Raw genomic sequence first — 57,671 nt, 5'->3', positions numbered from 1 at the left:
CTGTGGATGAACAGGGCTGTGTATCCGTCCAAGCAGTGGCCGATGCGTTACGTGATGATACGATCCTTGTGACGATCATGTTTGGGAATAATGAAGTAGGGACGCTTCAGCCAATTAAAGAAATCGGTGAGCTTTTGAAAAATCATTCTGCTGTTTTTCACACCGATGCCGTTCAAGCCTTTGGACTAATTGATATCGATGTGAAAGCATTGAATATTGACCTTTTAAGTGTGTCAGCACATAAAATAAATGGGCCAAAGGGGATTGGCTTCCTTTTTGCCAAAAAAGGGGTCAAGCTTGCTCCACTTATTTTTGGAGGAGAGCAAGAACGAAAAAGACGAGCGGGAACTGAAAATGTTGCTGCTATTACTGGCTTTGAAGAGGCGGTAAAAATTGCCATTGTGGAGAGAGAGCAGAAGGCAAACCGTTATAACCATTATAAAGAAATCATACTCAGTTCCTTGAAGAAAGCTGAAATCAATTTTTCGCCGAACGGATCACTTGAAAAATCACTGCCTCATGTTTTAAACTTAAGCTTCCCAGGTACAGATGTTGAGGCGATGCTTGTCAACTTGGACCTTGCAGGAATTGCCGCTTCAAGCGGTTCTGCATGTACTGCCGGGAGCATCGAGCCTTCACATGTACTGGTTGCTATGTTTGGCCATGAATCCGACCGTATCAGAAATTCAATTCGCTTTAGCTTCGGACTAGGCAATACAGAGGAACAAATCGAAAAGGTTGCTGAATCAACGGCGAAAATTGTGAAACGGTTAACAAATAGATGATCTACAGCAAGTGAGGTGAGGAAATGAAGAAGGATCCGAAAGATACAAGAGTGGTCGTTGGTATGAGCGGTGGAGTGGATTCATCGGTGGCGGCTTTGCTCTTGAAGCAGCAGGGCTATGATGTCATCGGTATCTTCATGAAAAACTGGGACGACACAGATGAAAATGGCGTTTGTACAGCAACAGAGGATTATGATGACGTCATTCGTGTCTGCAATCAAATCGGGATTCCCTATTACGCGGTGAATTTCGAAAAGCAATACTGGGATAAGGTCTTTACCTATTTCCTTGATGAATATAAGGCGGGACGTACACCAAATCCAGATGTGATGTGCAATAAAGAAATTAAATTTAAGGCTTTTCTCGAGCATGCCGTCAGTCTTGGAGCCGATTACCTTGCCACGGGCCATTACGCAAGAGTCGAAGAGCGGGATGGAGAGGTGAAAATGCTCCGTGGGGTGGATGAGAATAAGGATCAAACCTATTTCTTGAACCAACTAACCCAGGATCAGCTAGAAAAAGTGATGTTTCCAATCGGGGATATTGAGAAATCCAAGGTTCGAGAAATTGCGAAGGAAGCGAATCTTGCGACTGCCACAAAAAAAGACAGCACAGGGATTTGTTTCATTGGGGAGCGAAATTTCAAAGAATTCCTGAGCAATTATCTTCCTGCTCAGCCAGGTAACATGGAGACCTTTGATGGGGAAGTTATGGGTAAGCATGATGGTCTGATGTATTATACGATTGGCCAACGTCATGGGCTTGGAATCGGTGGTGCAGGGGATCCATGGTTTGTCATTGGCAAGGACCTCGAGCGAAATGTTCTCTATGTTGGACAGAATTTCCATAATGACATGCTTTATTCGGATTCCATCACAGCGGTAAATGTAAGCTGGGTTTCAAACAAAGAAAAACCAGAAACCTTTGATTGCACTGCAAAGTTTCGCTATCGTCAGCCTGATAATAAGGTGACCGTTCATCTATTGGAGGATGGCAAAGCAAAGGTCATCTTCCATGAACCGATTCGTGCCGTGACCCCTGGACAAGCAGTTGTTTTCTACAATGGAGATGAATGTCTTGGTGGGGGAACAATTGATGAAGTGTATCGGGATGGAAAGCGATTAACATATGTAGGGTAGACCTCGATTCCAACAGAATCGAGGTTTTCCTATGGCGAAATTATGCTATACTTTTTATAAAAAATAGGCGCAGTTAAATTTTGATGTTGATCTTTATACCGCCATATGTGCATAGGTTCACTACGTTGCTCGTCCGAGCAAAACCCATTCACCCATGCACATATGGCTGTATCAACACTGAAAATCAACATAGCCAAAAATAAAAGCCCTTATCATTAGGAGCGTGAAGATATGGACAAGAATCAACAGGGAATCAAATATATGCAAGAGGGAAAATGGGAGGAAGCAGCGAAAATTTTTATGGAAGCGATTGAAGAGAATCCAAAGGATGCTGTTTCCTATATTAATTTTGGCAATGTACTGGCAGCTGTAGGGGAAAATGAAAAGGCATTAAGCTTCTTTGAAAAAGCCATGCAACTCGATGAAAATGCGGCAGCCGCTTATTATAGTGCTGGGAATCTCTATTTTGAAAATGAGAATCTAGAAGCAGCCAAGAATATGTTCGAAAAAGCACTTCAAAAGGGCTTGGATTCAAGCGATAATTATTTTATGCTCGGATTGACACTGGCTCAGCTCGAACAGCCACGCTTAGCCCTTCCTTATCTACAAAGAAGTGTCGAATTGAACGAAAATGATCCAGAGGCGCATTTTCAATATGGGCTCTGTTTGGCAGGCTTGGAGCTGATCGATGCTGCGATGGAACAATTCCAAGCGTGCATCAAGCTCGATGAAAACCATGCAGATGCCTTTTATAATTTGGGTGTAGCCTATGGCTATCAAGAAAACGGTGAACAGGCACTCGCAATGTTCGAGAAGGCTTTACAAATTCAGCCCGATCATATGCTAGCTGGCTACGGAAAAAAGCTAATGGAAAAGGGAACGGATCAGTAGACGATTAACATAAAAAAATATTACGAAAGGAGGAAGGACTTTGGCAGAGCAGGAAAAGCTTGATCTTTTTAATGAAGAGGCAAAATACATAAAGGGAAAGCATCTCGTGACGATTTTTCACAATGAGCAAAATTTATATACCGTTCTAAGAATTAGAGTGGAAGAAACAAATGAATCCTACGACGAGAAGGAAGCTGTTATTACAGGCTATTTTCCGAGAGTACATGATCAAGAGACCTATACCTTCTACGGGCAAATGAAGGAGCATCCGAAATTTGGCGTGCAATTTCATGCTGAGCATTTTCGCAAGGAGCTGCCCCAAACGAAGCAGGGTGTGATTGCATATCTATCTGGGGAGCTTTTTAAAGGAATCGGGAAAAAGACAGCAGAGAAAATTGTCGAGACTCTAGGGGAGAATGCCATTTCTCGAATATTAAGCCAGCCCTCATTATTGGATTCGGTACCAAAGCTTCCTCCCGAAAAGGCAAAAGACTTGTATGATACACTCCTGGCCAATCAAGGCTTAGAACAAGCCATGATTGCTCTTAATCAATTTGGGTTTGGTCCGCAAATCTCGATGAAAATATACCAAATATACAAGGAACAAACGATTGAGATCATCCAGAAGAATCCTTACAGACTTGTCGAGGATGTGGAGGGAATTGGCTTTACTCGGGCGGATGAATTAGGTTTTCAAATGGGGATTTCAGGGAACCATCCTGACCGAATAAAGGCAGCCTGCTTGTTTGTCCTAGATGCGCAGTGTATGCAGGCAGGCCATGTCTATCTTCCGGCCAAAGAGCTTTTGATTAACGTCAAAAGGCTCCTCGAGGAAAACAAAAGGGATTCCATTGAGTATACCGATATTTCAAACGAGCTCATTAAGCTTGAAGAGGAAGGAAAAATCATCATTGAAGAGAAACGCATCTATTTGCCTTCCTTATATTTTTCCGAAAAAGGTCTCGTCACGAATATTAAACGCTTGCTCGAGCAAACAGAATATGATGAACAATTTCCAGAGTCCGAATTTCTACTCGCCTTAGGAGCATTGGAGGAAAGACTGAAGGTTCAGTACGCTCCAACTCAGAGGGAGGCCATTCAAACTGCGCTCATGTCCCCTATGCTTATTCTGACCGGTGGACCTGGAACAGGAAAAACAACGGTAATAAAAGGTATTGTGGAGCTCTATGGTGAATTGCATGGCTGCTCATTGGATCCAAAGGATTACAAAAGAGAAGAGCCCTTTCCTTTTTTACTAGCGGCGCCAACAGGAAGGGCGGCGAAAAGAATGAGTGAATCTACTGGGCTCCCAGCTGTCACGATTCATCGCCTTCTTGGATGGAATGGCGTAGAGGGCTTCAGTAGAGATGAAGACAATCCTCTTGAAGGAAAAATTTTGATCGTTGATGAAACCTCGATGCTTGATATTTGGCTTGCTCATCAATTATTTAAAGCATTGCCAGAGCATATTCAAGTGATTCTGGTGGGTGATGAGGATCAATTGCCATCGGTGGGACCTGGGCAAGTGCTTAAGGATTTACTTGCCTCAGAACGTATTCCGACTGTGAAACTCACCGATATTTATCGGCAGGAGAATGGCTCCTCGATCATTGAGCTTGCCCACCACATCAAAAGCGGACAGCTTCCCGATAATTTAACAAAACCGCAAAATGATCGTTCATTTATTAGGTGTACGACGGCGCAGATTAGCGAAGTGGTTGAGAAGGTTACCGAAAATGCCAAGAAAAAGGGATATACCTCTAAGGATATTCAGGTACTTGCTCCGATGTATAAGGGGCCGGCTGGGATTGACCGACTCAATGAAATTGTTCAAGAGATCTTTAACAGCAATGAAAGTGGAACCCGCAAGGAGCTCAAATTTGGCGACGTGAAATACCGAATTGGAGACAAGGTCCTGCAGCTCGTTAATCAGCCGGAAAACAATGTTTATAACGGAGATATCGGGGAGATTGTATCCATTTTTTATGCAAAGGAAAACACCGAGAAAGAGGACATGATCGTTGTTTCCTTTGAGGGCATTGAAGCCACCTATATGCGTCAGGATTTGAATCAAATTACCCATGCCTATTGCTGCTCGGTCCATAAATCACAGGGGAGTGAATTTCCCATTGTCATCCTGCCGATAGTAAAAAGCTATTACAGGATGCTGCGAAGAAATTTAATCTACACAGCGATTACCCGGGCCAAAAGCTCTCTCATTTTATGTGGGGAGGAAGAGGCATTACGAATGGCCGTAGCAAAAGCAGATGAGCAAAACAGACTGACGACGCTTCAATCAAAATTAAGGGAAGCGATAGCTAAGGAAGGGGAGTCTCCTCAACAGCTCGAATCAAAGGAAAGTAAACCCTTCTTATACGAGGAAAATATGCTAGATATCGATCCGTTAATTGGAATGGAGAACATAACACCCTATGATTTCTTGGAAAAATAATCAGGAGTGCCAATTTTGGTACTCTTTTTTTTGTATCTCTAAAATCAATTCACAAAAAATAAGGGTGGAGGTGATCCAATGAGTAAGCTCAACCATGAAGCTGCACCTAATCTTAATTTGTCAAACGAACAAATTAAGAATTCTAATTTAGTGCCATCAGATACAGGGTATGGGTATTCGGAAGAATTGTCGGACGGCGGGGAAAGAAATGAATATATCGCAAATCAGAAACGCAGCGATAAAAATAATTAGCTGGTAAACCTTTCTCTAATGAATCCTTGTATTATGCAGAAACTAAGGGTGTTCGGAAAGGTGGGAACGCTCTTTGCGGACATTTTCATTGCTGAAGGGTCTCCCTGTATATGTGAAAGATACAGGTGAGAAATTGGGTGAAGTATTTGATCTTTGCTTGTCTGATTGTGGCAGGGTGCAAGGGCTCATTCTCCGAAATGGAGCTATCCTGAAAAAAAGCTCATTTATTCGTGTAGAGGATGTATCTGCTTTTGGAATCGACGGAGTGATGCTGGAAACCGCATCCATTGCAAAGCCGCTACAAAGCGATATGTATCAAATGTTTGAGGGGAAGGAGAAGCTGATTGGGAAGCCGTTGTTGTCAAGCGAAGGAGAACATCTTGGGCTCTTAAATGATGTATATTTTCATGAGGAGCTGGGAACAATTGTAGGGTATGAATGTTCGGATGGCTTCTTTGCTGACATCACAGAGGGGAAACGGATCATCAAAACAAATGAACCGCCAACGATTGGGAAAGATGCCATCATCGTTAGTATAAATCACTAAAAAACGGTAAGGGGTCTTTTCCAATGTTCAATTGTCCTAACTGTCAAAGCAAAGATATCGGGAAGATTGGGATCAATCAATACTATTGCTGGAATTGCTTCATCGAGCTTTCTCTCTCCCAGGGAATGATCAACACTCATCAAGTTGAGGAGGATGGTTCCTTAAGTTCCTTAGATGATCTCTTTGATGAAGAGCAGCGCCGGTATATCCTTTAAATAATTTGTAAAAATATAAACCCGAGGTGAGACGCATTATGAAAAAGATGTTAACATCTGTCGTAGCGATCGGAGCTGGTATAGCTGCGTACAACTTGGTCCAAAAAAATAATATGATGTCTCGTCGAAATATGAAAAAAATGCAAAATAAGATTTCCAAAGCGCTCTTCTAATTTGTGACCCCCTTTTAAAAAGGGGGTTTGCTGTGCAATCTGTGTTTTTGTAGTAGTTGTAGTAGCGTGAAGTTGAAAATAGATTTGAATCTAAACACAACTGGTTGGAAATAGGTAAATTGAGTCGCAAATAAGCGTAAATCGGGACTCGACCGTCTGAGAAAGCGGTATTTGGGTCCCGAATAGGTACTAATCGAGACTCAAATGGGTGGAAATAGGTAAATTGAGTCCCGATAAGGTGCTATTCGAGACTGAAAAGGGTGAAAAGAGGTAATGCGAGTCTCAAATAAGCAAGAATCGGGACTCGAAAGTAAGGAAATGAGCAATTTCAGTCCTGAAAAACGATGAATCTGGACAGAGAGGTAAGGAATTGGGCTGTATGAGTCCCAGAAAAAGCTCTTAACCCATTAATTCCGAAGACACTTGTGCTTTTTCTATTTGGAGGTCGGGTATGGATATTCGTCTAAAATGGTATTATCGATTTGGATTTCTTCTTTTGGTCTTTATCGTCATTTATGTTTTCCTAAAGCTCAAGCCCATATGGCTTCCGCTCCTTCAAACCATTCTAATCGTCTTATCTCCCTTTATCATTTCAGGATTTATCACTTATTTGCTTCATCCCATCGTTGAAAAATTACATGAGAATTTTCTCCCGAGATGGGCGGCTATTTTAATCATTTACCTACTCTTTTTCGGGGGAGTTGGCTTTGCGCTATATAAAGGGATCCCCGCCTTTATTATGCAACTGAGAGATTTGGTAGAAAATGCTCCACATTTCACAAGTCAATATCGAGTTTGGGTGACAACCATTCAGGAGCATACGTCCGCATGGCCTGAGGGATTTCAAGAGAAAATAGACGAGGGTATTGATGCAGCAGAGGAAGCGTTAAACCAGTTTTTAACGAAGGTGGTCGATTTCCTTCTGGGTATTCTGAATTCTATTCTTATCATTGCTCTTATCCCATTCATCACTTTCTACATGCTGAAGGATATTGACTCAATCAAAAGGGCAATCTGGTATTTGACACCAAGAAAATGGAGGTCGGGTGGCATCCAGTTTTTACGGGATGTGGATAAATCCCTCGGAGGATATATTCGCGGTCAGCTACTTGTTGGAGCTGCTCTCGGCTCGATTGCCGCACTTCTTTTCTGGTTATTTGATATGAAGTATCCACTGCTTCTTGGATTCATCGTTGGGGCCACCAATATCATCCCGTATTTTGGGCCAATCATTGCCCTCTTTCCTACGGTGATTATTGCGATTACCATCTCTATCAAGATGGTGATCACGTCAATCGTCATCATTTTAGTTTTGCAGTTTGCAGAGGGGAATATTTTATCTCCTTTAATTGTGGGAAAAAGTCTACACATGCATCCATTGATGATCATGCTCGCTCTTTTAGCAGGTGGAGAGATGGGAGGCGTATTTGGCTTGATCGTCGCTGTACCCATCCTTGCCATTGTCAAGGTGAGCATCCTACATGCCCGCAATCATTTGATTCGTTCAAGACAGATGAAGGATGGAGTCTCAGAGCATTGACAAACCTAATTTTAAATCGCTATAATTCGACTATATAGGAAAATGTATATTTGAAACATGTTGAAGGATGAAGTATGTTACAGACCATTTAAAGAGAGGAATTTCCGTGGCTGAAAGAAATTCTAGATGAAGGGTAACAGAAAGCTATTCCTGAATGCAGCTAATCCCTGCCGTAAACCTTGCGTTAAAGGTCTTGAGAGATGAATGAGCCTTTCATTCGTAATCAGGGTGGTACCGCGAGACAAGTCTCGTCCCTGTATGGGGATGGGGCTTTTTTGTTTTTTAATAAAGTATTAAGGAGGAAAAAAGCAATGAAAAAACTGACTGGATCTGAGATTCGCCGCAAATATCTTGAGTTTTTTAAGGGAAAAGGACATTCGATTGAGCCAAGTGCGTCCCTTGTTCCCCATGATGACCCTTCCCTATTATGGATCAACTCTGGGGTGGCAACGCTCAAAAAATACTTTGATGGACGTGTGATTCCAGATAATCCACGTATCACGAATGCGCAAAAATCCATCCGTACAAATGATATTGAGAACGTTGGAAAAACAGCCCGGCACCATACTTTTTTTGAAATGCTCGGGAACTTTTCCATCGGTGAATATTTCAAGGAAGAAGCGATTGAATGGGCTTGGGAATTCCTAACTGATGAGAAATGGATTGGATTTGATCCGGAGCGCTTATCCGTTACGATTCATCCCGAGGATGAAGAAGCGTTTGAGCTTTGGAGCAAAAAAATTGGTATTCCTGAAGAACGAATTATTCGCCTTGAAGGCAACTTCTGGGATATTGGTGAGGGACCAAGTGGACCAAATACAGAAATTTTCTACGACCGTGGTGAAAAATATGGCAACGATCCTGAGGACCCTGAGCTCTATCCAGGGGGAGAAAATGATCGCTATTTAGAAGTATGGAATCTTGTGTTTTCTGAATTCAACCATAATCCAGACGGCACCTATACTCCGCTGCCAAAGAAAAATATTGATACCGGAATGGGCTTAGAACGGATGGCCTCTGTCCTGCAGGATGTGCCGACAAACTTTGATACGGACCTGTTTATGCCGATCATTCGTGCGACCGAAGAAATATCCGGCGTCAAATATGGCAGCAGCACAGAAACCGATGTAGCCTTCAAGGTCATTGCCGACCATATTCGTACCGTTGCTTTTGCGGTTGGAGATGGAGCTCTTCCTTCCAATGAAGGTCGTGGCTATGTGCTCCGTCGTTTGCTCCGTCGTGCTGTTCGCTACGCAAAGCAAATTAACATTAATCGTCCATTTATGTATGAGCTCGTACCAGTTGTTGGAGAAATTATGCATGATTTCTATCCAGAGGTAAAAGATAAAGCAGATTTTATCGAAAAGGTTATAAAGAATGAAGAGGAGCGCTTCCATGAAACACTTCATGAAGGCTTAAATATTCTCGCTTCTGTTATCAAGAAGGAGAAAGAAGCGGGCAGCGACACGATTCAAGGGAAGGATATCTTCCGTCTTTACGACACTTACGGCTTCCCTGTGGAATTAACTGAGGAATACGCAGAGGAAGAAGGACTTAAGGTAGACCATGAGGGCTTTGAAAAGGAAATGGAAGCTCAGAGGGAAAGAGCTAGAGCGGCAAGACAGGATGTCGATTCCATGCAGGTACAAGGCGGGGTCCTTGGAGAAATTAAAGTAGAAAGCAAGTTTGTCGGTTATGATAAGCTGCAAACGACATCAATCGTCCTTGCCATTGTAAAAAATGGCCAATATGCGGAAGAAGCACATACCGGTGATGAGGTACAGCTTATCTTAGATGAAACGCCTTTTTATGCAGAAAGCGGAGGACAAATTGCCGATCAGGGTACATTAGAAGCAGATGGTGTGAAGGTAGAGATCAAGGACGTTCAAAAAGCACCAAATGGTCAGAACCTGCACCGTGCGATTGTAGTAGAAGGAACGCTTAAGAAGGATGTTCAAGTGGTAGCAACGATTGATGAACAAAATCGCAGCCGTATCATTAAAAATCATACTGCGACACACCTATTGCACCAAGCCCTGAAGGATGTGCTTGGAAGCCATGTTAACCAAGCTGGGTCACTGGTAGAGGGCGACCGCCTTCGCTTTGACTTCTCCCATTTTGGTCAAGTGAAAGCTGAAGAGCTGGAGCAAATTGAAGCGATTGTCAATGAGAAAATATGGCGTGGCCTAGCCGTTAATATTGACTTTAAGGATATTGACGAAGCAAAGTCGATGGGTGCCATGGCTCTTTTTGGTGAAAAATATGGTAAAATCGTTCGTGTTGTTCAGGTTGGAGATTATAGCCTGGAGCTTTGCGGGGGCTGCCATGTACCTAATACATCGGTAATTGGCCTCTTTAAAATCGTGTCTGAAAGTGGTATTGGAGCGGGTACCCGCCGTATTGAAGCGGTGACAGGGGAAGCGGCTTACCTACAAATGAATGAACAAATTGGCATATTGAAAGAAGCAGCTTCAAAGCTTAAAACCAGTCCGAAGGAAGTAGCGAACCGTGTAGACCTCCTTCAAGCGGAAATCAAACAATTGCAGCGCGAAAATGAATCTCTTGCCGCAAAATTGGGCAATATTGAAGCGGGGAGCTTAATCGAAAATGCTAAAAATATAGCAGGTGTCAATGTCTTATCAGCCAAGATTCAAGGCGTTGACATGAGCAATCTACGAAATATGGCGGATGATCTAAAGCAAAAGCTTGGCTCAGCAATCCTTGTTCTCGGCAGTGTGCATGATGACAAAGTGAACATTATTGCGGCTGTGACAAAGGATTTGATTGATAAAGGCTACCATGCTGGAAAACTCGTTAAAGAAGTAGCTACTCGCTGCGGTGGTGGGGGTGGTGGACGTCCCGACATGGCCCAAGCCGGTGGTAAGGATCCGAACAAGCTAGATGAGGCCCTTGGATATGTCGAAGAATATGTGAAATCGTTTGATATTGGGACAAAGTAGTGTAAAATGTAGGTAACTAAGAGGCAAGTTTTAACAGCCTTTTACTTTTGATTCGCGTGTGAATGAAGAAGCGAGGTGCAAATCATGAGCTCATTTGATAAAACAATGAGATTTAGTTTTCCGGAAGAGCCTTTTGAACATGATGTGAATGAAGTTCTTTTTGAGGTGTATGAGGCTCTTCAAGAAAAAGGGTACAACCCAATAAATCAAATTGTTGGTTACCTACTTTCTGGTGATCCTGCTTATATACCGCGTCATCGGGATGCAAGAAATATTATCCGCAAGCTTGAGCGAGATGAAATCATTGAGGAACTAGTAAAATCCTATTTAAAACAAAGGCGAGAGGGCTCTTAATGTATGAGAATAATGGGACTTGATGTCGGCTCGAAGACAGTTGGGGTCGCTCTAAGTGATGAACTGGGATGGACTGCCCAGGGCTTAAATACCATTCATATCAATGAAGATGAAAAGAAATATGGTTTTGAGCAAATTGGAGAGATAATTAGGCAATACGATGTTGACAAGGTAGTGGTTGGATTACCCAAGAATATGAACGGCACCATTGGACCAAGAGGAGAGGCAAGCCAATTTTATGGACGTGAACTAGAGAGGAAATTCGGGTTGCCGGTGATCTATTGGGATGAGCGTTTGACGACGATGGCTGCCGAGAGAGTCCTTCTTGAAGCGGATATGAGCCGAAAAAAAAGAAAGAAAGTAATCGATAAAATGGCAGCAGTCATGATTTTGCAAGGCTATTTGGATAGTCAAAAATAAAGACTCTTTCACTTATGAAAGTAGTCAAATACTATGAGGTGAAGAAATGAATCACGGTGATAACCATATTACAGTTATTGATGAAGAAGGAAATGAGCAGCTATGTGAGATTCTTTTCACATTTGATTCAGAGGAATTTGGAAAATCCTACGTGCTTTACTATCCAATTGGTGAGGATGATACAGATGACGAAGATATAGAAATCCACGCATCTGCCTTCATTCCATCTGAAGACAATAAGGATGGGGACCTGCAGCCAATTGAAACGGATGAGGAATGGGACTTAATTGAGGAAATGCTTAATACATTCCTTGAGGAAGAGGACGACGAATAAAAAACGAAGAAGAGGCTGGCAGATGTCAGTCTCTTTTCCTTTTTTCGATAGAATTTGCGATTTTCATGTGAAAATATAGTATAATGGTCAGGATGAATGTAGCAAAGTAGGAAATTCCCTACTTTTGTTGATCGGGGGAATATGATGTCGCAGGAGGATAAACATTCCAAAAAGGAATACATGCGTGAGAAAATGATGGAGCGACAGGCAGAAGCGAAAATTGTTCGCAAAATTGTTTTGATTGCTTCGCTTATTTTACTACTGGTTCTTGGTGGTACAATCGCAGGTGGATATTTCTATATAAACAGTGCTTTAAAGCCTGTTGATCCTAAAAACAAAACAGAAAAAAAGATAGAAATTCCTATTGGATCTTCCGTTTCAGGGATTGCGCAAATTTTGGAGGATAACGGGATTATTAAAAATGCGAAGGTTTTTAAATATTATGTTAAGCTCAGGAATGAATCTGGATTTATGGCTGGTGAATATGCCTTGACCCCTGCTATGACATTCCCTGAAATTATTGAGAGTCTCAAAACAGGGAAAATCATGGAGGAGGTTGTCTTTAAGATTACCATTCCAGAAGGAAAGCAATTAAAAGAAATCGCTACAATTATTGCTGAAAAAACCAAACATAATGCGAATGAGGTCTTAACCCAATTAAATAATAAGGAATTCATCCAGCAGCTTATTGAGAAATACCCAAATCTGTTAACGGATGAAATCCTAAATCCTGAGATAAAGTTTCCACTTGAGGGGTATTTATTCCCGGCAACCTATCCATTTTATAAGGAGAATCCATCCATAGAAGAAATCGTGTCAGTTATGCTCGATAAGACGGAGAAAGTCATCGAGGAATATTCGGGTCCGATGGTGGAGAGGGAGTTTACTGCGCATAAGCTTCTGACGATGGCTTCATTGATTGAGGAAGAGGCAACTGAGCAGGTGCAAAGAGACCAAATTGCCAGTGTATTTTATAACCGTATCGATGCTGGAATGCCTTTGCAAACAGATCCAACCGTTCTTTATGCGCAAGGAAAGCATAAGGAGAAGGTTTTATACAAGGATTTGGAGATTAACGATCCGTACAATACTTACAAAAATAAAGGATTAACTCCAGGACCAATTGCTAATGCAGGCATCTCGTCCATTGAAGCTGCCCTGCATCCAGCTGAAACAAATTACATGTATTTCCTTGCCACGTCATCTGGAGAGGTGCTCTTTTCGAAAACATTAGAGGAGCATAATCAAAAGAAAGCGGAGCACATCCAATAATTGTTAATTCGGGGAATGATTTTAATTCGCACTCCCCGATTTTTTGTGCTAAAATAGTCAAATTGGTGAACACCTTTTTGAAATAAATCATGAGGTGAACGAAATGAACGGCGGTATAGAGGACTATATTGAAAGGTTGATTCCAGCGAGGTCGGAGCTCTTCAGGCGTATGGAAATGGATGCAACTGAAAATAATGTTCCTATTATGGAAAAAACCGGGATAGAGGCCATGCTCCAAATCCTGCGCATTCAAGACCCGAAATCGATTCTAGAGGTTGGAACGGCCATTGGCTATTCTGCCTTAAGAATGGCTGATGCATTACCGAATTGTCAGATCGTTACGATTGAAAGAGATGTCGAGCGGTATACAACAGCAGAAAAATATATTCAAATAGCTGATAAGTCGACCCAAATCCACCTTATTAAAGGGGATGCCCTTGAGGTAGTTGATTTAGTGGAGGGCTTTGCTCCATTTGATGCAATTTTTATTGATGCAGCCAAAGGACAATATAAACGCTTTTTTGAGATTTATTCTAAGTACCTATCAGATCATGGTCTCATTATCACAGATAATGTATTATTTAAAGGGCTTGTGTGTGAGCCTGAAATTGACAACAGACGCATCAGGAGTCTCGTAAGGAAGATTGATGAATATAATCACTGGTTGATGGGTCATCCCGATTATCAAACAGTGATTTTACCTGTTGGAGATGGAGTGGCAATAAGTAAAAAGAGGTGACAAATGTGAATAAACCAGAATTGTTAGTAACACCTACAAAGGTTGAAGATATTATTCCTTTATGCAATGCAGGTGCAGATGCATTTGTGGTTGGAGAAGAACGTTATGGATTAAGACTTGCAGGGGAATTTTCGAGAGATGAGGTAAGAGAGGCAATCGGGCTTGCCCATTCCAAAGGCAGAAAGGTCTATGTGGCAGTGAATGCGATTTTTCATAATGAAAAGATCGAAGAACTTTATGATTACTTAAAGTTTGTTCAGGAGGTCAATGCAGATGCCGTTATTTTTGGTGATCCTGCCGTATTAATGATTGCGAAGGAGGTCGTACCTGATCTCAAGCTGCACTGGAGCACAGAAACGACGGCAACTAACTGGTATCATTGTAACTATTGGGGTAGAAAAGGCGCTAAGCGTGCCGTGTTGGCTAGAGAGATTAGCATGGATGCGGTTGTTGAGATCAAAGAGCACGCTGAAGTGGAAATTGAAATCCAAGTACACGGGATGTCGGCCATGTTCCAATCCAAGCGCTCGCTTCTAGGAAATTATTTTGAATATCAAGGCAAGGTACTAGAGGTGGAGAATCGCAAACAGAATAAAAATATGTTTCTCCATGATAAGGAGCGAAACAATAAGTATCCAATCTTTGAAGATTCCAATGGGACTCATATCATGAGCCCGAATGATATTTGTATGATAGACGAGCTGCAGGATTTTCTAGAGGCGGGGATCGATTGCTTTAAGATTGATGGGATTCTTAAATCACCTGAATATATTGAGACGGTTACAAAGCTCTATCGAAAAGCGATTGATTTATGTGTAACAGATCCAGATCGCTATGAAGATGAAAAAGATGAATTATTGCAGGAAATTGAAAAAATTCAACCAGCCAATCGTCAGCTGGATACTGGGTTCTTCTTTAAAGAAACAGTTTACTAGCCTTATGTGTATGGAGTGAACGTGTTTTGCTCGGTACGAGCAACTTAGTGAGCCCATACGCGTAAGGCGGAATATGGAGCTACAACAAAATTTTGCAGAATCAAGAAATAAAGGAGGTTCACTGATGACAACAACAATGCAGGATCGTATTTCAAAAATTGTCGATGGAAAACGTGTGATTGTGAAAAAACCAGAACTACTTGCTCCAGCGGGGAATCTGGAAAAATTAAAAATTGCTGTTCAGTATGGTGCAGATGCTGTTTTTATTGGTGGACAAGAGTACGGATTACGCTCGAATGCTGATAACTTTACATTTGCTGAAATGAAAGAAGGCGTCGAATTTGCGAAGCAGTATGGTGCAAAGATTTATGTGACAACCAATATTTTTGCCCATAATGAGAATATTGACGGTCTTGAGGATTATATTCTTGGTCTAAAGGAAGCGGGAATCCATGGGATTATTGTGGCGGATCCCCTGATCATTGAAACCTGTCGCAGACTTGCTCCCGAAATTGAAGTGCACTTAAGTACCCAGCAATCTCTATCCAATTGGAAGGCCGTAGAGTTCTGGAAGGAAGAAGGTCTAGAACGGGTCGTGCTTGCCCGTGAAACCAGTGCGGAGGAAATAAGAGAAATGAAGGAAAAGGTGGATATTGAAATAGAGACCTTTATCCATGGGGCCATGTGTATTGCCTATTCTGGACGTTGTACCTTGAGTAACCATATGACTGCCCGAGATTCCAACCGTGGGGGCTGCTGTCAATCCTGTCGTTGGGACTATGACTTATTTAAGCTTGAGGGTGATGATGAGGTTTCTCTTTTCTCAGAGGGGGATGCTCCATTCGCAATGAGCCCGAAGGATTTGAAGCTAATCGAATCCATTCCTCGCATGATTGAGCTAGGAATTGATAGCTTAAAAATCGAAGGACGGATGAAGTCCATCCATTATATAGCTACAGTCGTTAGTGTCTATCGCAAAGTAATTGACGCTTATTGTGCCGACCCGGAGAACTTTCAAATTAAGCAAGAGTGGTTAGAGGAACTGGATAAGTGTGCAAACCGTGACACTGCACCGGCGTTTTTTGAGGGTATTCCAGGCTATAAAGAGCAAATGTTTGGCAATCATAGTAAGAAGACAAAATTCGACTTTGCCGGCTTAGTATTAGATTACGATGAAGAAACAAAGATGGTGACACTCCAACAGCGCAACCATTTCAAGCCTGGTCAGGAGGTTGAGTTTTTTGGTCCGAAAATTTCCAATTTCACACATGTCATTGAGAAAATTTGGGATGAAGATGGCAATGAACTTGATGCGGCCCGTCATCCACTCCAAATTGTTCAATTTAAGGTGAATCATCCGGTTTATCCGAACGACATGATGCGGAAGGAGCTTTAATGTATGCGTAAACCGGTTGTAATCGGCGTTACAGGGGGATCAGGCTCCGGAAAAACAAGTGTAACCCGATCCATTATTAATCGTTTTCAGGGACATTCTATTCTCATGCTTGAGCAGGATTCCTATTATAAAGATCAAGGTCATCTTCCTTTTGAGGAAAGATTAAAGACGAATTATGATCATCCATTAGCCTTTGATAATGATCTATTATATGAGCATATAAAGCTGCTTCAACGCTATCAGTCGATTGAAAAACCTGTTTATGACTATTCAATTCATACGAGATCGGATGAAACCATTCTTGTGGAGCCGAAGGAAGTCATCATTCTTGAGGGGATTCTAGTGTTAGAGGATGAGCGTTTAAGAAGCCTCATGGATATCAAGCTTTTTGTTGATACCGATGCTGATATACGGATCATCAGAAGGCTTTCCCGTGATATTAAGGAACGGGGGAGAACTCTTGACTCGGTTATTGATCAATATGTAAACGTTGTAAGGCCGATGCATAACCAATTTATTGAACCAACAAAGAGATATGCGGATATCATCATACCTGAGGGTGGCCATAATCATGTTGCGATTGATTTAATGGTCACAAAGATTCAAACAATCCTTGAACAAAAATCATTTTTGTGACACAATAAGCATTAAATAATAAGGAGTGAAATCCTTTTCATAGGACATTCTCCTGTTAAAAAGTCTAACAATTGCGCGCCCCAAATGTGAGGGCGCGCTCCTCTGCATCTACGAAATTGTAAATGCGTATTTATTATTAAGAATATACATACACAATCTATAATGGGGGTTGTGAAACTAGAAGGAGTGAAGGATTTTGGCTACAGAAAAAGTATTCCCGATGACACTGGCTGGGAAGGAAAAACTAGAACAAGAATTAGAACATCTTAAAACAGTAAAAAGAAAAGAAGTTGTGGAACGCATTAAAATTGCAAGAAGCTTCGGTGACTTATCAGAGAATTCTGAGTATGATTCAGCAAAAGAAGAACAGGCCTTTGTAGAAGGTCGGATCACAACGATTGAAAATATGATTCGCAATGCGAAAATCATTAGCGAAGACGAACTTTCCGGCGATGTTGTCACACTTGGTAGCTCCGTAACGTTCAAAGAGCTTCCTGATGGGGAAGAAGAAACCTATACGATTGTAGGTAGTGCGGAAGCGGATCCGTTTGAAGGTAAAATCTCCAACGATTCACCGATCGCAAAAAGCCTGATTGGCAAAAAAGTGGATGAGGAAGTAGTTGTCCATACTCCTGGTGGCGATATGAACGTTCGAATTATTAAAATAAAATAAGCGAAACCGTTTGAAATCCTAACACCTCGTCAACACTTTTGACGAGGTGTTTTTTTATGTGGAGGAAAAGAACGATTGTCTTTTTATCATTATGTTTATTCACCGTTTCGCTATTGATTGCCCGTCTTGTTCAGCTTCAGCTGGTCGCTACTGAAAATTTCTCAGAGCGTGGTGTGAATCTGTTAGAAGCTAGTGTTAGGCAGCGGTCACAGGAAATGATCATTGATAATGGCAGAGGTAGCTTTCTGGATCGAAATGGGGAATCATTGGTCCATAAGAAAATGAATGTGCTCGTTCTCTTTCCCTTTTTAAAAAACATGGATTGGGATGTTGAAAAAATAGCCAATATTATCGGGGTCCCAAAGTTTGAGATTCTTCAATCCCTTGAGAAGGCAAAGGAGCCCTTCGCTTTTGGGCGACCAAAGGTTGTGGAGCTATCGGAGAGTGAGATGAAACAGATTAATCAACTGGAGATTCCCGGAGTGTTTGCAATTGAAAAGAAATATACTTTGACCGACACGCTGGCAGAACAGTTAATCGGAATAACCGGACAGAACGATCAGGTCTTAAAAAAACGATATCCAGATAAGGAGTTGCCAGCTGAGACGATCGTGGGTCTCACAGGCCTTGAAAAAAGCTTCGATGAGTTTCTGCTCCCTGATGGGAAATCAAAGCTCGTCTATCATGTTGATGGCAGAGGTGGCCCATTATTTGGAATTCATGTGAAATATGTGGAGCCAGCGAATCCTTTCTATCCCGTGAATATTCGAACTACCCTTGATAAGGACCTGCAGAAATTGGCAGAGGAGTTGGTTGACAAGCATCAGATCAAAAATGGAGGCCTCGTCCTTTTAGACATCGAATCCAATTCTGTTCTGGCAATGGTTTCACGTCCGAAAATTAACAGGAATGCTCCTTTTGATGAAAAAGGGATTCATAATATGATGACCACCCAGCATATACCTGGATCAGTATTTAAAACTGTAGTGGCTGCTGCTGCCATTGAACATGAGTTAGATGATGCAACAAGGGAGTTTGACTGTAACAAAACAATCGCTGGAACAGATGATCCAAATTACCAGCATGGATTCCTTACGTTCACGGAAAGCTTTGCTCAAAGCTGTAACAATACCTTTGGTACCTTGGCAAAGGAACTAAAGAAAATGGATGAAAATATAATTGAGGAATATGCGGAAAAATTGTCTATTTTGGGCCCCGTTGGCTGGAAAGGGGATGTTTATCATTTTGACCAATTCAAACAGCTAGCAGACGAGAACTTCGGTCGCGTGTTTCTTGAGGAAGCTGCGAAAAAGGATGATAATTTCGTCGCTATGACGGGAATTGGTCAGCATGAAGTGCGAGTAACGCCCCTCGCAGTGGCTAATATGATTTCGACCATTGCCAAGGGTGGAAAAAGTGAAATGGTAAGGGTCGTAACAGGGATTGAATATAAGAACGGAACATCCTTGTTGCCCTTTGAAAAGAAGAAGCTTGCTAGCGACTCGATATCACCTTATACTGCGATGAAGCTCCAAAAGCTGCTGCGAGAGGTCGTGGTTAACCCTAAGGGAACAGGAAGGAGCCTACAATCCCTTCCCTATGAAGTCGCAGGAAAATCCGGTACAGCGGAAACAGGCCTTTTTGAAGGGGATCAGGAGCTTCTAAATAAATGGTTTGCTGGCTATTTTCCTTTCGATAAGCCGAAATATGCACTAGTCACGGTGAATCTTGGTGTGTTTGATGCTGAGGGGGCGGTTACCCCGTTATTTGCCGATATGGTCAAAGAGCTTTACCAATTTGACCAAAGTTTAAAGCTCAAAGACCAGGTTTCTTCATAAAGAGGATTTTCTTCAAACGTATATATTGCTTCAAGTTTTGGTTCATGCGTGTTAGAATGTTGACATCCTTACAAAGTATTGAAAGCTTGAACCAAAATCTTGTTTAAGGAGGAAAATCATGAGTAGGGGAAACGATGGATCTCGCATCGTGCGACGCACGAAAAAAAGAAAGAAAGATGTGATCCTAAATAGTTTAATAGGGATCGTATTATTACTCATTATTATTGTATCGTTTAATATTTTTTTCGGAAATGATGATAAGGAATCGGCAAAGCAAAAGGAGCCAGATACAGAGCAACAAGAGAACTCTACCTCTGATGAAAAAGAGAAGAAGGACTCTAAGCAGGTTATGACCGACCAAGAAGAGGAAGCCGAAGAAGCTGAAGCTACTAAGCCTCAGGAACAGGAGAAAGAGGATTCAGCAACAAAAGAAGAAGCTCCTAATGTCGATGCAGAGAAGATTGTTACGGAAGGTGGATCTGAACCAAATGTCATTCGAACGATCGTTAATCCAGCTTGGGAGCCAGTCGGGACCGTACAGCAGGGTGAGCATGTAAATGTCTATAGTGGGGTCGATTGGGATGAAATGGTTGAGGCGATCACATATGGTACAGGATTGACAAAGGAGAATATGACGATTCATTTTTTAGGGAATAATGGTCCGAATAAATCAGTGGGCACCGTCTATACAAAGAATAAAGACCAAATTTACCGAGTGTATATTGAATGGGTTGACGGTCAAGGCTGGAAACCAACAAAGGTTGAAGAATTGGCGGCTGTTCCAGAGAAAAAGAAATAGGACCAATAAATATAGAATGAGGAAAGAGGTAACAACATGAAGATTGCCATAATTGGAGCAATGGAAGAGGAAGTAACGATCCTACGTGACCATATGACAGAGAAGACGGTTGAAACAATTGCTGGCTGTGAATATACGAGCGGAAAAATGAATGGCAAAGATGTGATTTTGCTACGTTCCGGAATCGGAAAGGTAAATGCTGCGATGGCTACGTCCATTCTCCTTGAAAAATATAAGCCTGAATATGTCGTAAATACAGGCTCAGCGGGTGGTTACAATCCTAATCTGAACGTGGGAGATGTCGTGATATCTTCAGAGGTACGTCATCATGACGTTGATGTCACAGCATTTGGATACGAATATGGGCAGGTACCTCAGCTTCCACCTGCATTTGAAGCAAATCATGAGTTAGTGAAAATTGCGGAGGAGGCCGCAAGAGAAATCGAGGGAATTCAGGTTGTAAAGGGGTTAATCGCTACAGGAGATACCTTCATGAGCGATCCCGAGCGTGTCGATTTCATTAAGGACAAATTTACGAACCTTCAGGCTGTTGAAATGGAGGCCGCTGCAATCGCTCAGGTTGCGCATCAGTTTGGAACTCCATTTGTTGTTATTCGTTCCTTATCGGACATCGCTGGGAAGGAATCAGATGTATCCTTTGATCAATTTTTAGACAAGGCGGCTCTGCACTCAGCAACCCTTGTAATGAAAATTGTCGAAAGAATTATTTAGAAAAATAGGTAGAAAAAGGTTTACAATTTTAGTTTGAGTGGCTATAATTACCATTGTAAGCGAAATATTCTAAAAGGAGGTCGAGGAAAATGATGTTGACTAATGGAATTGTACTGAAAGCTTTCACAAATTCATATTGTTTATTTTCACATTCGACCTATAAGGAATGGATCGCATAGTTTTTATTGACTTTTATGCATTCAAGCCGCAGGGAGAAATGTGCCCTGCGGCTTTTTGGGCACAAAAAGGCCGTAGAGATTATTCTTTACGGCCTTTTTGTGCCCAAAACAAATTACTTTTAAAGGAGGTGATAGATATGACCCTAAATATTCTATTTTTTACGATTACGATTAAAACTAGAAAGATTTCTGCTGAGGAAGCTCTTCGCGATCAAATGGTGAGAGAGGCTTACGAAGAAAATAAGCTGCGTGCTTATTCTGTACATCGATTGCTCTAATTTTAAATTTTCACAAATATAAAAGGAAAGGTGGGCTTAATGATGATTTATCTTATTCAAGGAAGAACAGCTATTTTCTGGGTGGAGACAGATTCCACCTAACACTTCGAAGGAGTTAGGGGTGAACCTTATGTATTTAAATGTCCTATTGCTTACCCTTCCCTTTCGGAAAAAGAAAGGGAAATAAGGATTTTTCACAGGGTATGATGCTTGCCACTAGAAAAAGTCCTAAAAAGTTCACATCCCATCAAGTTATTTACTATGGGTATATGGTAAATTTAGGTTAGCAGGAATATTCCAAAGGGGTGTGGACGAATGTTCTCAATCGTGATGGGGCTTATTATTTGCGGAACCATTGGTTGTATTGTGGCAGCAGAGGTCAGTGTAGACTAAGTCTGTTATATGAATGAAAAGAAGCATTCCAATTTAGGGATGCTTCTTTTATTCTCGGTTCAATTCTATAAATTAGGTCCGTTCTTTTTCTTCTCTTTCTCAGCCCGGTAAAATTCGTGGAACATTTTCATGAGCGCTCTTTTTTCAATTCTGGATACATAGCTTCTTGATATTCCTAGCTCCTTAGCAATTTCTCGCTGCGTTTTTTCCTTCTGAAGATCTAAGCCAAAGCGGCCTACAATCACTTCTCTTTCCCGTCCATCGAGGACGTCAATATACTCCTTCACCTTCTCAAGCTCCATATTTAATTGAATCGTGTCAATGACGTCCTCAGAGTCGGACTTGAGTACATCAATGAGGGAGATTTCATTCCCTTCCTTATCCTGTCCTATCGGGTCATGGAGAGAAACATCCTTTTTTGTCTTTTTTAAAGCCCGTAAGTGCATGAGGATCTCATTTTCTATACACCGAGCCGCATAGGTGGCGAGCTTCGTTCCTTTTCCTTCAGAGTAGCTTTCAATCGCTTTTATCAAACCGATGGTTCCAATGGAGATTAGGTCTTCAGCATCCTCACCAGTATTTTCAAACTTTTTTACAATATGGGCGACGAGTCTTAGGTTATGCTCAATCAGCATATTTCGGGCATGACCATCCCCATCGGCCATTAGCCGTAGATACTTCTTTTCATCCTCAGGCGACAATGGTTGAGGAAAGGCGTTGTTCTTTACATATGAGACAAGAAAGATGATCTCTTTAACTAAAATCCCAAACGCAGTTAGAATTCCTGACATGTCGACACCCCCGCTATTAAGACTTTCGCCTATAACTAATACCTATGAAGCAGGTAGGTTGTTTTTGTCTGTCCGAGTAATATTTAGCTCAGGAAAATATTTCCGAACACTTTGTTTAGCGGAACCTGTGATGGATTTTTTAAATAAAGAAAAACAGCACCCCTCTATAAGGTGCTGTTATCCCTGCTTTGCTACATTTTTTTAATCTTAAACGGACTAATCATTAAGAATGAAAGAATGATCATGATATAAATAAAGACCTGTGGTGAAGAATAAGGAATAAAAAAGAAACTAAAAGTAGCAATACAGCCTGCTACGGTAATAGGTAGTCCCGTAAAATAACCATTTCCTTCAGTAATATTAAATCTAGCAAGACGGAAGGCTCCACAGCCAATGTACAGAACTGTAAAAAAAGCCCCAGGTGCCCCAAATTCAAATAAGATTCCTTGATAAATTAATAGTGCAGGAGCAACGCCAAATGATATAATATCACTCATGGAATCTAATTGCTTTCCAAGCTCTGACTCAATGTTAAGCTTACGAGCAACCATCCCATCAAAACGGTCGGCAAGTGCAGCAATAAATATGAGTAGGAGGCTAAGATTTAAATTCCCTTTTAACCCTTGAATGATCGCAAAGCTTCCAAGAGACAGATTTGTTAAAGTAATTATATTTGCCATTTGCGCTTTCAATTTCTTGATCGTTTGATCAAAGACATCCAATAGAAACAACACCCTCACTCCTTTCAAATGGGGAAGGGAAAGCATAAGTACATATTATTGTTAATAATATTTAATTTTAATGGGAATATGCGTGTTCGTAAAGAGAATATTTCAATTGGAGGAATCTAGCTTGCTTCAATCTATTTATCGTGCATTAATTGAACTAACCAATGGGAGGTGGAGCTCCTATCTATTAAAAAAATTTGCCCAATCTCGTCTGAGTCGACTGGTCATTCCGTCCTTTGCAAGAGTATATCAAATCAATCAGGAAGAAATGGCTCAATCCTTGCACGAGTTTTCAACGCTGCATGATTTTTTTATTCGAAGGCTTAAGGATGACGTACGGTTCATTGATGAACATTCGCACTCAGTGGTGAGCCCTGTTGATGCAGTCCTTGAGGATATAGGGAAGGTTTCCCCTGACCTAACCCTTCAAATAAAAGGGAAGTCCTATTCCTTAGTAGATATGCTAGGCAGTATCGAGAAGGCGAATGACTATACGAATGGCACCTATGTTCTCCTTTATTTAAGTCCAAGCCATTATCACCGTATCCACAGCCCGTTCTCTGGCAAGGTGATAGGGCAATGGACACTGGGACGCAAATCGTATCCGGTTAATCAATATGGACTAAAGTATGGAAGGGAAGCACTATCAAAAAACTATAGAAAGATTACGGAGTTGGAGCATCCTTTCGGTAAAGCAGCCATCGTTAAAGTCGGAGCGATGTTTGTGAACTCGATTGAAACGACCTATAGTGGTGAATATTTACAAAAAGGTGAGGAAATGGCCTATTTTACTTTTGGATCAACCGTTGTTCTCCTTTTTGATGAGCATTCTTTCGTACCACGCCATGATAGCGATACACCAAGAGCGGTAAAAGTTGGTGAAATAATTGGTGAATTTCAAGACTGAATGGGATGGAAGGCAAAAAGAAAACCCCTTTGGGGCAATAACAATTACGAGGATGCTTTAATTTTGTGTGACAATGCACGTCGGTGAATTTCTGTTTCAATAAGAAGGATAAAGTCTGAACTCAAGTTTAACTCTTTTGCTTTGAAATAAGATTCTAATAGTAAGTCATCTGACAGCTTCCTCATGTCAGAATTCACCTCCCTTGTCAAAAAAGGTTCTAAACAAGAAAAACCATACATATAATGTAGTTTGCTTTTGTGTAATCTTACTCTAACAAAAAAATAGTGGTAGAACAACCGTTCTTGTTATCCACAATCCGTCGTGGATAAACTGTGATTAATATGTTTATAAAGAGTGTAAAACGTGATAGTTCAATGGGGAAAATGTGAATAAAGTTATCCACAGCTGTTGAAAAGAAGGTGACTGTGTCGAAAAGTTTTTCTAAAACCACTGATATAGTTCATTTTTCGACGGAATTAGACGATACCCGACTTCATGTTGTAGAAAATTGTTTTCAGTCTAATTTTTAGCCTTATACGTACGTGTGAACGGGTTTTACTCGGTACGAGTAACTTAGTGAACGCGTACGTATAAGGCGGTACAAGATCGCAATAAGAATTGTAAGTAAGGATGGCTCCAAGTAAGAATCCTTGCTTGCACTCCTCTTGATTTAACGGTTAGAATTGGTAATGTTAGAATGAAAAGGCTCTTTTTTGCCGATGAAAATGAGGTGTCCTACTTGTTAAGAAAATTCTTGCCAAATCAACATGTGAAAAGCATTTTTCAAATAACACCTAAGAGTTTAAAGGAAAAAGGAATAAAAGGAATAATTACGGATTTAGATAATACTTTGGTCGAATGGGATCGCCCAAATGCCACGCCAAAATTAATCGAGTGGTTTGACGAGATGAATAAGGAGAACATTCGAATCACGATTGTGTCGAATAATAATCGAGAGAGGGTAGCTGCTTTTGCTGATCCACTAAAGATTCCCTTTATCTTTCAAGCGAGAAAGCCACTTGGTAAGGCCTTCAGAAAAGCAGTGGCCGATATGGGCTTGAAAAAAGAGGAAACCGTTGTAATTGGAGATCAGCTTCTAACGGATGTCCTTGGCGGGAATCGCAGCGGGTTCCAGACGATTCTGGTTGTTCCAGTTGCTTCTACGGACGGTTTTTGGACAAGGTTTAATCGCATGATTGAAAGACGAATACTCAATTGGTTTCGGAAAAAAGGAATGCTTGTGTGGGAGGATTAGTCATTGAGTGAACAATATATTTGTATCGGCTGTGGTGTGAAAATACAAACGGAGAATAAGGATGAAATTGGCTATGCGCCTAAATCTTCATTAGAAAAAGAGGATATTGTCTGCCAGAGATGTTTTCGTCTAAAACACTATAACGAGGTGCAGGACGTCAATCTTACGGACGATGATTTTCTAAAAATCCTAAATGAACTTGGAAAAAGAGATGCACTGATCGTCAAAATTGTGGATATCTTTGATTTTAACGGAAGTTGGCTACCAGGACTGCATCGCTTTGTCGGTAATAATCCGATTCTATTAATCGGCAACAAGGTTGATTTGCTGCCTGCTTCTGTGAAGCCTAATAAGCTTATCCATTGGATGAAGCAAGAATCAAAGGAGCTGGGGCTGAAACCGAAGGAGGTATTCCTCGTTAGTGCGGCGAAGGGTTATTTTGTGAAGGAAGTCACGGAAGCCATTGAAGAATACCGTGAGGGCAAGGATGTCTATGTCGTTGGCTGCACGAATGTAGGAAAGTCAACGTTTATCAATCGTATCTTAAAGGAAGTTACTGGGGAGGGAGATGTGATTACGACCTCTCATTTCCCAGGAACAACGTTAGATATGATCGAAATCCCTCTTTCAGATGGAAAGTCCTTAGTCGATACGCCAGGGATTATTAATCATCACCAAATGGCCCATTATGTAGATAAGAGGGATCTGAAAATTATCACACCGAAAAAGGAAATTAAACCAAAGGTATATCAGCTAAATGAAGGTCAAACCTTGTTCTTTGGTGGACTTGCTCGCTTTGATTATATAAGCGGAGGACGACGTTCATTCGTATGCCATTTCTCCAATGAGCTTGAAATTCACCGTACAAAGCTTGAAAAAGCGGATGATCTTTATGAAAGACATGTTGGAGAGATGTTAACGCCTCCTCGCCAGGAGCAGCTTGATACGTTTCCTCCGCTTGTGAAGCATGAATTTACGATTAAAGAAGGAAAAACAGATGTTGTTTTTTCAGGACTGGGCTGGATTACGGTCAATGAGCCCGGAGCGAAAATCGCTGCCTATGTACCAAAAGGAGTCCATGCGATGCTAAGAAAGTCCTTAATATAACGGTGGTCTTAATGTTCGTTCTTTATCTAGCCTTAATGTTGCGCATGAACGGGTTTTACTCGGTACGAGTAACTTAGTGAATGCGCAACATTAAGGCGGTAATAGATAAGAGAAAACATAAAAAAGAACAAGGTGAAGGGTGTGGGAGAGGAGTATGCAAAAGCTATATGCGGTTATCGGTGACCCAATCGCTCAATCGATGTCACCCATTATGCACAATGATTTATTTCAGTTTTATGGCATTGATGCTCACTATCATGCTTTTGCCATCAAGGAGAAAAACCTTGAAATTGCAGTAAATGGCTTCAGAGCGATCGATTTGGCTGGGTTCAATGTGACGGTTCCTCATAAGGTTGCGATTATGCCCCTGCTGGATGAAATCGATCCACTTGCTAAATCAATTGGTGCGGTTAATACGGTTGTGAATGTAAATGGGTGCCTAATAGGCTATAATACCGATGGCAGTGGTTTTGTTCATGGGTTAAAATCAAAGCTCCCTTCTATCGTGAACAAAAAAGTATTGATTATCGGTGCTGGTGGGGCGGCGAGATCGATTTATTTTACCCTTGCTAGTGTTGGTGTGGGTACCATCGATCTTACGAACCGTACGCTCGAGAAAGCCAAGGGGCTTTCGTATGATTGTCCTTATGAGGTTCAAACCTCGATTCTAACTTTGTCTGAAGCGGAAGAGCAATTAGCTGTGTATGATATTATTATTCAGACGACATCCATTGGCATGGCACCACAAACGGAATGCAAACCGATATCTTTGCACAATTTAAGAGAAAATACATTTGTTAGTGACATTATTTATAATCCTCTCGAAACCGAGTTTCTGAAAAGAGCGAAGGAAAGAGGAGCAATTACGGAAAATGGTATAGCGATGTTTGTCAATCAAGGGGCTCTTGCCTTTGAAAAATGGACAGGGATTTTGCCAGATACTAATCGAATGGCTATTACCGTACAAAAACAACTAGGAGGCAAATGAATGTTAACTGGAAAGCAAAAACGATTCCTTCGAGCGAAAGCTCATCACCTTAACCCAATTTTTCAGGTTGGCAAGGGTGGGGTCAACGAAAATATGATTCAGCAAATAAGTGAGGCATTAGAAGCGAGAGAGTTAATCAAGGTGAGTGTCCTGCAAAACTGTGATGAAGATAAAGAAACAGTTGCCAAAAAGCTTGTAGCAGGCTGTCATGCGAAGCTTGTACAGATTATCGGCAATACCATTGTTCTATATAAGGAGTCGAAGGAGAAGAAAGAAATCGTCTTGCCTTAAGCTCTTGGAGGTGAAGGAATGAAGAAAATTGGAATTCTAGGGGGAACCTTTGATCCGCCCCATTATGGCCATCTTCTCATTGCCAATGAGGTTCTTCATGGACTCGGGCTTGATGAGATCTGGTTTCTTCCAAATCAAGAACCACCTCATAAGAAAAAAACAAATCTCGTCTGTAATGAAGAGCGCGTGAGGATGCTGGAGTTAGCGATTGCGGACGCTCCCTCCTTTCGGATCGAAACGCTCGAGCTGGAACGTTCCGGCCCTTCATATACGTATGATACAATGAAGCAGCTAACAGAAATCCACCAGGATAAAGAATTTTATTTTATCATCGGGGCAGATATGGTGGAGTATCTGCCAAAATGGCATAGGATTGATGAATTATTGAAAATCGTTTCCTTTGTGGGTGTCAACCGTCCAAATTATCGTAATGAAACCATTTATCCAATCAGCTATCTGGATATTCCGGAATTTGCGGTTTCATCCAGCATGATAAGACAAAGGATATTGGAAGGAAAAACGATAAAGTATTTGCTTCCAAACTCGATTATTGAGTATTTGAAGGAGAATAAGCTATATGAATCGCAGTGAGGCACTAGAGATTGTCAAAGAACAGCTGACTGAACATCGCTATCAGCACACAATTGGCGTTATGGAAACAGCTCTCGTGCTAGCTAAGCAGCACGGAGCAGATGAGAAGAAGGCGGAGCTGTCTGCCATTTTTCATGACTATGCGAAATTTCGCCCAAAGGAAGAAATGAAACAAATTATCATTCAGGAAAAAATGCCCAAAGAGCTGCTTGTGCATAATACGGAATTATGGCATGCCCCTGTAGGAGCGTATTTGGTGAAGAAAGAAGTGGGAATCACCGATCCCGATATTTTAGATGCTATTAAATATCATACTTCAGGGCGTCCAGGCATGACTGTATTAGAAAAGGTTATCTATTTAGCAGACTATATTGAACCAGGCAGACATTTTCCAGGGGTTGACGAAGTACGGGAGCTTGCCAAAGAGGATTTAGACAGCGCATTAATCAAGGCGTTACAGAACACAATCCTTTTTATTATGAAGAAAAATCAACCCGTTTATCCAGATACCTTCCATACATATAATGATTTAACTACAAACAGGAGGCATGATTAAATGCAAGAAAATGAATTGCTCTTAACGACATATAAGGCCGCTGATGACAAACGCGCAGAAGATATTATCGTTCTAGATATGAAGGGAATCTCCTTAATTGCTGACTATTTCCTTATTTGTCATGGAAATTCCGATAAGCAGGTTCAAACGATTGCTCGTGAAATTAAGGAAAAGGCCCATGAACTTGGCTACGATGTTAAGCGGATCGAAGGCTATGATGAAGCTAGATGGGTCCTCATTGATTTAGGCGATGTCGTTGCCCATGTATTTCATCGGGATGAAAGAAGCTATTATAATTTAGAACGCCTTTGGGGAGATGCTCCGACCCTTCATCTACAAGGTGAGCTTGAATCATGACATACGGCCGTTTCGCCTATCTTTATGACGAGCTTATGAAGGACGTTCCCTATGACGACTGGATCAAGCTCATTGAGGAAAAGAGGCAAGCCCATGGTTTAAAGGGCAACAAGGTGCTGGATCTGGCCTGTGGTACTGGCGAGCTTTCCATTCGATTGGCCGCTTTAGGCTTTGACGTGACAGGGGTCGACTTATCCGAAGATATGCTCACTGTTGCACAGGCGAAGGCGTTGGAACAGGGAGTAAACGTCGATTTTCTGCAGCAGGACATGACAGAGCTAGAATTAATGGATACCTATGATATTGTAGGGATATTCTGTGACTCTCTGAATTATTTACATTCAGAAGAGGAGGTCCAAAAGACACTTCAGAATATTAGGCACTATTTAAAAAAAGGCGGCCTTTTCATCTTTGATGTTCATTCACTTTATAAAATGAATGAGATCTTTATCGGCAATACCTTTTCCTACGATGAGGATGGAATCTGTTATATTTGGAACTGCTTTGAAGGGAAAGAGCCAAATAGCGTAGAGCATGAGCTAACCTTCTTTGTCATGGATGAAGCAGGAAAGTATGACCGCTTCGATGAATATCATATGCAAAGAACTTTCCCGATTGAAGACTATACCAAATGGCTTGAAGCTAGAGGATTTAATGTCCTTGAGGTCATTGGAGATTTTCAAGGCTCTCCAAGGCCACAAACTGAAAGAGTATTTTTTATTGCAACTTTAGAGTGATCAAGAAAGAGGGTGTCGTTCGTGCACCCTCAAAAAATTTCTTGTTCATGGAGGAATTTTGGCTTTAAGGTCGAATTAGTGTAGTGTGAATTGTTTTTTTGTTCCTTCAATATCCTCATTAAATTTTGAGTGGGTTGCTTGAAAGAGATGCTCAAAAACCTCACCAAGCTCGCTTTCTAAGATTTTGATTCCTTCCCCAGTGATTCCACCCTTTACACAAACCTTCTCTTGAAGTGTAGGCAGTGTGTAGAAGTCTTTCTTTAGCAATGCTCCTAAGCCGATTAGCATTTCACTTGCTAATTTTGTTGCGGTTTCCTCATCTATTAATGTCTCTGAAACGGCTGCATCGATAAATCTTCTTGTTAAATAGACAAAAAAAGCTGGTCCGCAGCTCACGATATCAGAAGCTACTCTTGTGATTTCTTCCTCAATCTGCAACGGGGTAGAGATAACCCCGAGCATCTCCGTTAGCGTTTCTTTCCAATGAGGCTCACATTTTTCACCAAATGTTAAAAGTGATACCCCAGATAAAGCCCTATTTGTAATACTCGGTATGACCCTAGCCGTTGAACATGGCAAAACGGATTCCAATTGTTCAACACTTATCGGGCTCGTAATGGAAACAACACAATGATTTTCGGTTAAAAAAGGAACTATATTTTGTATGCAATTGAATACGTCATGGGGCTTAACACAAACAAAAATTAGCTCGGCTTTTTTTGCTATCTCCTCAGCATTATTTTCAACGATTATCTCCGGGTAGGTTTGACGTATATCGAATGCTTTTGCAATCGTGCGGTTTGTAATAAACATTGAAGAAGGGGATATAGCTTTCCCGTCTAGAAGCGCCTCCACCAGAATTCTCCCCATATTGCCCGTTCCAATGATTCCGACCTTCATGGTACTACCCTCCTCCATTTAAGCAAACATTCTCTTATATCTGTATGAATTTCTTAATTAAATTATGTCAATGAAAGGATGATGAAGATGTTACAATGGCTCAAAGAACGGATAAAATTCGTGGGGGCAGGACTGCTTGTGGTCATACTAGTGGTCTATTATTTCATTTCCAATGATGTTAGCTTCTCTCCTCCCGAAGATGCGGAAGGCTGGGAAATGGAGGAAATCGATGGAGAAGAAGAGGTGCCGCCAGAGCAATTGCCCGTCGAAGAAATACTTGTAGATGTCAAAGGGGCGGTACAAAAGCCAGGGGTCTATAAGGCGAAAATGGGCGAGAGAGTAATCGATCTTATTGACCGGGCGGGTGGGGTAACGGAAGCGGCGGACTCAAAAGCGATAAATTTTGCGATGAGAGTGACGGATGAAATGGTTCTCTATGTACCTCATATTGGAGAGGAGGTGGAAAATGTCGATATGACAGCCTCCGCTTCCGGTGAGTCAAATAGCGGCAAAATTAATCTTAATAAGGCTTCCCAGTCTGAGCTTGAAACTCTTCCAGGAATTGGGCCAGTAAAAGCGCAAGCGATTATTGAATACCGAGATTCAAGCGGTCCTTTCAAGGCAATTGAAGATATTATGGAGATCAGCGGTTTTGGTCAGAAAACATTTGAAAAACTTAAGGAGCATATTTCTGTAAATTAAAGGCTATTTCCCTCCCGTTGCTGCTTTTATACATTCACCACAATCTGTTCGAAAACAACCAAAATAGAAAGATCAAATTGACGTCGCTTGCCCTTTCTCGCTAAACTTAAGACAAAGACTAGATAAAGGGTGAAAAAAGTATGGATAAACGCTTAACATGGGATCAATATTTTATGCTAAATGCCCATCTGATTAGTATGAGGAGTACATGCAACCGCTTAAAGGTGGGTTCTGTTCTTGTCAAGAATAATCGCATTATTAGCACTGGCTATAACGGCGGGATAAGTGGTGATGCGCATTGCTTGGATGCTGGATGCTATGTCGAGGACAATCATTGTTTGAGATGTCTGCATGCCGAGGAAAATGCGATTATTCAATGTGCCCTTGAGGGTGTTTCAACAAAGGGCAGCCATATTTACGTCACGCATTTTCCATGCGTCCATTGCATGAAGAAAATTTTGCAGGCGGGGATTACGAGGATTTACTACAATTATGATTATAAAAATCATGAGTACTGCTATCACCTACTGAAAATCAGCAATGTAGAAGCAGTAAAAATGGATGCCAACATTGAGAATTACATTAATGAGAATGATTCTGAAGGAAGCTTAAAGTGGGAATTTCAACCATTATAATAGGGAAGAGGCTGCTTTGACCGGCCTCTTTTTAGGAGGTCTTTATGCCAGTTGAAAGGAAAATGGCTTTTCATCAGTATAGCTGTGCTTTTAGGCTGTCTCTATGGTTTGTATGGTAGCATATTTATACCTGCCTTCTTTCTGTTCTACCTCTTGTTTTTAAAAATGGTCAGAAAGTTTTCGACAAAGCACCTCTTTTACATCTTAGGCTTCTTCTTACTATTTGCAACAAGGGCAGGGGCGGAAGAAACCCTTAATCAAACGCAGTTAACAGGTTCTGAAAGTGATTTTACCCTTACCTTGGAGGAACCGATGAAGCTGGATGGGAACTTTTTTTCAGCCTACGGAGTAGATGCGGAAACAAAGGAAAAGCTCGTTATTCAGTATCGGCTTTCTAATATAAAAGAAAAGGAGGAGGTTGGGAGACTTCGCGTAGGCTCAACTTGTAAGGTGAAGGGGGAATTGAAAGTCCCTGAGCCACCTAGGAATCCGAACGCCTTCCATTATGCGAATTACTTGCGTCATGAAAAAATATTTTGGATATTGAAAGCTAAAGAGGTGAATTCATGTACACAGGAGAATAGCCCTTTAATATTTATCCAGAATATCAGAAAAAAAGGAATTCAATATATTCATACTCATTTTCCAACGGATACAGCACCTCTTGCTTCAGCCCTTGTATTTGGCGATAGGTCATCAATAGAGGAGGATTTAATCACTGCCTATCAAAGACTGGGAATCGTTCATTTACTAGCAATTTCCGGACTTCATGTGGGGATGCTTGTAGGGATATTATTTTATGTCGGGATTAGAGTTGGAATCCCACGGGAAAGGATGACTAATTTTTTAATTGCTTTTTTGCCTGTTTATATCATATTGACAGGAGGGGCGCCCTCAGTCATTCGTGCATGCTTCATGATGATTCTCGCCTTATTGTTATCCAAGATCCACCAAAGCAAATTACATACGATTGATATTTTAAGTATTGTCTTCGTTGTTTATGTGTTTTTGCAGCCCTATGTGATCTTTGATATTGGCTTTCAGCTTTCATTTTTAGTCACATTCTCTCTGCTTCTATCTTCCCCGATCATTGCCAAATATACACTTAAGCCAGTACATCTGCTTCTTTCAACATCCCTTATTTCTCAGCTTGCTTCGATACCCATTCTACTCTACCATTTCTATGAATTCTCACTTAGTTCCTTGTTGGTAAATGTTCTCTATATACCGCTTTTTTCAGTCATTATTCTACCGACCCTTTTGGTCCTGTATTTACTTCATATGGTGGTTGGTAACACCCTTTACCCTCTGTTATCTTTTGTTGATTTTTGCCTATCCCTTTTAAATGAATCCACTCTGTTTCTTGCAAAATTCCCCTTTAATACACTAGTTCTTGGTCGTCCAGACTTCATCTTACTTTTTCTGTATTGTATGGGAATTCCCTATTCTCTCTACCGCTGGGAAAAAGCAAAGACAATCAAACAGTTCGCAATCGCTCTCCTTGTTCCGTTCATTCTCCTTTTCTTTCACTATGCGACTGGAAAAATGAATCCGAATGGCGAGGTTACGATGATTGATGTAGGTCAGGGAGACAGCATATTAATAAAACTTCCTTTAAATCAGGGGACTTATCTGATTGATACAGGAGGAACCATGGTGTTTCCAAGTGAAGAGTGGGAGAAGCGAAGGGATCCCTTTGAGGTGGGGAAGGATATTTTGGTTCCGTTTTTGAAAAGCAAAGGGATTACGAAGCTTGACAAATTAATTTTGACCCATGGTGATATGGACCATATGGGCGGCGCATCTGCTGTCCTTCAGAATCTTACTGTAAAGGAGGTTGTGTTGCCCGATGTGAAGGAGAAGTCAGAGCTTGAAAGCAATGTGGTAGAGCTTTGTGAGAAAGAAAAAATTCCAATCCGTTATGGAAAAAAGGGAGACGGCTGGAGGGTCAATGATTTTTCTTTTAGGATCATGTCGCCTGGTTCAAATGATCATCTGGAGAGGAACGACCAATCGATTGTTCTCTATATTGTATTAGGGGGAAAACGGTGGCTTTTCACTGGCGATTTAGAAGCGACAGGAGAGAATAAATTGGTTTCAAGCTTTCCAAAGCTCACTGCAGATATCCTTAAGGCTGGCCATCATGGCAGTAAGACGTCGACATCAGAAGAACTTCTCGATCATATCCACCCTAAGGCAGCGCTTATTTCTGCTGGTGTAAACAATCGATTTGGCCACCCTCATCAAGAGGTAACGGAAAGATTAGAGCAAAGAAAAATCAAAGTATTTCGCACTGATTTACACGGTGCTGTTACCTATCAATTTAAGGGCAAGAGAGGAACCTTTTTTACAGAGCTTCATACTATGAAGCAAAGGGGGGAATATTCTCAAGAACAGCCATGTTCGAGGATAGTTCCGAATTCGAAAAGAGACTGCAACAGATGATGTGCAGTCTCCCATTTTGTAAGATATTTAGAAAAGAGCTTAATCTATGTAGGTTATTAAGAGCCGATAACCTTCACAACTGTTGCGATTATAAATAAAGTCGCAAAGAAACCGAAAGATACAATAAAACCTACTCCAGCATCAACAGCGTCATTTCGCTTGCATTGAACATCCTTTTCAAATGGATTCACTTCAATCCCTCCCATTTCCATTATAGTAGATGGACTCCATAAAGCAATAGTCAATTCTACGACTAAATCCAGTTCATTTATCCATTTCTTCAAATGTTTAGACGTTTTTAAGTATAATCGACTTTTCCTCAACTGACAAGAGTTGTCACAAATAGTTTGTTAATCTGTGGCTACAATAATCTTTACAAAGGGTGTACCGCCAGCGGTAAGTATCCTAGGCCTTATTTGCTGGCGTTTACTATAGATAGGGAATTGGCATTATTCGTATGCCAATTCCCTTTTATATTCATCCATCAATTCTAACTTGTCAAATTCCATTTGCTTTTATAGGATTAAGAAAGAATATGATGGAGTGGGGCGAAGGAGATTGGTTTTAGACGTTTGGAAAAAAATTAAGAAAAAACAGTTTACGCCCATGTATGTATTATATGGAACAGAGGATTTTCTAATCAATGAAACGAAACAACTGTTGATCAATTATGCTTTAAGTGAAGAGGAAATAGAGTTTAATCTTTCCTCCTATGATTTGGAAGAGACACCGATAGAGGTTGCCATAGAAGATGCTGAAACCTTTCCATTTGTCGGAGAGAGAAGGCTAATATTTCTAAACAATCCTACTTTTTTAACCGGGGAAAAATCAAAGTCCAAAATTGAACATAATTTAAATAAGCTAGAAGCCTATCTCAAGGAGCCAGCACCTTATTCCATTATCGTTTTTTCGGGAGCTTATGAGAAATTAGATGAACGAAAAAAACTGACAAAGGAATTAAAGAGACAAGGGACGGTTGTGGAGGCTAAAAAATTAAATGAACAAGAACTGATCCTTTGGGTTAAGGAACGGGTGGCAATAAACGGTGTGGAGATTGATGATGAGGCCGTTCACCAGTTGCTCACGCTATCAGGGACAAACCTTTTGATGCTGACGACAGAGGTCGACAAGCTTGCATTGTATGCGAATGGTGGCAAAAAAATCGATGTGAATATGGTGGAGAAGCTCGTTTCCCGTTCGTTGGAACAAAATATTTTTTCACTAGTGGACAAAATTGTTCAAAGAAAGATTGAGGATGCATTTCGAATTTACTACGATCTCCTTAAGCGAAATGAGGAGCCGCTCAAAATTCTCGCCATTCTTGCAGGCCAATTTCGTTTGATTTATCAGGTCAAGGAGCTTGCGAGAAAAGGCTATGGACAGCAGCAAATTGCTGGGTTTGTCAAGGTTCATCCCTTTCGTGTAAAACTTGCAGCAGGCCAAGCAAGGCTGTTTAAGGATGAGGAGCTAGCTCGGATTATGAACATGCTTGCCGATGCAGATTACCTCGCAAAAACAGGTGGAATGAATAAGGAAATGATTTTAGAAATGTTTCTGTTTCGATTGCAGGGGGAAAATTAAATATTTTTACATTTAAAAAGGGAGCCGCAGAGGTTCCTTTTTTGTAAATTAAAAGGCTATCTTTGGAAAGATAGCCTACATCAATTATGCGTTTACCGCATTGATTTTTTTCGCTAAACGAGATTTCTTACGAGCAGCAGCATTCTTGTGGATTAGACCTTTAGAAGCAGCTTTGTCTAGCTTTTTAGCAGCAACTGCAAAGTTTTCTTTTGCAGCAGCACCGTCATTATTCACAACTGCAGCTTCTACCTTCTTAACAGCAGTACGCATTGCAGATTTAACTGTAGTGTTATGAGCGTTACGCTCTTCGCTTGTTTTCGCACGCTTGATAGCAGATTTAATATTTGCCATACCATTCACCTCCTATATGTAATCGAGATGATTGAAAAACTCGATATTCACAATCCCTAACATAATTTGCAGAACAAGAGATATTTTATCAAACGAATACCTGTTTTGCAATACTATCTGTTTATTTTACAGCAAATCGATTTAGTTAACAAATGAATTTTTTATAAATAGCTCGGCAATGCTAAAGAATAGCTTTTTTTATGGAAAAATATGATAGAGAGGGCGATAAAGTGAATCATTCAATCGATTTAAGCAAGTATTCCGTACGAACAGACCTGGCCGTTGAGGCGAGGGAAATGGTGATTGCGGAAAGAAAAAAGAAAGATGTGTATGAAGAGGAAAATATTTCAGATATTGAGGGTGTCATTATAAAGGAAAGAGAGGAAAATGATATAAAAGTTTCCTTAGTCGAAATTACAGAGGAAGGTGCCAATGCAATTGGAAAGAAACCGGGGAAATACTTGACATTAGAGGTCATTGGGATTCGACAGCAAGATACCGAGCTGCAGGAAAAGGTTCAGGAGACCTTTGCTCAAGAATTTGCTCATTTCCTGAAACAGCTTGGCATCAAGGAGGATGCATCATGCTTAGTAGTTGGCCTTGGAAACTGGAATGTCACACCTGATGCCCTTGGACCCCAGGTTTGTGAAAACTTACTTGTCACACGTCATCTGTATGAATTGCAGCCGGAGAGCGTGGAAGAGGGCTATCGTCCTGTAAGTGCCATTGCCCCAGGTGTCATGGGCCTAACTGGCATTGAAACGAGTGATATTATCCTTGGGGTTGTGGAGAAAACAAAGCCTGACTTTGTGATCGCCATTGATGCTCTTGCATCAAGATCGATTGAAAGAGTCAATTCTACCATACAGATTTCCGATACAGGCATTCATCCTGGCTCTGGTGTTGGGAATAAGAGAAAGGAGTTAAGCAAAGGGACGCTTGGAATCCCGGTGATTGCGATCGGGGTTCCTACCGTCGTCGACGCGGTGTCGATCACAAGCGATACGATCGACTATATATTAAAGCATTTTGGCAAGGAAATGAAGGAGGGAAATCGTCCTTCTCGAGCTTTAACACCTGCGGGCATGACCTTTGGAAAAAGAAAAAAGCTAACTGATGAGGACTTGCCGGAGGAGCATCACCGAAAAACATTTCTTGGCATGATTGGGACCTTGGAGGACGAGGAGAAAAGAAAGCTAATTTCTGAGGTCCTTTCCCCCTTAGGCCATAATCTAATGGTCACACCGAAGGAGGTTGACGTTTTTATTGAAGATATGGCCAATTTGATTGCCAGTGGATTAAATGCTTCGCTCCACCAATCTATCAATCAGGATAATGCTGGTTTTTATACGAGATAACTTGATGAAGTGAAAATAATGGTTCTACCTTTTCTAGCAAAGTCATAAGAATTAGTAGACTTACTTTAAGAGGTGGAACAATGAAATATAATAGAGCTTCTTCATTTGTTGTGACGGTTCAAGGGACAAGTATACTCAATTTTTTTCTCGTAATTACGCTGCTATTGCTGCTGATTTTTTCCATAAGTGGATTAATTACATCTTTAAATCCAGAGTATCGAATCAAATCTTCCTCTGTTAATAGCGCGACAACCCATTTGAATGGGAAAATTCTCTTTCAGCTCATGACGTCGGAGAACCATGCCTTTAAACAAGCATTACCTGAAGGGGAAGCGGCACCAAAACTATCGAATCTTGTTTTTCAAGCGTCTACCAATATTAATTTGGATGACCCAAGAAGTCTACTTGGTAGGGAGCTTCCAGGATTTTCATTATTCGATGGAAAAATTCTTGTGGCCGGAGAAGGAACAAATTATACGAATCTGCCGATTGAATCTCCTCCCCCTCAAGAAGTTTTAAAAGAAGAGAATGAGGCATCCATACAAAACACTGAAGGTCTTGAAGAAACGGTTGAGGGTGACAAACCAACACCTTCTCAGTCAACTGGCGATCGCAAAATGGTGTATATCTACTTTACCCATACGCGCGAGTCTTTCCTCCCTTATTTAAAAGGAGTGACAGATCCAAACAGTGCTCAGCATTCTAAAATCAATGTAACAAAAATTGGCGACCATCTGATGAGCGAATTGGAGAGTCTTGGGATTGGAACGGTAGTAGATAAAACCGATATTATGACGAATTTAAACAAGAAGGGGCTAAAATACCAAAAATCCTACGTTGAATCAAGGAAGGTTGTGGAGGCTGCCATTTCCTCCAATCGGGATTTAACTTATTTAATTGATATTCATCGAGATTCTCAACGAAGGGAAAAAACAACCATTAATATTAATGGAAAATCATATGCGAAGCTCGCTTTTGTCATCGGGGCGGAAAATCCAAATTATGAAAAGAACGTGAAGCTAGCCAGTCAGATTCATCAAAAACTAAAGGAAAGATACCCAGGACTGAGCCGAGGAATTATTGAAAAAGCGGGGGCATCCACGAATGGAAAGTTCAATCAAGATTTATCTGGGAATGCCATGCTTATTGAATTTGGCGGGGTTGATAATACCTTTGAGGAATTAAATCGTTCAGCAGATGCCTTCGCAGAAGTTTTCAGTGAAATTTTCTGGGAGGCGGAGAAGGTTCATTCACCAGTTGATGAGCTGGCAAATGAACAGTAGTAGGAAAGGGCAATTGGGGAATACCTAGTTGCCTTTTTCTGTAGGGTGGATTGTACAAGTTTTAGAATGGCATTCATACTGGCCATAATGTTTAAGAGAAATGCAATTGAAAAATAAAGTGATGGGTGATTCAAATGAAGATGTTCCTTTTAAAATTTTTCCTAGTGGTTGCGTTGATGTTCGTCTCTGTGTTATTTGGGATGCAGCAAGCAAATGTCGGCATCCATCGGATGAAGGGGTTTGAGGACTCCAATTTCAAGGAAGCTCTTAATATAAACGAGACAGACGGTCAGGTAGAGGTTTCTCTCCTAGGCAATGACATACGAAGCCATGACCTGGAAGAGAAAAAACAAAAGCTAGAACAAATGAAGGCCTATAATTTCTTCTCTGATGTAGGGAAAAAATTTGCAGGGGCTGTTTCGATCGTAACTGAAAAAATAATCGGGGTCATGACTTCATTAATTAGTAAAGAGGAAGACTGAACCCATGCCCACACTTCTTTTTCCATTGAATCTTAAACTAGCGACTGCTATAATCAAAAAATAGTGCAAGTGGAAGTATAGTAGGAGTGAACGATATGAATAGAGAAGAAAGGCTTGAAAGGCAATCAAAAATCCGTAATTTTTCCATTATCGCTCATATCGACCATGGAAAATCGACGTTAGCCGATCGGATTTTGGAAAAAACGAATACGCTAACCGCTCGTGAGATGAAGGATCAGCTCTTAGATTCGATGGATCTGGAAAGAGAGCGTGGAATCACGATTAAACTGAACTCTGTTCAATTGAAATATAAGGCAAAAGATGGAGAAATCTATACATTTCATTTGATCGATACCCCAGGACATGTCGACTTCACGTATGAAGTGTCACGAAGCTTAGCAGCCTGTGAAGGAGCAGTCTTAGTTGTGGACGCTGCCCAAGGAATTGAGGCACAAACATTAGCGAATGTGTATTTGGCGATTGATAATGACCTTGAGATTGTCCCAGTCATTAACAAAATCGACCTCCCAAGTGCGGATCCCGATCGGGTACGCAATGAAATTGAAGACGTCATCGGTTTGGATGCGTCCGAAGCGGTTCTGGCCAGTGCCAAAGCAGGAATCGGAATCGAGGATATCTTAGAGCAAATCGTGGAAAAGGTCCCAGCGCCAACCGGGGATCCGGATGCACCATTAAAGGCGTTAATCTTTGATTCCCTTTATGATGCCTATCGTGGAGTCGTTGCTTATATCAGAGTCGTCGACGGCACGGTTAAAGCCGGGGATAAGATTAAAATGATGGCTACAGGCAAGGAATTCGAAGTAACCGAAGTTGGTGTCTTTACACCTAAAGCGGTAACGACAGAGGAGCTTACAGTCGGTGATGTTGGATTTCTAACGGCTGCCATTAAAAATGTTGGAGATACACGAGTCGGGGATACGATTACAAATGCTAAAAACGGCGCGACAGAGGCGTTACCTGGTTACCGGAAATTGAATCCAATGGTGTACTGCGGATTATACCCAATTGATAGTGCCAAATTTAATGATTTGCGTGAAGCATTGGAGAAATTGCAATTAAACGACTCCGCCCTTCAATATGAACCGGAAACATCGCAGGCCTTAGGCTTTGGTTTCCGCTGTGGTTTCCTTGGTCTCCTCCATATGGAAATCATTCAGGAGCGAATTGAGCGTGAGTTCAAAATTGACCTAATTACTACAGCACCGAGTGTTATTTATGATGTGGTGATGACGGATGGAACAGAATTAAAAATTGACAATCCTTCCGATATGCCAGATCCACAGAAAATTGACCGTATTGAAGAGCCTTATGTGAAGGCAACGATGATGGCTCCAAATGACTATGTCGGTGCGATTATGGAAATCTGCCAAAACAAACGCGGCCATTTCATTGATATGCAATATTTGGATGAGACTCGTGTCAGCATCCTCTATGAGATTCCACTATCAGAAATTGTCTATGATTTCTTTGATCAACTGAAATCTAGTACAAAGGGATATGCTTCCTTTGATTATGAGCTTATCGGGTACAAGCCATCAAAGCTTGTAAAAATGGATATTCTTTTGAACGCTGAACAAGTCGATGCATTAAGCTTTATCGTTCACAAGGATTTTGCCTATGATCGTGGGAAGATCATTGTAGAGAAGCTGAAGGAACTCATTCCAAGACAGCAATTTGAAGTGCCTGTCCAAGCGGCAATTGGCCAAAAAATTGTAGCACGTTCAACCATTAAGGCGATGCGCAAAAACGTCTTAGCGAAATGTTACGGTGGAGACATTTCCCGTAAACGAAAGCTCTTAGAAAAGCAAAAAGAGGGTAAAAAGCGCATGAAGCAGGTTGGTTCCGTCGAAGTTCCACAGGAAGCCTTCATGGCCGTCTTAAAAATGGATGACAGTAGTTCGAAAAAATAAACGGGAAGGGGTTAGAATGGCTTGGTTCGCTAAGTGATCTAACCTCTTTTTTGATAGAAATATGAGGTTGTGATGAAAATTGATAAAAGCTGCTTATATTCATATTCCATTCTGTGAACACATCTGTCATTATTGTGATTTTAATAAAGTGTTTTTACAAGGTCAGCCCGTGGATGAATATTTAGAGGCATTGAAAAAAGAAATTGAATTAACTCTAGAGCTTGCCCCAACGAATCATTTGGACTCGATCTTTGTAGGTGGTGGCACACCAACTGCGCTAAATGAAAGGCAATTAGAAGTCCTCTGCCGAGGGATAAATGACTTGCTCCCGTTTGACAAAGGAACGGAATTTACCTTTGAAGCGAATCCAGGGGATTTATCAAAAGAGAAATTTCAAATCCTCCATGATGCAGGAGTGAATCGCCTAAGCTTCGGAGTGCAAACATTTAACGATGAGTTGCTGAAGCGTATCGGTCGAGTTCATCGAGCTGTCGACGTATTCAAGTCAGTAGAACTAGCAAAACGTTCTGGCTTTGAAAATATCAGCATTGACTTAATTTATAGCTTACCGGGGCAAACTTTAAATGATTTTGTCGAAACCTTAAATACGTCCTTCACTTTAGACATCACCCATTATTCCGGATATTCCTTGATTATTGAACCGAAGACCGTTTTTTATAATTTGCTGAAAAAAGGTCGCCTTCCATTGCCAGGGGAGGATGCAGAGGCTGGCATGTATGAAGAGCTAATGAAAGCAATGGAAAACCATGGGTTTAAACAATATGAGATAAGCAATTTTTCTCTTCCCGGCTATGAAAGCAGGCATAATCTAACCTATTGGAACAACGAGGAATATTATGGATTTGGTGCAGGTGCCCACAGCTATACGAGTGGGAGCAGACGATCCAATTTTGGTCCGCTTAAAAAGTATATGGAACCACTAGAGAACGGGCAGCTCCCTATTTTCGAAGAGGTTCGACCGACAAAGGCCGAGCGCATGGAAGAAGAAATATTTCTAGGGTTGCGAAAAAACCAAGGAGTCTCGATTTCAAAATTCAAAGAAAAATTTGGGGAAGATCTTAAGGTGCTTTTTGGAAAAGAAATAAGAGAGCTGCAAAAACAGTCATTGATACATGTCGAAAATGGATACGTAAAATTAACGAATAAGGGTCGCTTTTTAGGAAATGAAGTATTTCAGTCATTTCTTGGAGTCGTATAATCTGAAATTACTTTATGATAGGGAGATATTAAGGTTTTAGGATTGACATCTTCCCATTAAATTTGATAATTTATTAGTAGATTTAGCACTCGTTATGTCGGAGTGCTAACAGAGGTGATAATCCGTGTTAACAGATCGTCAATTATTAATATTCCAAGTGATTGTTGATGATTTTATTCGATCTGCTCAACCAGTCGGTTCGAGAAGTTTGTCGAAAAAGGAAGGGATCAAGCTTAGTTCGGCGACGATTAGAAATGAAATGGCTGACCTTGAAGAATTGGGATTTCTCGAGAAAACACACACCTCATCGGGGCGAATTCCATCCGAGAAGGGATACCGATTTTACGTTGATCATATGCTCTCGCCACAGAAACTGGATTCAAAGGACATTGACACGGTTCGCTCAATTTTTGCGGAGAGAATTTATGAATTGGAGAAGATTGTACAGAGATCTGCCAAGATTCTTTCCGAGTTGACTAACTATACAGCCATTGTTCTTGGACCTGCAGTTAGAGAGAACAAGTTAAAAAAGGTTCAAATCGTACCTTTGAATAAAGAAACGGCCATAGCGATTATCGTGACAGATACGGGGCATGTGGAAAATAAAATGTTCCATCTTCCTCCGGGCATTGATACGGGGGATATTGAAAAGCTTGTTAACATATTAAATCAACGTTTAACAGGGGTTCCGCTTGAGGATTTAAACGAGAAAATCTTTAAAGAGGTTGCTCTCGTATTAAGGCAGCATATTCGAAGCTATGACTCCATGCTTTCTGCGATTTTGGATGCATTCAAAATACCAGCAAATGAAAGATTGTTTTTCGGTGGAAAAACGAACATGCTAAGCCAACCAGAATTTCACGATATCGACAAGATCAAAAGTCTTATGAATATGATTGAACATGAAGAGGATATGTACGACATCATCCGTAGGAATCCGACGGGCATTCATGTGAGGATCGGTAAAGAAAATGATAATACAGCCATGGAGGATTGCAGCTTAATTACTGCCTCATATTCTGTTGGGGCTGAGCAGCTTGGAACGATTGCCATTTTGGGACCAACGCGCATGGAGTATTCACGTGTAATCAGTTTGTTGAAATTTTTAAGCAATGATTTATCACAGGTGTTGACGAAGCTGTATCAAAGTAATTAGCGCTGGAAATATTGATTAAGGGTGGAAACGTTTTTCCATCCCTTTTGCCTGCGCATAATCTGGAATGGATTTTTTGCTTGAATATATAAGGGAGGTGAATACGTTGGCTGAGGAAAAAGAAAAACTACAAGAGGAAACACAAGTGACCAACGATCAGGATCAAATTGAAAAGGAATCCATTGAACCGATATTTGATGAGGCTAACGTGGAAGAAGAGAATCCTTCGTCACTTGAGAATGAGCTAGTTGAATTACAGGAAAAGGTAGTGGCTTTAGAGGCCCAGTTAGAAGAAAAGGAAAATCGCTTTTTGCGTTTACAGGCTGACTTTGAAAATTCACGTCGTAGAGCAAGACTTGACTTTGAAGCGGCGCAAAAATATAGAGCACAGGAATTAATATCTGATTTGTTACCTGTTTTGGATAATTTTGAACGGGCACTAAATGTGGAATCGGATCATGAGCAAACAAAATCAATTCTTCAGGGCATGGATATGATTTATCGCTCGCTACTAGAAGCTCTGAAAAAAGAGGGCGTGGAGCCGATTGAAGCCCAAGGGAAAGAGTTTGATCCCCACTTCCACCAGGCTGTGATGCAGGTTGCGGAAGAAGGCTATGATTCCAATATAGTGGTTGAAGAATTCCAAAAAGGTTATATGTTGAAGGATCGGGTGATTCGTCCTTCAATGGTTAAAGTAAATCAGTAAGAATGAAGAGTTAGTCTACATATTCGGGAGGTAGTATTATGAGTAAAATTATTGGTATTGACTTAGGAACAACAAACTCCTGCGTCGCTGTTTTAGAAGGTGGAGAGCCTAAGGTTATTCCAAATCCAGAAGGAAATCGAACAACACCTTCAGTCGTTGCATTTAAGAATGGTGAGCGACAAGTAGGGGAAGTAGCAAAACGTCAGGCGATCACAAACCCAAACACAGTCCTTTCAATTAAGCGTCATATGGGAACTTCCCATAAAGAATCAATCGAAGGGAAGGATTATACACCACAGGAGCTCTCAGCGATTATTCTACAGTATTTGAAATCCTATGCAGAGGATTATCTTGGCGAGCCAGTAACGAAAGCGGTTATTACCGTTCCTGCCTACTTTAATGACGCTGAGCGTCAAGCAACAAAGGATGCTGGAAGAATTGCCGGCTTAGAGGTTGAGCGTATCATCAATGAGCCAACAGCAGCTGCCCTTGCTTACGGTCTTGATAAGATGGAAGAGGACCAAACGATTCTTGTCTACGACCTTGGTGGAGGTACGTTTGACGTTTCCATCCTTGAGCTAGGTGACGGAGTATTTGAAGTAAAATCTACTGCTGGGGACAACCGACTCGGTGGAGATGACTTCGACCAAGTGATCATTGATTACTTAGTTGATGAATTTAGAAAAGAAAATGGCATTGATTTATCTAAGGATAAAATGGCGGTGCAGCGTCTAAAGGATGCTGCTGAAAAAGCGAAGAAGGATCTATCTGGAGTGACTTCCACACAGATTTCCCTTCCATTTATTACAGCTGGTGAAGCTGGACCGCTACACTTAGAAGTGACACTTTCAAGAGCAAAGTTTGATGAGCTATCTGCACATCTTGTTGAAAGAACGATGGGACCTACTCGTCAAGCGCTTCAGGATGCTGGATTAACAGCTGCAGAAATAGACAAGGTGATTCTAGTCGGTGGTTCTACCCGTATTCCTGCCGTTCAAGAGGCGATTAAGAAAGCAACTGGAAAAGAGCCTCATAGAGGGGTTAACCCAGATGAAGTCGTTGCGATGGGAGCTGCCGTTCAAGGTGGAGTAATCACTGGAGATGTGAAGGATGTTGTTCTTTTAGACGTAACACCACTTTCATTAGGAATTGAGACAATGGGTGGCGTGTTTACGAAATTAATCGATCGTAATACCACGATCCCAACATCGAAATCCCAGGTGTTTTCGACAGCTGCTGACAATCAAACAGCAGTAGACATCCATGTATTACAGGGTGAACGCCCAATGGCCGCTGACAACAAGACATTAGGACGTTTCCAATTGACTGATATTCCACCAGCACCACGTGGAGTTCCGCAAATTGAAGTATCCTTTGATATTGATAAAAACGGAATCGTCAATGTTCGTGCGAAGGATCTTGGAACAAATAAAGAGCAGGCAATAACCATTAAGTCATCAACAGGTCTATCGGATGAGGAAATTGAAAAAATGGTGAGAGAAGCGGAAGCAAATGCAGAAGCCGATCAGAAGCGTAAGGAAGAGGCTGAATTACGCAATGAAGCGGACCAGCTCGTGTTCCAAGTAGATAAGACATTGAAGGATCTAGAAGGTAAGGTCGATGCTGGAGAAGTTGCGAAGGCAAACGAAGCGAAGGATGCTTTAAAGGCTGCAATTGAAAAGAATGACCTGGATGAAATGCGTGCCAAGAAGGATGCCCTTCAAGAAATCGTTCAAAACCTATCTGTCAAGCTATATGAAGAGGCTGCAAAGCAAGCACAAGCTGCACAGGGTGGCCAAGCGGATGCTGGAGCAGGCAAGGATGACAATGTAGTAGATGCAGAATTTGAAGAGATTAAAGACGATAAATAGAAAAGCGGAAGCGGCTAGCCGCTGGAACTAGACAAATAGAAAAGCGAAAGCGGCTCATCCATCGACGAAGCTAGCCAAATAATTAGAATATAGAAAAGTCAAAGTCATGATCTTTACGACTTTGGCTTTTTCTATGAGAATTATCATTGTCGGTTAGTGTACCTGAACGAGCCTTTGCTCATGATTCTCGAGCAACAGCGAAGAGAAGGTGGCGCCTACCGACAATTGTGATACTAAGTTGACATAGCCGTCTATGACCATAACTATGTAGATATTTGCACGAATAAAGAGATGAGTGTTAAAATAACCTTTATGCGAATCGATTCGGGGAGTGGTTATGTTTGAGTAAAAGGGATTATTATGAAGTCTTAGGGGTGACGAAATCCGCTTCTAAAGACGAAATTAAGAAGGCTTATCGTAAGCTATCAAAAAAATATCATCCGGATATTAATAAAGAACCGGATGCAGATGAAAAATTCAAAGAAGTAAAAGAAGCATATGAAGTATTAAGTGATGATCAGAAGCGAGCACACTACGATCAATTCGGTCATACCGATCCAAACCAAGGCTTCGGTGGTGGAGGATTTGGTGGCGGAGGCTTCGGCGGCTTTGAAGATATATTCGAAACCTTTTTCGGCGGTGGCTCTAGACGCCGTGATCCGAATGCACCACGACAAGGGGCAGACCTTCAATATACGATGACGTTATCTTTTGAGGAAGCGGTGTTTGGGAAAGAGACGGACATCGAAATTCCTCGTGAAGAAACATGCGATACCTGTCTTGGCAGTGGGGCAAAACCAGGAACAAAGCCTGAAACCTGTAACCATTGTAACGGAAGCGGACAATTGAATGTGGAGCAGAATACTCCATTTGGAAGAATTGTCAATCGAAGAGTCTGTAATTATTGTAACGGAACGGGTAAAGAAATTAAGCATAAATGTTCAACCTGTGGCGGAACAGGCAAGGTGAAGAAGCGCCGCAAAATTCATGTGAAAATTCCAGCGGGAATTGATGATGGCCAGCAGCTAAGAGTATCAGGACAAGGTGAGCCAGGGGTCAATGGTGGGCTAGCTGGGGATTTATATGTTGTTTTTCATGTACGTTCCCATGAATTCTTCGAGAGGGATGAGGATGACATTTTTTGTGAAATGCCGATCACGTTTGTTCAAGCTGCCTTGGGGGATGAAGTCGAGGTTCCAACCTTGCATGGAAAGGTGAAGCTCAAAGTTCCTGCGGGGACACAAACAGGCACGAAATTCCGTCTTAGAGGAAAAGGTGTTCCTAATGTAAGAGGCTATGGAGTCGGAGATCAGCATGTCATTGTTCGGATTGTGACCCCTACTAAGCTTACGGAAAAACAGAAGCAGCTTCTTCAGGAATTTGCCGAAATTAGTGGGAAGGTTCCGCAGGGAGAGCAAGAGGAGAGCTTTTTTTCAAAGGTAAAAAGAGCATTTAAGGGTGATTAAGTTACCCATTGCGATTGAAAAATAGAAACGGAGTTGGTAGATATGAAGTGGTCGGAAATATCGATTCATACAACAAATGAGGCAGTGGAGCCGATTTCAAATATATTACATGAAGCTGGGGCTAGCGGTGTTGTCATTGAGGACCCGTATGAGTTGGTAAAGGAAAGAGAAGACCGCTTCGGAGAAATCTATCAGCTCAATCCAAATGATTATCCAGAGGAAGGGGTTATCGTTAAGGCCTATCTTCCCGTCAACAGCTTCCTTGGTGAAACGGTCGATGAAATCAAAGAGGCGATTAATGGACTGATTCTCCATCAAATCGATATTGGTAAAAATACGGTCACAATCAGTGAGGTAAATGAAGAAGAGTGGGCAACCGCCTGGAAGAAATACTACCATCCAGTGAAGATTTCAGAGAAATTCACGATTGTGCCAACATGGGAAGAATATACGCCTGTTCATAGCGACGAGTTGATCATTGAACTCGACCCTGGCATGGCGTTTGGTACAGGTACCCATCCAACAACCGTCATGAGCATTCAGGCTCTAGAAAGAACGATCGAAGAAGGCTTTCAGGTCATTGATGTGGGAACCGGTTCAGGCGTATTAAGTATTGCCGCAGCAATGCTTGGCGCTTCCCGTGTCGAAGCGCTTGACTTAGATGAGGTGGCGGTCAACTCTGCCAAAATTAATATCAAGCTTAACAAGGTTCATGATCGGGTAACGGTCAGACAGAATAATCTCCTTGACGGAATCAGTGAACCAGTGGATGTGATCGTTGCAAATATTTTAGCCGAAGTAATTGTTAGATTTACAGATGATGCGGCACGATTGGTGAAACCGGGCGGATATTTTATCACCGCTGGAATTATCCTTCAGAAGAAACAAGAGGTTAAGGATGCGATTACAACTGCGGGCTTTGAAATTATTGAGACGCTGCAAATGGAAGATTGGGTATCCTTCATCGCTCGGAAAAATTAATCGCTAGATCGGAGTGTAGTCATGCAAAGATATTTTGTCGACAACAAAAAGGATAATCATTTCTTCATTTCTGGTGAAGATAGACATCATATCGTGAATGTCATGCGTCTAAAAGAGGGCGATCAAATTATTTGTGCTGCTTCTGGGAAAAGTGCTGTCTGTTTAATAGCAGAAATTACCGATGAACAGGTGAAAGCTGAAGTAGTAAAATGGGAAGAAGCTACTGCTGAATTGCCTGTTAGGGTGGCAATTGCGAGCGGATTGCCCAAAGGGGATAAGCTGGAATGGATTATTCAAAAGGGTACAGAGCTTGGGGCATCGGTGTTTATCCCTTTTGCTGCATCCCGCTCTATCGTGAAATGGGACGATAAAAAAGCTTCAAAAAAGGTAGAACGTTGGAATAAGATTGCCAAGGAGGCGGCAGAGCAATCTCATCGGCAAATTAGCCCTGAGGTGATAAGCCCGATATCCTTAAAGTCACTAATCGAAATGAGCAAGGATTACGACTATAAACTGATTGCCTTCGAAGAGGATGCAAAGGTTGGAGAGTCATCCATCCTTCATTCTACCCTAAATAGAATCGAAGCTGGGCAGTCGATCCTTTTTGTTTTTGGACCTGAAGGTGGGCTAACTGAAGGTGAGGTCACCCGATTAAAAGAGAGTGGTTTTCTATCCTGTGGGTTGGGTCCAAGAATATTACGAACAGAGACAGCGCCATTATATGCACTTTCTGCTGTTTCCTACAAACTAGAATTAATGAGGTGAAGTTAAATGGCATCCGTTGCCTTTCATACACTTGGCTGTAAAGTAAATCACTACGAAACAGAAGCTATTTGGCAGCTTTTTAAAGCAGAGGGCTACGAACGTACAGATTTCGAATCGACAGCAGATGTGTATGTTATCAATACATGTACCGTCACCAACACAGGTGATAAGAAGAGCCGTCAAGTGATTCGAAGAGCGATCCGCAAAAATCCAGATGCGGTTATTTGTGTTACTGGCTGCTACGCTCAAACTTCTCCTGCGGAAATCATGGCCATTCCTGGAGTGGACATAGTTGTTGGAACCCAGGATCGCGTGAAAATGCTTGAATTCATCGAGCAATATAAGACAGAGCGTCAACCGATTAATGCAGTAGGCAATATTATGAAAAACCGCGTCTATGAAGAGCTGGATGTCCCAGCCTTTACCGATAGAACAAGGGCTTCTCTTAAGATCCAAGAGGGCTGCAACAATTTTTGTACCTTCTGTATTATTCCATGGGCTAGAGGGCTTATGCGCTCGAGAGATCCAGAGGAAGTCATCCGCCAAGCGCAGCAGCTTGTTGATGCTGGCTATAAGGAAATTGTCTTAACGGGTATTCACACCGGGGGCTATGGGGAAGACATGAAGGATTATAACCTAGCGAGCCTTCTTAGAGACTTGGAAGCTCAGGTGAAGGGCTTAAAACGTCTTCGTATTTCTTCAATTGAAGCAAGCCAAATTACCGATGAGGTCATTGATGTGATCGACAAGTCGAATATCATTGTTAGACATTTGCACATCCCGATTCAGTCAGGCTCCAATACCGTTCTAAAGAGGATGCGTCGTAAGTATACAATGGAATTCTTTGCTGAAAGATTGGAACGCTTAAAAGAGGTTCTTCCCGGACTTGCGGTTACATCAGATGTGATCGTCGGTTTCCCAGGGGAAACGGAAGAAGAGTTCATGGAAACCTATAACTTTATTAAGAAGCATCAATTCTCAGAGCTTCACGTCTTTCCATATTCGAAGAGAACAGGAACTCCAGCAGCAAGAATGGAGGACCAAATTGATGAGGAAGTGAAGAATGAGAGAGTTCATCGCCTCATCACTCTTTCCGATCAGCTAGCCAAGGAGTATGCAGCACAATTTGAGAATGAAGTTCTTGAAGTGATCCCGGAAGAGAAATTCAAGGAAGATCCAGACAGTGACTTGTATGAAGGCTACACAGACAACTACTTGAAGGTGGTCTTTAAGGGCACGGAGGATATGATAGGAAAAATTGTCAAGGTCAAAATAAACAAGGCTGGTTATCCATACAATGAAGGCCAGTTTGTAAGAGTGTTAGAGGACTCTATCGAAAAAGCTGCAATATAATCAGGGGGACTGCATAGTGCAGTTCCTTTTTTTTTGAGGTTATTTTTTGGAAAGATACAAAAAATAACCTCGAAAAAGAATGGTCCCAATGTTATGATGAGAGAGGTACGTACAACTGAAATTGAAAGGGGTTAATGAGTTTGGAATCTATCGCAAAATACATTGATCATACATTGCTAAAAGCCGACGCCCAAAAAGACCAAATCGAAAAACTATGCCAAGAGGCAAGGGAATATGGATTTGCCTCTGTTTGTGTGAATCCGACATGGGTGAAGCTAGCGGCTGAGCTCCTTCAAGGGTCAGAGGCGAAGGTTTGTACGGTTATTGGCTTTCCACTAGGAGCGACAACTTCTGAAACAAAAGCCTTTGAAACGAAGAACGCGATTGAAAACGGCGCAACCGAGGTTGATATGGTCATCAATATCGGTGCATTGAAAAACGGAAATCTTGATGTAGTAGAGCAGGATATCCGTGCCGTTGTGGACGCTGCAAAAGGAAAGGCACTTACAAAGGTCATTATTGAAACTTCGCTATTAACTGACGATGAAAAAGTTACCGCCTGTGAGCTTTCTGTTAAAGCTGGTGCCGATTTTGTTAAAACTTCAACGGGCTTCTCAACCGGTGGTGCCACCGTAGAGGATATTCGTTTAATGAGAAAGACAGTTGGTCCAAACATCGGCGTTAAAGCCTCTGGCGGTGTTAGAAGTGCTGAGGATGCCAAGCAAATGATCGAAGCAGGGGCAACCCGTATCGGAGCCAGCTCGGGTGTCGAGATTGTAAAGGGCCTCACGTCAGACTCTAGTTATTAGGATAATTGAGGGGGATTAGATACTGAAGTTGGGATTTCAAACCTTCTTTGATATTCAATCCCCTTATTAACTACCGAGTTATCCAAAAAATTAGTCGTTCGGTCGTTCATAACCTAGATGAACGACCGAACTTCCAGAAAAGAGATTGCTACGGTCGCTCATAGCCTCGATGAACGCCCGAACCGCCAGAAAAATGCCTTCTTCGGTCGCTCACAGCCATTTCCACTACCCTTCTACCCTTCAACTTTTTTTCCATGAATCCGAACAATAAAATCGCCAAAGCGATAGGCAAAAGGTAAGACAATTAAAGAGGTAATTACATTAAAAATTACGCTCGTATGTGCCAATTGGACCTCTGCTTTATCAGCCAATACATACGAAAACTCTGCCAGCCATGATATAAAAGGAAAAAAAGCAGCAACTCCCATCACATTAAGCCATATATGGGCATAGGCACTAAGCCGGGATTCTTCTCCACTGCCGATGCTAGCAATATAACCTGTTATACATGTGCCAATATTGGCCCCAAGCATAATGGCAATCCCCGTATCGATTCCAAGAACATCTGTAGATAAGAATCCCATCACAATTCCAGTTGTGGCAGTGCTGGATTGAATGATGGATGTGACAAGTATTCCAGCAAGGACACTCAAGAAATGACTACTATCTAATTGGTCGAATACATGCGTCATCAAAGACAGGGTTGAGACAGGTGAAGCAAGGTATTCAAAGCCATTCATCGCTGTGAAAACAAATGCTAGTCCTAGAAAAATAAACCCGACGCTTCGCAGCTTTGTTTTTCCTATAAGAATTAGGATTGCCCCAACAATTGCTAGCGGGACGAGGAAAGAGTCAATATCAAAAGTAATAAACTCTGTTGTAAAGGTTGTACCAATATTGGTTCCTAATATAATTCCAATCGATTGGCGAAATGTCAGGATTCGTGCTGAAATCAATCCAATCGTAATCACCATGACGGCTGAACTGCTCTGCAATATCCCGGTAACAATCGTCCCGATGAGTAGTCCTCTAAACGGGGTACTTGTTAATCGAACGAGCCACTCTTTTAACGACTGAGCGGATGCATTAAACAGGCCTGTTCGAAGTAAGGTCATCCCGATAATAAATTGAACGATCAATACAATAAAAAGCAGCAAATAAAGCATGTCCTCACCCTCTCCATAAAACTTTATGGCAAAAGAGGGAAATGCATGACATATTTTATTCCATTCAACATTTATCAAAGGTTTGATGGCAAACGAAATGAGAATACAGTTGACCAAGAACGGTCATTATATTATAATTGCAAAGTACATGGTTTCATGTCGTGTAAGTGTGTTGTGTTCGGAGGGAGGGAAAGAGAATGTCTAAAACCGTCGTTCGTAAAAACGAATCACTTGAAGATGCTCTTCGTCGTTTTAAACGTACTGTATCTAAATCCGGTACGATACAAGAAGCTAGAAAGCGCGAATTCTACGAAAAACCTAGTGTTAGACGTAAGAAGAAGTCTGAAGCTGCAAGAAAACGTAAGTGGTAAGAGAGGGTGTAATAATTGAGTCTTCTCGAGCGTTTGAATCAGGATATGAAACAGGCGATGAAAAATAAAGAAAAAGACAAACTCTCATCTATTCGGATGATTAAAGCATCGCTGCAGAACGAAGCAATTAAGCTTGGCGCCGAGCTGTCCGAGGATGATGAGCTTACAGTCCTTTCTCGTGAAGTAAAGCAACGCAAGGATTCCCTCCATGAATTTGAAAAGGCAGGTCGTTCAGACCTCGTTGAAAAAATTCGTACTGATTTGCAGTATGTGGAAGCATATATGCCTGAGCAGTTGACGGAAGATGAGGTCAATGCAATCGTTCAAGAGACAATTGCTGAAGTTGGCGCTACTTCTAAAGCTGAAATGGGAAAAGTGATGGCTGCGATTATGCCTAAAGTAAAAGGAAAAGCAGATGGATCACTTGTGAATAAACTTGTACAACAACACCTTTCATAAACGTAATAAGGCCATAGGGATTCCCCTTTGGCCTTTTTAATTTTAGGAAATCCATTCATAACGATACACAAGTATGTTAGATTTAAGATGGAATATTTTTTTGAAACTATTTTGCCACGAAAACGTAATACAAGTACACCTTTTATGTGAAGGGAGGGAAGTGAGTGATAAAGAAAATTAGACAGCTGTCCATCGTCCTTTCTTTTCTATTTGCCTTTCTCTTGATGCTTATCCCCTATCATGGCAATGCAAATAATGAGATCGTATACGTTGTTCCGATAGAAGAGACTGTTGAAAAGGGTCTATCTGCTTTTTTAAAAAGAGCTGTGGCTACTGCCGAGGAGGAAAATGCTAAGGCCATCATCTTCGAGATCAATACTCCTGGGGGCGCAGTTGATGCTGCCGGAGAGATTGGAAAACTATTATCTTCAGCTAATATTAAGACCGTTTCGTTCATCAACAAAGAAGCGCTGTCCGCAGGTGCGTACATTGCTTTGAATACGGATGAAATATATATGGTCCCCGGCTCAACAATGGGAGCAGCGGCTGTGATTGACACGCAAGGAAATGCTGCAGATCAAAAAGCGCAATCCTATTGGCTGAGCGCAATGAAAGGGGCAGCGGAACAGAATGGACGTGACCCGATCTTTGCTCAAGCAATGGCCGATTCGGATATTGATTTACCTGAATACGATGCGCCAAAAGGAAAATTATTAACCTTTACATCCGATCAGGCGGAAGAAGCGGGATACTCAGAAGGGACTGTGTCATCGCTTAATGAGGTATTGGCGAAAATAGGCTACCCTGATGCTGAGGTTCGTTCTCTCGACGAAAGCTTTGCTGAAAAGCTAGCGAGATTTATTACACATCCAATTGTTGTGCCTATTTTGCTATCGATAGGTAGTTTAGGGTTAGTGCTCGAATTATATTCGCCAGGTTTTGGAATCCCTGGATTTATGGGTCTTGGTTCATTATTGCTATTTTTCTATGGCCATTTAGTGGCTGGGCTCGCAGGGTATGAAACCATCATTTTATTCGTCCTTGGAATCGGATTTATTATTTTGGAATTTTTCATACCAGGCGGAATCGTAGGAACGATAGGTTTTGTTTCTATTTTGGGAAGCATTTTCTTGGCGACAGATAATTTTGTCCATATGGCCATATCTCTTTTGATAGCCATTGGAGTCGCTATCTTGGCATCCATCTTAATGTTAAAGGTGTTTGGTAAAAATATGAAAATATTTAAGAAGATTATATTAACTGATTCTACGAATACGGAAAGCGGATATGTTTCCAATAAGAATCGATTAGAGCTTATTGGACTTGAAGGATACACATTCACAGACCTACGTCCTTCTGGAACTGTAATCGTCCAGGATGAACGTATCGATGTCGTGAGTGAGGGCTCCTTTATCCTGAAAGACAAAAGGGTAAGGATTATTAAGGTTGAGGGAGCAAGAATTGTTGTCCGTGAAATCCCAGATTTAGATAAAAAAGAGTAAACGAGGAGGAAGAGAACATGACTTTTACAGCACCAACTGTATTTTTACTTGTGGCGATTGTACTTGGAATTATTCTAATCGCCGTTCTACTAACATTTGTACCTGTCATGCTGTGGATTTCAGCGCTAGCTGCAGGGGTAAGGGTTAGTATTTTCACCCTGGTTGGAATGAGATTACGAAGGGTTATTCCAAGCCGTGTCATTAATCCATTAATTAAGGCGCATAAGGCAGGAATTGATGTTTCCACCAATCAGCTGGAGAGCCATTATTTAGCCGGAGGAAATGTCGATCGAGTTGTCAATGCTTTAATCGCAGCACAAAGAGCGAATATTGAACTTTCCTTTCAGCGCTGTGCAGCGATTGACTTAGCTGGTCGTGATGTATTAGAAGCCGTACAAATGAGCGTTAACCCGAAGGTCATTGAAACTCCATTTATCGCAGGGGTGGCAATGGACGGAATTGAAGTAAAAGCAAAAGCAAGAATTACCGTAAGAGCCAATATTGAACGCCTCGTAGGGGGAGCCGGTGAAGAAACCGTTATTGCCCGTGTCGGCGAGGGGATTGTATCAACGATCGGTTCGTCTGATAATCATAAAAAGGTGTTAGAGAATCCAGATATGATTTCACGTACAGTATTAGCGAAAGGGTTGGATGCAGGTACTGCCTTTGAAATTCTCTCGATTGATATTGCGGATGTTGATATCGGTAAAAACATCGGGGCAATCCTGCAAACGGATCAGGCCGAAGCAGATAAGAAAATCGCCCAAGCAAAAGCAGAAGAGCGTCGGGCCATGGCGGTTGCAAATGAACAAGAGATGAAAGCAAAGGTAGAAGAAATGAGAGCGAAAGTTGTTGAGGCGGAAGCAACCGTACCGCTTGCTATGGCTGAAGCATTAAAATCAGGAAATATTGGTGTGATGGATTATTTAAATCTCCGTAATATTGAAGCTGATACGGATATGAGAGATTCCATTGGAAAATCGACAGATGATAAGAAGAAACATTAATAATCCCCAACACTAGAAGGGAGGTAACTCTCTTGGACTTTTTACTTGATAATCCATTTATCATTATTGTGCTCATTGGGATTATTTCCTCCCTATTCAAGAAGGGGAAGGAAGTCCCGGATCCTAAAAAAAGGAAGCCGAAGCCTTTTGTCGAAAGCATTCCTTTACCAAAGGATATTGTTAAGGAAATCAGACAAGAAGCAGCTAAGTATATGAAGCCGTTTGAGCAGGAGCAGCCCGTTCAAACATTACAGTCAGAATACAATGAGGTAAGAAAAAAAGCAGCAGAACAACCACCTGCCAAGTCCCCTGTTCTAGAGGAGAGTTATTCGGGTATGATGCATACGCCTTTTGCTCAGGAAATAGGCGACATCCCTCTACAAGCGGAATCTAGAGAAGGGCTTGCTGTTGATAAGAAAAAACTTGCCGATGCGGTTATTTGGGCAGAAATACTTGGACCTCCAAGATCCAAGAAGCCACATCGAACGATGAACTTCAGATCTTAATAAAATGTTATGTAGGCATCTACCAGTTAAGGAGTGAGAAACTGGTAGATGCTTTATTTATGTCGAAATTTGCTTAGCGTATATTTTCCGCGTTTTTCTGCCGGACCTCCTTAATGAGTATTTGTATTGTTTCGAATAAAAGATTTTGATTTTTCTAAATATTTGGTATAATATTATTCTAATCATGATACAGTATTATGTGATACTGATTGAATGACATTAGTAACCCACAATGACTTACATAAAGAAATCAAATAGAAAGGAGAATTTTTAATAGAACGATGTTGCACAGAATTCCGAGCCGCTAATCAAAGGATTCAATTCGAGCACAGAATGTAAAAAGTCCTGCGGTAATATGTCAAGCCCAAAAATCTAAGGAATTGGAAATTTTAAACCCACCAGCATCTAAAAAAGGCAATACTAAAGAAA

61 protein-coding genes and 1 other annotated feature (1 of these 62 running past the window's edge) are annotated in these 57,671 nt (G+C 41.4%); of the genes, 54 read left to right on the top strand and 7 right to left on the bottom strand.

Annotated features, from left to right (window positions below; translation table 11 throughout):
* The 23 genes from J2S07_RS11705 to J2S07_RS11595 all read left to right on the top strand — a co-directional run.
* Positions 1-785 carry the 3' portion of a cysteine desulfurase family protein gene (locus tag J2S07_RS11705; protein ID WP_307150589.1) on the top strand. The gene continues 361 nt to the left of window position 1, outside the view, so 785 of the gene's 1,146 nt are visible here — the last part of the coding sequence; its start codon lies beyond the left edge, outside the window; the stop codon is at positions 783-785.
* 23 nt (positions 786-808) lie between these two features.
* On the top strand, positions 809-1,924 hold the full coding sequence (gene mnmA / locus J2S07_RS11700) for a tRNA 2-thiouridine(34) synthase MnmA (RefSeq protein WP_307150588.1): 1,116 nt from the start codon (positions 809-811) through the stop codon (positions 1,922-1,924).
* Between the two features lie 231 nt (positions 1,925-2,155).
* On the top strand, positions 2,156-2,815 hold the full coding sequence (locus J2S07_RS11695) for a tetratricopeptide repeat protein (protein WP_307150587.1): 660 nt from the start codon (positions 2,156-2,158) through the stop codon (positions 2,813-2,815).
* A 40-nt stretch (positions 2,816-2,855) separates the two neighbouring features.
* Positions 2,856-5,267: an SF1B family DNA helicase RecD2 gene (gene recD2, locus J2S07_RS11690; RefSeq protein ID WP_307150586.1), complete on the top strand. Its 2,412-nt coding sequence runs from the start codon at positions 2,856-2,858 to the stop codon at positions 5,265-5,267.
* Between the two features lie 78 nt (positions 5,268-5,345).
* Positions 5,346-5,519 (top strand): hypothetical protein, encoded by a 174-nt coding sequence (locus J2S07_RS11685; RefSeq protein WP_307150585.1) that lies wholly within the window; start codon positions 5,346-5,348, stop codon positions 5,517-5,519.
* 73 nt (positions 5,520-5,592) lie between these two features.
* Positions 5,593-6,066 (top strand): PRC-barrel domain-containing protein, encoded by a 474-nt coding sequence (locus J2S07_RS11680; RefSeq protein ID WP_307150584.1) that lies wholly within the window; start codon positions 5,593-5,595, stop codon positions 6,064-6,066.
* Positions 6,067-6,089: 23 nt separating this feature from the next.
* Complete coding sequence (locus J2S07_RS11675) at positions 6,090-6,281, top strand: YrzR-like zinc ribbon domain (protein WP_307150583.1); 192 nt, start codon at positions 6,090-6,092, stop codon at positions 6,279-6,281.
* A 38-nt stretch (positions 6,282-6,319) separates the two neighbouring features.
* The gene (locus J2S07_RS11670) at positions 6,320-6,454 is read left to right on the top strand and encodes a YrzQ family protein (protein WP_307150582.1); all 135 of its coding nucleotides are present in this window, start codon (positions 6,320-6,322) and stop codon (positions 6,452-6,454) included.
* Between the two features lie 451 nt (positions 6,455-6,905).
* A complete protein-coding gene (locus J2S07_RS11665) occupies positions 6,906-7,994 on the top strand; it encodes an AI-2E family transporter (protein WP_307150581.1) in 1,089 nt (362 codons plus the stop codon).
* Between the two features lie 51 nt (positions 7,995-8,045).
* Positions 8,046-8,253, top strand: a binding site (T-box leader).
* 52 nt (positions 8,254-8,305) lie between these two features.
* Positions 8,306-10,954, top strand: a complete 2,649-nt coding sequence (gene alaS / locus J2S07_RS11660; RefSeq protein ID WP_307150580.1) for an alanine--tRNA ligase — start codon at positions 8,306-8,308, stop codon at positions 10,952-10,954.
* An 84-nt stretch (positions 10,955-11,038) separates the two neighbouring features.
* A complete protein-coding gene (locus J2S07_RS11655; RefSeq protein WP_307150579.1) occupies positions 11,039-11,308 on the top strand; it encodes an IreB family regulatory phosphoprotein in 270 nt (89 codons plus the stop codon).
* A 3-nt stretch (positions 11,309-11,311) separates the two neighbouring features.
* Positions 11,312-11,728 carry a Holliday junction resolvase RuvX gene (gene ruvX, locus J2S07_RS11650; protein WP_307150578.1) on the top strand — a complete coding sequence of 139 codons (417 nt, stop codon included), beginning with the start codon at positions 11,312-11,314 and terminating at the stop codon, positions 11,726-11,728.
* A gap of 46 nt (positions 11,729-11,774) precedes the next feature.
* Complete coding sequence (locus tag J2S07_RS11645; protein ID WP_307150577.1) at positions 11,775-12,062, top strand: DUF1292 domain-containing protein; 288 nt, start codon at positions 11,775-11,777, stop codon at positions 12,060-12,062.
* Between the two features lie 144 nt (positions 12,063-12,206).
* On the top strand, positions 12,207-13,334 hold the full coding sequence (gene mltG, locus J2S07_RS11640) for an endolytic transglycosylase MltG (protein WP_307150576.1): 1,128 nt from the start codon (positions 12,207-12,209) through the stop codon (positions 13,332-13,334).
* 103 nt (positions 13,335-13,437) lie between these two features.
* Positions 13,438-14,073, top strand: a complete 636-nt coding sequence (locus J2S07_RS11635) for an O-methyltransferase (protein WP_307150575.1) — start codon at positions 13,438-13,440, stop codon at positions 14,071-14,073.
* A 5-nt stretch (positions 14,074-14,078) separates the two neighbouring features.
* Entirely contained in the window at positions 14,079-15,008 is a 930-nt protein-coding gene (locus J2S07_RS11630; RefSeq protein ID WP_307150574.1) for a peptidase U32 family protein, read from the top strand.
* A gap of 124 nt (positions 15,009-15,132) precedes the next feature.
* Positions 15,133-16,404 (top strand): peptidase U32 family protein, encoded by a 1,272-nt coding sequence (locus tag J2S07_RS11625; RefSeq protein ID WP_307150573.1) that lies wholly within the window; start codon positions 15,133-15,135, stop codon positions 16,402-16,404.
* Between the two features lie 3 nt (positions 16,405-16,407).
* The gene (gene udk, locus J2S07_RS11620; RefSeq protein WP_307150572.1) at positions 16,408-17,040 is read left to right on the top strand and encodes a uridine kinase; all 633 of its coding nucleotides are present in this window, start codon (positions 16,408-16,410) and stop codon (positions 17,038-17,040) included.
* Positions 17,041-17,236: 196 nt separating this feature from the next.
* Positions 17,237-17,713: a transcription elongation factor GreA gene (greA, locus tag J2S07_RS11615; protein ID WP_307150571.1), complete on the top strand. Its 477-nt coding sequence runs from the start codon at positions 17,237-17,239 to the stop codon at positions 17,711-17,713.
* Between the two features lie 56 nt (positions 17,714-17,769).
* Positions 17,770-19,551: a peptidoglycan D,D-transpeptidase FtsI family protein gene (locus tag J2S07_RS11610; protein WP_307150570.1), complete on the top strand. Its 1,782-nt coding sequence runs from the start codon at positions 17,770-17,772 to the stop codon at positions 19,549-19,551.
* Between the two features lie 118 nt (positions 19,552-19,669).
* Entirely contained in the window at positions 19,670-20,350 is a 681-nt protein-coding gene (locus tag J2S07_RS11605; RefSeq protein ID WP_307150569.1) for a YrrS family protein, read from the top strand.
* Between the two features lie 36 nt (positions 20,351-20,386).
* Entirely contained in the window at positions 20,387-21,082 is a 696-nt protein-coding gene (mtnN, locus tag J2S07_RS11600; RefSeq protein WP_307150568.1) for a 5'-methylthioadenosine/S-adenosylhomocysteine nucleosidase, read from the top strand.
* A gap of 316 nt (positions 21,083-21,398) precedes the next feature.
* A complete protein-coding gene (locus tag J2S07_RS11595) occupies positions 21,399-21,539 on the top strand; it encodes a YrzI family small protein (RefSeq protein WP_307150567.1) in 141 nt (46 codons plus the stop codon).
* Positions 21,540-21,997: 458 nt separating this feature from the next.
* On the opposite strand, the gene sigK is transcribed toward J2S07_RS11595, so the two are convergent.
* Both sigK and pssA read right to left on the bottom strand, forming a co-directional pair.
* Complete coding sequence (gene sigK / locus J2S07_RS11590; protein ID WP_307150566.1) at positions 21,998-22,723, bottom strand: RNA polymerase sporulation sigma factor SigK; 726 nt, start codon at positions 22,721-22,723, stop codon at positions 21,998-22,000.
* A gap of 191 nt (positions 22,724-22,914) precedes the next feature.
* Positions 22,915-23,454, bottom strand: coding sequence for a CDP-diacylglycerol--serine O-phosphatidyltransferase (gene pssA / locus J2S07_RS11585; RefSeq protein ID WP_307150565.1), 540 nt, complete (start codon positions 23,452-23,454; stop codon positions 22,915-22,917).
* 121 nt (positions 23,455-23,575) lie between these two features.
* Here pssA and J2S07_RS11580 point away from each other — a divergent pair, with 121 nt between their 5' ends.
* Entirely contained in the window at positions 23,576-24,358 is a 783-nt protein-coding gene (locus J2S07_RS11580; RefSeq protein ID WP_307150564.1) for a phosphatidylserine decarboxylase, read from the top strand.
* Positions 24,359-24,402: 44 nt separating this feature from the next.
* On the opposite strand, the gene J2S07_RS11575 is transcribed toward J2S07_RS11580, so the two are convergent.
* The gene (locus J2S07_RS11575) at positions 24,403-24,543 is read right to left on the bottom strand and encodes a sporulation histidine kinase inhibitor Sda (protein ID WP_307150563.1); all 141 of its coding nucleotides are present in this window, start codon (positions 24,541-24,543) and stop codon (positions 24,403-24,405) included.
* 554 nt (positions 24,544-25,097) lie between these two features.
* On the opposite strand from J2S07_RS11575, the gene J2S07_RS11570 reads away from it, so the two are divergent.
* The 8 genes from J2S07_RS11570 (at position 25,098) to J2S07_RS11535 (ending at position 30,240) form a co-directional block, all read left to right on the top strand.
* Positions 25,098-25,613 (top strand): YqeG family HAD IIIA-type phosphatase, encoded by a 516-nt coding sequence (locus J2S07_RS11570; protein WP_307150562.1) that lies wholly within the window; start codon positions 25,098-25,100, stop codon positions 25,611-25,613.
* A gap of 3 nt (positions 25,614-25,616) precedes the next feature.
* The gene (gene yqeH / locus J2S07_RS11565) at positions 25,617-26,720 is read left to right on the top strand and encodes a ribosome biogenesis GTPase YqeH (RefSeq protein WP_307150561.1); all 1,104 of its coding nucleotides are present in this window, start codon (positions 25,617-25,619) and stop codon (positions 26,718-26,720) included.
* Positions 26,721-26,874: 154 nt separating this feature from the next.
* Positions 26,875-27,708 carry a shikimate dehydrogenase gene (gene aroE, locus J2S07_RS11560; RefSeq protein ID WP_307150560.1) on the top strand — a complete coding sequence of 278 codons (834 nt, stop codon included), beginning with the start codon at positions 26,875-26,877 and terminating at the stop codon, positions 27,706-27,708.
* Positions 27,709-27,999 carry a ribosome assembly RNA-binding protein YhbY gene (gene yhbY / locus J2S07_RS11555; RefSeq protein ID WP_307150559.1) on the top strand — a complete coding sequence of 97 codons (291 nt, stop codon included), beginning with the start codon at positions 27,709-27,711 and terminating at the stop codon, positions 27,997-27,999.
* 18 nt (positions 28,000-28,017) lie between these two features.
* A complete protein-coding gene (locus J2S07_RS11550) occupies positions 28,018-28,590 on the top strand; it encodes a nicotinate-nucleotide adenylyltransferase (RefSeq protein ID WP_307150558.1) in 573 nt (190 codons plus the stop codon).
* Positions 28,577-29,146, top strand: coding sequence for a bis(5'-nucleosyl)-tetraphosphatase (symmetrical) YqeK (gene yqeK, locus J2S07_RS11545; RefSeq protein WP_307150557.1), 570 nt, complete (start codon positions 28,577-28,579; stop codon positions 29,144-29,146). The genes J2S07_RS11550 and yqeK overlap by 14 nt, the downstream gene beginning before the upstream one ends.
* A complete protein-coding gene (gene rsfS / locus J2S07_RS11540) occupies positions 29,147-29,503 on the top strand; it encodes a ribosome silencing factor (RefSeq protein WP_307150556.1) in 357 nt (118 codons plus the stop codon).
* Positions 29,500-30,240: a class I SAM-dependent DNA methyltransferase gene (locus J2S07_RS11535; RefSeq protein ID WP_307150555.1), complete on the top strand. Its 741-nt coding sequence runs from the start codon at positions 29,500-29,502 to the stop codon at positions 30,238-30,240. The genes rsfS and J2S07_RS11535 overlap by 4 nt, the downstream gene beginning before the upstream one ends.
* Positions 30,241-30,315: 75 nt before the next feature.
* Here J2S07_RS11535 and comER read toward each other — a convergent pair whose 3' ends face one another.
* Positions 30,316-31,140, bottom strand: a complete 825-nt coding sequence (gene comER / locus J2S07_RS11530) for a late competence protein ComER (RefSeq protein ID WP_307150554.1) — start codon at positions 31,138-31,140, stop codon at positions 30,316-30,318.
* Between the two features lie 87 nt (positions 31,141-31,227).
* Between comER and J2S07_RS11525 the strand changes: the two genes are divergently transcribed.
* The 3 genes from J2S07_RS11525 (at position 31,228) to J2S07_RS11515 (ending at position 34,922) form a co-directional block, all read left to right on the top strand.
* A complete protein-coding gene (locus J2S07_RS11525) occupies positions 31,228-31,842 on the top strand; it encodes a helix-hairpin-helix domain-containing protein (RefSeq protein ID WP_307150553.1) in 615 nt (204 codons plus the stop codon).
* 140 nt (positions 31,843-31,982) lie between these two features.
* A complete protein-coding gene (locus tag J2S07_RS11520) occupies positions 31,983-32,477 on the top strand; it encodes a deoxycytidylate deaminase (RefSeq protein WP_307150552.1) in 495 nt (164 codons plus the stop codon).
* A 51-nt stretch (positions 32,478-32,528) separates the two neighbouring features.
* Positions 32,529-34,922 carry a DNA internalization-related competence protein ComEC/Rec2 gene (locus J2S07_RS11515; RefSeq protein ID WP_307150551.1) on the top strand — a complete coding sequence of 798 codons (2,394 nt, stop codon included), beginning with the start codon at positions 32,529-32,531 and terminating at the stop codon, positions 34,920-34,922.
* 56 nt (positions 34,923-34,978) lie between these two features.
* On the opposite strand, the gene J2S07_RS11510 is transcribed toward J2S07_RS11515, so the two are convergent.
* A complete protein-coding gene (locus tag J2S07_RS11510) occupies positions 34,979-35,113 on the bottom strand; it encodes a YqzM family protein (protein ID WP_307150550.1) in 135 nt (44 codons plus the stop codon).
* Between the two features lie 367 nt (positions 35,114-35,480).
* On the opposite strand from J2S07_RS11510, the gene holA reads away from it, so the two are divergent.
* Positions 35,481-36,503 (top strand): DNA polymerase III subunit delta, encoded by a 1,023-nt coding sequence (holA, locus tag J2S07_RS11505; protein WP_307150549.1) that lies wholly within the window; start codon positions 35,481-35,483, stop codon positions 36,501-36,503.
* 84 nt (positions 36,504-36,587) lie between these two features.
* On the opposite strand, the gene rpsT is transcribed toward holA, so the two are convergent.
* Positions 36,588-36,854, bottom strand: coding sequence for a 30S ribosomal protein S20 (rpsT, locus tag J2S07_RS11500; RefSeq protein ID WP_307150548.1), 267 nt, complete (start codon positions 36,852-36,854; stop codon positions 36,588-36,590).
* Positions 36,855-37,084: 230 nt separating this feature from the next.
* Here rpsT and gpr point away from each other — a divergent pair, with 230 nt between their 5' ends.
* From gpr to deoC, 13 genes are all read left to right on the top strand, one after another.
* Positions 37,085-38,212 (top strand): GPR endopeptidase, encoded by a 1,128-nt coding sequence (gene gpr / locus J2S07_RS11495; protein ID WP_307150547.1) that lies wholly within the window; start codon positions 37,085-37,087, stop codon positions 38,210-38,212.
* A gap of 80 nt (positions 38,213-38,292) precedes the next feature.
* Entirely contained in the window at positions 38,293-39,495 is a 1,203-nt protein-coding gene (gene spoIIP, locus J2S07_RS11490) for a stage II sporulation protein P (protein ID WP_307150546.1), read from the top strand.
* A 134-nt stretch (positions 39,496-39,629) separates the two neighbouring features.
* Entirely contained in the window at positions 39,630-39,977 is a 348-nt protein-coding gene (locus J2S07_RS11485; RefSeq protein WP_307150545.1) for a YqxA family protein, read from the top strand.
* Between the two features lie 95 nt (positions 39,978-40,072).
* On the top strand, positions 40,073-41,908 hold the full coding sequence (gene lepA / locus J2S07_RS11480) for a translation elongation factor 4 (protein WP_307150544.1): 1,836 nt from the start codon (positions 40,073-40,075) through the stop codon (positions 41,906-41,908).
* Between the two features lie 79 nt (positions 41,909-41,987).
* Complete coding sequence (gene hemW, locus J2S07_RS11475; RefSeq protein ID WP_307150543.1) at positions 41,988-43,127, top strand: radical SAM family heme chaperone HemW; 1,140 nt, start codon at positions 41,988-41,990, stop codon at positions 43,125-43,127.
* A 124-nt stretch (positions 43,128-43,251) separates the two neighbouring features.
* A complete protein-coding gene (gene hrcA, locus J2S07_RS11470; RefSeq protein ID WP_307150542.1) occupies positions 43,252-44,283 on the top strand; it encodes a heat-inducible transcriptional repressor HrcA in 1,032 nt (343 codons plus the stop codon).
* A gap of 103 nt (positions 44,284-44,386) precedes the next feature.
* Entirely contained in the window at positions 44,387-44,986 is a 600-nt protein-coding gene (grpE, locus tag J2S07_RS11465; protein ID WP_307150541.1) for a nucleotide exchange factor GrpE, read from the top strand.
* A 38-nt stretch (positions 44,987-45,024) separates the two neighbouring features.
* Positions 45,025-46,857 (top strand): molecular chaperone DnaK, encoded by a 1,833-nt coding sequence (gene dnaK, locus J2S07_RS11460; RefSeq protein WP_307150540.1) that lies wholly within the window; start codon positions 45,025-45,027, stop codon positions 46,855-46,857.
* A gap of 341 nt (positions 46,858-47,198) precedes the next feature.
* A complete protein-coding gene (gene dnaJ, locus J2S07_RS11455; RefSeq protein WP_307150539.1) occupies positions 47,199-48,323 on the top strand; it encodes a molecular chaperone DnaJ in 1,125 nt (374 codons plus the stop codon).
* 42 nt (positions 48,324-48,365) lie between these two features.
* Positions 48,366-49,304, top strand: coding sequence for a 50S ribosomal protein L11 methyltransferase (gene prmA, locus J2S07_RS11450; RefSeq protein WP_307150538.1), 939 nt, complete (start codon positions 48,366-48,368; stop codon positions 49,302-49,304).
* A gap of 21 nt (positions 49,305-49,325) precedes the next feature.
* Positions 49,326-50,069 carry a 16S rRNA (uracil(1498)-N(3))-methyltransferase gene (locus tag J2S07_RS11445; RefSeq protein WP_307150537.1) on the top strand — a complete coding sequence of 248 codons (744 nt, stop codon included), beginning with the start codon at positions 49,326-49,328 and terminating at the stop codon, positions 50,067-50,069.
* A 6-nt stretch (positions 50,070-50,075) separates the two neighbouring features.
* Positions 50,076-51,422, top strand: coding sequence for a tRNA (N(6)-L-threonylcarbamoyladenosine(37)-C(2))-methylthiotransferase MtaB (gene mtaB / locus J2S07_RS11440; RefSeq protein WP_307150536.1), 1,347 nt, complete (start codon positions 50,076-50,078; stop codon positions 51,420-51,422).
* A 140-nt stretch (positions 51,423-51,562) separates the two neighbouring features.
* Positions 51,563-52,231 (top strand): deoxyribose-phosphate aldolase, encoded by a 669-nt coding sequence (gene deoC / locus J2S07_RS11435; protein WP_370872817.1) that lies wholly within the window; start codon positions 51,563-51,565, stop codon positions 52,229-52,231.
* A 233-nt stretch (positions 52,232-52,464) separates the two neighbouring features.
* Here the strand turns inward: deoC and J2S07_RS11430 are convergent, their stop codons facing one another.
* Complete coding sequence (locus tag J2S07_RS11430) at positions 52,465-53,397, bottom strand: Na/Pi symporter (protein ID WP_307150534.1); 933 nt, start codon at positions 53,395-53,397, stop codon at positions 52,465-52,467.
* Positions 53,398-53,594: 197 nt separating this feature from the next.
* Between J2S07_RS11430 and rpsU the strand changes: the two genes are divergently transcribed.
* From rpsU to J2S07_RS11405, 5 genes are all read left to right on the top strand, one after another.
* The gene (gene rpsU, locus J2S07_RS11425) at positions 53,595-53,768 is read left to right on the top strand and encodes a 30S ribosomal protein S21 (protein WP_295969481.1); all 174 of its coding nucleotides are present in this window, start codon (positions 53,595-53,597) and stop codon (positions 53,766-53,768) included.
* Positions 53,769-53,783: 15 nt separating this feature from the next.
* Positions 53,784-54,227, top strand: a complete 444-nt coding sequence (locus tag J2S07_RS11420; protein ID WP_307150533.1) for a GatB/YqeY domain-containing protein — start codon at positions 53,784-53,786, stop codon at positions 54,225-54,227.
* 224 nt (positions 54,228-54,451) lie between these two features.
* Positions 54,452-55,729 carry an NfeD family protein gene (locus tag J2S07_RS11415; protein WP_307150688.1) on the top strand — a complete coding sequence of 426 codons (1,278 nt, stop codon included), beginning with the start codon at positions 54,452-54,454 and terminating at the stop codon, positions 55,727-55,729.
* Positions 55,730-55,746: 17 nt separating this feature from the next.
* Positions 55,747-56,736: a flotillin-like protein FloA gene (floA, locus tag J2S07_RS11410; RefSeq protein WP_307150532.1), complete on the top strand. Its 990-nt coding sequence runs from the start codon at positions 55,747-55,749 to the stop codon at positions 56,734-56,736.
* A 32-nt stretch (positions 56,737-56,768) separates the two neighbouring features.
* The gene (locus J2S07_RS11405) at positions 56,769-57,242 is read left to right on the top strand and encodes a YqfB family membrane protein (protein WP_307150531.1); all 474 of its coding nucleotides are present in this window, start codon (positions 56,769-56,771) and stop codon (positions 57,240-57,242) included.
* Positions 57,243-57,671: the final 429 nt, after the last annotated feature.

This window comes from Anoxybacillus andreesenii, assembly GCF_030813005.1.
In the GTDB taxonomy this organism is placed as follows: domain Bacteria; phylum Bacillota; class Bacilli; order Bacillales; family Cytobacillaceae; genus Robertmurraya; species Robertmurraya andreesenii.
The sequence above is the reverse complement of the archived record's forward strand: the minus strand, read 5'-3'. Positions and strand labels throughout refer to the sequence as shown.

What these genes read in the sequence shown, in the direction of transcription:
- mnmA (WP_307150588.1), top strand. Translation starts at nt 809, where the DNA reads ATGAAGAAGGATCCGAAAGATACAAGAGTGGTCGTTGGTATGAGCGGT.
- J2S07_RS11695 (WP_307150587.1), top strand. Translation starts at nt 2,156, where the DNA reads ATGGACAAGAATCAACAGGGAATCAAATATATGCAAGAGGGAAAATGG.
- J2S07_RS11685 (WP_307150585.1), top strand. Translation starts at nt 5,346, where the DNA reads ATGAGTAAGCTCAACCATGAAGCTGCACCTAATCTTAATTTGTCAAAC.
- J2S07_RS11675 (WP_307150583.1), top strand. Translation starts at nt 6,090, where the DNA reads ATGTTCAATTGTCCTAACTGTCAAAGCAAAGATATCGGGAAGATTGGG.
- J2S07_RS11670 (WP_307150582.1), top strand. Translation starts at nt 6,320, where the DNA reads ATGAAAAAGATGTTAACATCTGTCGTAGCGATCGGAGCTGGTATAGCT.
- J2S07_RS11665 (WP_307150581.1), top strand. Translation starts at nt 6,906, where the DNA reads ATGGATATTCGTCTAAAATGGTATTATCGATTTGGATTTCTTCTTTTG.
- alaS (WP_307150580.1), top strand. Translation starts at nt 8,306, where the DNA reads ATGAAAAAACTGACTGGATCTGAGATTCGCCGCAAATATCTTGAGTTT.
- J2S07_RS11655 (WP_307150579.1), top strand. Translation starts at nt 11,039, where the DNA reads ATGAGCTCATTTGATAAAACAATGAGATTTAGTTTTCCGGAAGAGCCT.
- ruvX (WP_307150578.1), top strand. Translation starts at nt 11,312, where the DNA reads ATGAGAATAATGGGACTTGATGTCGGCTCGAAGACAGTTGGGGTCGCT.
- J2S07_RS11645 (WP_307150577.1), top strand. Translation starts at nt 11,775, where the DNA reads ATGAATCACGGTGATAACCATATTACAGTTATTGATGAAGAAGGAAAT.
- mltG (WP_307150576.1), top strand. Translation starts at nt 12,207, where the DNA reads ATGTCGCAGGAGGATAAACATTCCAAAAAGGAATACATGCGTGAGAAA.
- J2S07_RS11635 (WP_307150575.1), top strand. Translation starts at nt 13,438, where the DNA reads ATGAACGGCGGTATAGAGGACTATATTGAAAGGTTGATTCCAGCGAGG.
- J2S07_RS11625 (WP_307150573.1), top strand. Translation starts at nt 15,133, where the DNA reads ATGACAACAACAATGCAGGATCGTATTTCAAAAATTGTCGATGGAAAA.
- udk (WP_307150572.1), top strand. Translation starts at nt 16,408, where the DNA reads ATGCGTAAACCGGTTGTAATCGGCGTTACAGGGGGATCAGGCTCCGGA.
- J2S07_RS11610 (WP_307150570.1), top strand. Translation starts at nt 17,770, where the DNA reads ATGTGGAGGAAAAGAACGATTGTCTTTTTATCATTATGTTTATTCACC.
- J2S07_RS11605 (WP_307150569.1), top strand. Translation starts at nt 19,670, where the DNA reads ATGAGTAGGGGAAACGATGGATCTCGCATCGTGCGACGCACGAAAAAA.
- mtnN (WP_307150568.1), top strand. Translation starts at nt 20,387, where the DNA reads ATGAAGATTGCCATAATTGGAGCAATGGAAGAGGAAGTAACGATCCTA.
- J2S07_RS11595 (WP_307150567.1), top strand. Translation starts at nt 21,399, where the DNA reads ATGACCCTAAATATTCTATTTTTTACGATTACGATTAAAACTAGAAAG.
- sigK (WP_307150566.1), bottom strand. Translation starts at nt 22,723, where the DNA reads ATGTCAGGAATTCTAACTGCGTTTGGGATTTTAGTTAAAGAGATCATC.
- J2S07_RS11575 (WP_307150563.1), bottom strand. Translation starts at nt 24,543, where the DNA reads ATGAGGAAGCTGTCAGATGACTTACTATTAGAATCTTATTTCAAAGCA.
- aroE (WP_307150560.1), top strand. Translation starts at nt 26,875, where the DNA reads ATGCAAAAGCTATATGCGGTTATCGGTGACCCAATCGCTCAATCGATG.
- yhbY (WP_307150559.1), top strand. Translation starts at nt 27,709, where the DNA reads ATGTTAACTGGAAAGCAAAAACGATTCCTTCGAGCGAAAGCTCATCAC.
- J2S07_RS11550 (WP_307150558.1), top strand. Translation starts at nt 28,018, where the DNA reads ATGAAGAAAATTGGAATTCTAGGGGGAACCTTTGATCCGCCCCATTAT.
- yqeK (WP_307150557.1), top strand. Translation starts at nt 28,577, where the DNA reads ATGAATCGCAGTGAGGCACTAGAGATTGTCAAAGAACAGCTGACTGAA.
- rsfS (WP_307150556.1), top strand. Translation starts at nt 29,147, where the DNA reads ATGCAAGAAAATGAATTGCTCTTAACGACATATAAGGCCGCTGATGAC.
- J2S07_RS11535 (WP_307150555.1), top strand. Translation starts at nt 29,500, where the DNA reads ATGACATACGGCCGTTTCGCCTATCTTTATGACGAGCTTATGAAGGAC.
- comER (WP_307150554.1), bottom strand. Translation starts at nt 31,140, where the DNA reads ATGAAGGTCGGAATCATTGGAACGGGCAATATGGGGAGAATTCTGGTG.
- J2S07_RS11525 (WP_307150553.1), top strand. Translation starts at nt 31,228, where the DNA reads ATGTTACAATGGCTCAAAGAACGGATAAAATTCGTGGGGGCAGGACTG.
- J2S07_RS11520 (WP_307150552.1), top strand. Translation starts at nt 31,983, where the DNA reads ATGGATAAACGCTTAACATGGGATCAATATTTTATGCTAAATGCCCAT.
- rpsT (WP_307150548.1), bottom strand. Translation starts at nt 36,854, where the DNA reads ATGGCAAATATTAAATCTGCTATCAAGCGTGCGAAAACAAGCGAAGAG.
- spoIIP (WP_307150546.1), top strand. Translation starts at nt 38,293, where the DNA reads ATGAAATATAATAGAGCTTCTTCATTTGTTGTGACGGTTCAAGGGACA.
- J2S07_RS11485 (WP_307150545.1), top strand. Translation starts at nt 39,630, where the DNA reads ATGAAGATGTTCCTTTTAAAATTTTTCCTAGTGGTTGCGTTGATGTTC.
- lepA (WP_307150544.1), top strand. Translation starts at nt 40,073, where the DNA reads ATGAATAGAGAAGAAAGGCTTGAAAGGCAATCAAAAATCCGTAATTTT.
- dnaK (WP_307150540.1), top strand. Translation starts at nt 45,025, where the DNA reads ATGAGTAAAATTATTGGTATTGACTTAGGAACAACAAACTCCTGCGTC.
- prmA (WP_307150538.1), top strand. Translation starts at nt 48,366, where the DNA reads ATGAAGTGGTCGGAAATATCGATTCATACAACAAATGAGGCAGTGGAG.
- J2S07_RS11445 (WP_307150537.1), top strand. Translation starts at nt 49,326, where the DNA reads ATGCAAAGATATTTTGTCGACAACAAAAAGGATAATCATTTCTTCATT.
- mtaB (WP_307150536.1), top strand. Translation starts at nt 50,076, where the DNA reads ATGGCATCCGTTGCCTTTCATACACTTGGCTGTAAAGTAAATCACTAC.
- J2S07_RS11430 (WP_307150534.1), bottom strand. Translation starts at nt 53,397, where the DNA reads ATGCTTTATTTGCTGCTTTTTATTGTATTGATCGTTCAATTTATTATC.
- rpsU (WP_295969481.1), top strand. Translation starts at nt 53,595, where the DNA reads ATGTCTAAAACCGTCGTTCGTAAAAACGAATCACTTGAAGATGCTCTT.
- J2S07_RS11415 (WP_307150688.1), top strand. Translation starts at nt 54,452, where the DNA reads ATGCTTATCCCCTATCATGGCAATGCAAATAATGAGATCGTATACGTT.
- floA (WP_307150532.1), top strand. Translation starts at nt 55,747, where the DNA reads ATGACTTTTACAGCACCAACTGTATTTTTACTTGTGGCGATTGTACTT.